This window comes from Mesorhizobium escarrei (assembly GCF_935825525.1).
Taxonomy (GTDB): Bacteria; Pseudomonadota; Alphaproteobacteria; order Rhizobiales; family Rhizobiaceae; genus Mesorhizobium; species Mesorhizobium escarrei.
This window is the reverse complement of sequence record NZ_CAKXZT010000057.1, coordinates 1-51,954: the sequence shown is the minus strand read 5'-3', so window position 1 is coordinate 51,954 and position 51,954 is coordinate 1. Positions and strand designations below refer to the sequence as shown.

General features: G+C 63.1%; 55 protein-coding genes and 1 pseudogene. 27 read left to right on the top strand and 29 right to left on the bottom strand.

The features are described from left to right. Positions 1-67: 67 nt before the first annotated feature. The gene (rplS, locus tag NMG80_RS04480) at positions 68-607 is read right to left on the bottom strand and encodes a 50S ribosomal protein L19 (protein WP_077380901.1); all 540 of its coding nucleotides are present in this window, start codon (positions 605-607) and stop codon (positions 68-70) included. A 331-nt stretch (positions 608-938) separates the two neighbouring features. On the opposite strand from rplS, the pseudogene NMG80_RS04475 reads away from it, so the two are divergent. Then, a pseudogene (locus NMG80_RS04475) lies at positions 939-1,692 on the top strand (sulfite exporter TauE/SafE family protein). A gap of 105 nt (positions 1,693-1,797) precedes the next feature. On the opposite strand, the gene trmD reads toward NMG80_RS04475, so the two are convergent. Further along, entirely contained in the window at positions 1,798-2,493 is a 696-nt protein-coding gene (trmD, locus tag NMG80_RS04470; protein WP_254017018.1) for a tRNA (guanosine(37)-N1)-methyltransferase TrmD, read from the bottom strand. After that, complete coding sequence (gene rimM / locus NMG80_RS04465; RefSeq protein WP_254017017.1) at positions 2,490-3,089, bottom strand: ribosome maturation factor RimM; 600 nt, start codon at positions 3,087-3,089, stop codon at positions 2,490-2,492. The genes trmD and rimM overlap by 4 nt, the downstream gene beginning before the upstream one ends. 132 nt (positions 3,090-3,221) lie before the next feature. On the opposite strand from rimM, the gene NMG80_RS04460 reads away from it, so the two are divergent. Continuing rightward, positions 3,222-4,160, top strand: a complete 939-nt coding sequence (locus tag NMG80_RS04460; protein WP_254017016.1) for a tyrosine recombinase XerC — start codon at positions 3,222-3,224, stop codon at positions 4,158-4,160. Between the two features lie 114 nt (positions 4,161-4,274). Next, positions 4,275-5,342 carry a TraB/GumN family protein gene (locus NMG80_RS04455; RefSeq protein ID WP_254017015.1) on the top strand — a complete coding sequence of 356 codons (1,068 nt, stop codon included), beginning with the start codon at positions 4,275-4,277 and terminating at the stop codon, positions 5,340-5,342. Positions 5,343-5,708: 366 nt separating this feature from the next. Here the strand turns inward: NMG80_RS04455 and NMG80_RS04450 are convergent, their stop codons facing one another. From NMG80_RS04450 to mdh, 11 genes are all read right to left on the bottom strand, one after another. Further along, on the bottom strand, positions 5,709-5,915 hold the full coding sequence (locus NMG80_RS04450; RefSeq protein ID WP_254017014.1) for a hypothetical protein: 207 nt from the start codon (positions 5,913-5,915) through the stop codon (positions 5,709-5,711). A gap of 121 nt (positions 5,916-6,036) precedes the next feature. Then, entirely contained in the window at positions 6,037-7,443 is a 1,407-nt protein-coding gene (gene lpdA / locus NMG80_RS04445; protein ID WP_254017013.1) for a dihydrolipoyl dehydrogenase, read from the bottom strand. Positions 7,444-7,525: 82 nt separating this feature from the next. Continuing rightward, positions 7,526-8,011, bottom strand: coding sequence for a hypothetical protein (locus NMG80_RS04440; protein ID WP_254017012.1), 486 nt, complete (start codon positions 8,009-8,011; stop codon positions 7,526-7,528). Between the two features lie 68 nt (positions 8,012-8,079). Then, on the bottom strand, positions 8,080-9,387 hold the full coding sequence (gene odhB / locus NMG80_RS04435) for a 2-oxoglutarate dehydrogenase complex dihydrolipoyllysine-residue succinyltransferase (RefSeq protein WP_254017011.1): 1,308 nt from the start codon (positions 9,385-9,387) through the stop codon (positions 8,080-8,082). A gap of 50 nt (positions 9,388-9,437) precedes the next feature. Then, positions 9,438-12,422, bottom strand: a complete 2,985-nt coding sequence (locus NMG80_RS04430) for a 2-oxoglutarate dehydrogenase E1 component (protein ID WP_254017010.1) — start codon at positions 12,420-12,422, stop codon at positions 9,438-9,440. Positions 12,423-12,575: 153 nt separating this feature from the next. Then, positions 12,576-13,478 (bottom strand): succinate--CoA ligase subunit alpha, encoded by a 903-nt coding sequence (gene sucD / locus NMG80_RS04425; RefSeq protein ID WP_254017009.1) that lies wholly within the window; start codon positions 13,476-13,478, stop codon positions 12,576-12,578. Between the two features lie 14 nt (positions 13,479-13,492). Continuing rightward, positions 13,493-13,687, bottom strand: coding sequence for a PIN domain-containing protein (locus NMG80_RS04420; protein ID WP_254017008.1), 195 nt, complete (start codon positions 13,685-13,687; stop codon positions 13,493-13,495). Next, positions 13,677-13,907: a DUF6364 family protein gene (locus tag NMG80_RS04415; protein ID WP_254017007.1), complete on the bottom strand. Its 231-nt coding sequence runs from the start codon at positions 13,905-13,907 to the stop codon at positions 13,677-13,679. The genes NMG80_RS04420 and NMG80_RS04415 overlap by 11 nt, the downstream gene beginning before the upstream one ends. A 22-nt stretch (positions 13,908-13,929) precedes the next feature. After that, positions 13,930-14,301, bottom strand: coding sequence for a cupin domain-containing protein (locus NMG80_RS04410; protein WP_254017006.1), 372 nt, complete (start codon positions 14,299-14,301; stop codon positions 13,930-13,932). Between the two features lie 4 nt (positions 14,302-14,305). Beyond that, complete coding sequence (gene sucC / locus NMG80_RS04405) at positions 14,306-15,499, bottom strand: ADP-forming succinate--CoA ligase subunit beta (protein WP_254017005.1); 1,194 nt, start codon at positions 15,497-15,499, stop codon at positions 14,306-14,308. A 47-nt stretch (positions 15,500-15,546) separates the two neighbouring features. Further along, positions 15,547-16,515: a malate dehydrogenase gene (mdh, locus tag NMG80_RS04400; protein ID WP_027153710.1), complete on the bottom strand. Its 969-nt coding sequence runs from the start codon at positions 16,513-16,515 to the stop codon at positions 15,547-15,549. A 237-nt stretch (positions 16,516-16,752) separates the two neighbouring features. Here mdh and NMG80_RS04395 point away from each other — a divergent pair, with 237 nt between their 5' ends. Then, positions 16,753-17,181 carry a GNAT family N-acetyltransferase gene (locus NMG80_RS04395; RefSeq protein ID WP_254017004.1) on the top strand — a complete coding sequence of 143 codons (429 nt, stop codon included), beginning with the start codon at positions 16,753-16,755 and terminating at the stop codon, positions 17,179-17,181. A 208-nt stretch (positions 17,182-17,389) separates the two neighbouring features. Here the strand turns inward: NMG80_RS04395 and zapE are convergent, their stop codons facing one another. Beyond that, positions 17,390-18,592, bottom strand: coding sequence for a cell division protein ZapE (zapE, locus tag NMG80_RS04390; RefSeq protein WP_254017003.1), 1,203 nt, complete (start codon positions 18,590-18,592; stop codon positions 17,390-17,392). Between the two features lie 146 nt (positions 18,593-18,738). Next, positions 18,739-19,278, bottom strand: coding sequence for an AprI/Inh family metalloprotease inhibitor (locus NMG80_RS04385; RefSeq protein WP_254017002.1), 540 nt, complete (start codon positions 19,276-19,278; stop codon positions 18,739-18,741). A gap of 264 nt (positions 19,279-19,542) precedes the next feature. Between NMG80_RS04385 and NMG80_RS04380 the strand changes: the two genes are divergently transcribed. The 7 genes from NMG80_RS04380 (at position 19,543) to NMG80_RS04350 (ending at position 26,645) form a co-directional block, all read left to right on the top strand. Continuing rightward, positions 19,543-20,583: an MBL fold metallo-hydrolase gene (locus NMG80_RS04380; RefSeq protein WP_436798542.1), complete on the top strand. Its 1,041-nt coding sequence runs from the start codon at positions 19,543-19,545 to the stop codon at positions 20,581-20,583. Between the two features lie 95 nt (positions 20,584-20,678). Then, a complete protein-coding gene (locus NMG80_RS04375) occupies positions 20,679-20,840 on the top strand; it encodes a DUF1328 family protein (protein WP_128175373.1) in 162 nt (53 codons plus the stop codon). Positions 20,841-21,121: 281 nt separating this feature from the next. Continuing rightward, entirely contained in the window at positions 21,122-22,006 is an 885-nt protein-coding gene (gene dapF / locus NMG80_RS04370; protein WP_254017000.1) for a diaminopimelate epimerase, read from the top strand. After that, on the top strand, positions 22,006-23,343 hold the full coding sequence (mtaB, locus tag NMG80_RS04365) for a tRNA (N(6)-L-threonylcarbamoyladenosine(37)-C(2))-methylthiotransferase MtaB (RefSeq protein ID WP_254016999.1): 1,338 nt from the start codon (positions 22,006-22,008) through the stop codon (positions 23,341-23,343). The genes dapF and mtaB overlap by 1 nt, the downstream gene beginning before the upstream one ends. A gap of 11 nt (positions 23,344-23,354) precedes the next feature. Continuing rightward, positions 23,355-25,025, top strand: a complete 1,671-nt coding sequence (gene ftsY / locus NMG80_RS04360) for a signal recognition particle-docking protein FtsY (protein WP_254016998.1) — start codon at positions 23,355-23,357, stop codon at positions 25,023-25,025. Positions 25,026-25,086: 61 nt separating this feature from the next. Next, complete coding sequence (locus tag NMG80_RS04355) at positions 25,087-25,761, top strand: septation protein A (protein ID WP_254016997.1); 675 nt, start codon at positions 25,087-25,089, stop codon at positions 25,759-25,761. 263 nt (positions 25,762-26,024) lie between these two features. Continuing rightward, positions 26,025-26,645, top strand: a complete 621-nt coding sequence (locus tag NMG80_RS04350) for a pyridoxamine 5'-phosphate oxidase family protein (RefSeq protein ID WP_254016996.1) — start codon at positions 26,025-26,027, stop codon at positions 26,643-26,645. A gap of 70 nt (positions 26,646-26,715) precedes the next feature. Here the strand turns inward: NMG80_RS04350 and NMG80_RS04345 are convergent, their stop codons facing one another. Next, complete coding sequence (locus NMG80_RS04345) at positions 26,716-27,633, bottom strand: SMP-30/gluconolactonase/LRE family protein (protein ID WP_254016995.1); 918 nt, start codon at positions 27,631-27,633, stop codon at positions 26,716-26,718. 299 nt (positions 27,634-27,932) lie between these two features. Here NMG80_RS04345 and NMG80_RS04340 point away from each other — a divergent pair, with 299 nt between their 5' ends. Then, a complete protein-coding gene (locus tag NMG80_RS04340) occupies positions 27,933-28,100 on the top strand; it encodes a hypothetical protein (protein ID WP_254016994.1) in 168 nt (55 codons plus the stop codon). Between the two features lie 87 nt (positions 28,101-28,187). On the opposite strand, the gene NMG80_RS04335 is transcribed toward NMG80_RS04340, so the two are convergent. From NMG80_RS04335 to ccmA, 4 genes are all read right to left on the bottom strand, one after another. Further along, positions 28,188-28,766: a DsbE family thiol:disulfide interchange protein gene (locus NMG80_RS04335; protein WP_254016993.1), complete on the bottom strand. Its 579-nt coding sequence runs from the start codon at positions 28,764-28,766 to the stop codon at positions 28,188-28,190. Next, a complete protein-coding gene (ccmD, locus tag NMG80_RS04330) occupies positions 28,763-28,930 on the bottom strand; it encodes a heme exporter protein CcmD (RefSeq protein WP_254016992.1) in 168 nt (55 codons plus the stop codon). Before ccmD ends, NMG80_RS04335 begins: the two co-directional genes overlap by 4 nt. A gap of 145 nt (positions 28,931-29,075) precedes the next feature. Continuing rightward, positions 29,076-29,741, bottom strand: coding sequence for a heme exporter protein CcmB (gene ccmB / locus NMG80_RS04325; protein WP_254016991.1), 666 nt, complete (start codon positions 29,739-29,741; stop codon positions 29,076-29,078). A 46-nt stretch (positions 29,742-29,787) separates the two neighbouring features. Then, a complete protein-coding gene (gene ccmA, locus NMG80_RS04320) occupies positions 29,788-30,396 on the bottom strand; it encodes a heme ABC exporter ATP-binding protein CcmA (RefSeq protein WP_254016990.1) in 609 nt (202 codons plus the stop codon). 285 nt (positions 30,397-30,681) lie between these two features. Between ccmA and acnA the strand changes: the two genes are divergently transcribed. Continuing rightward, the gene (gene acnA, locus NMG80_RS04315; RefSeq protein WP_254016989.1) at positions 30,682-33,372 is read left to right on the top strand and encodes an aconitate hydratase AcnA; all 2,691 of its coding nucleotides are present in this window, start codon (positions 30,682-30,684) and stop codon (positions 33,370-33,372) included. A 74-nt stretch (positions 33,373-33,446) separates the two neighbouring features. Here acnA and NMG80_RS04310 read toward each other — a convergent pair whose 3' ends face one another. After that, entirely contained in the window at positions 33,447-34,112 is a 666-nt protein-coding gene (locus tag NMG80_RS04310; RefSeq protein ID WP_254016988.1) for a ceramidase domain-containing protein, read from the bottom strand. Positions 34,113-34,289: 177 nt separating this feature from the next. Between NMG80_RS04310 and NMG80_RS04305 the strand changes: the two genes are divergently transcribed. After that, on the top strand, positions 34,290-35,084 hold the full coding sequence (locus tag NMG80_RS04305; protein ID WP_254016987.1) for a DUF1223 domain-containing protein: 795 nt from the start codon (positions 34,290-34,292) through the stop codon (positions 35,082-35,084). 479 nt (positions 35,085-35,563) lie between these two features. Next, positions 35,564-35,950 carry a DUF2794 domain-containing protein gene (locus tag NMG80_RS04300; protein ID WP_254016986.1) on the top strand — a complete coding sequence of 129 codons (387 nt, stop codon included), beginning with the start codon at positions 35,564-35,566 and terminating at the stop codon, positions 35,948-35,950. Here the strand turns inward: NMG80_RS04300 and NMG80_RS04295 are convergent, their stop codons facing one another. The 4 genes from NMG80_RS04295 to NMG80_RS04280 form a co-directional block, all read right to left on the bottom strand. Further along, entirely contained in the window at positions 35,951-36,523 is a 573-nt protein-coding gene (locus NMG80_RS04295; protein ID WP_254016985.1) for a GNAT family N-acetyltransferase, read from the bottom strand. It lies immediately after the preceding gene. A 115-nt stretch (positions 36,524-36,638) separates the two neighbouring features. Further along, entirely contained in the window at positions 36,639-37,418 is a 780-nt protein-coding gene (locus NMG80_RS04290) for a Bax inhibitor-1/YccA family protein (protein WP_254016984.1), read from the bottom strand. A 241-nt stretch (positions 37,419-37,659) separates the two neighbouring features. Next, on the bottom strand, positions 37,660-40,158 hold the full coding sequence (locus NMG80_RS04285; protein WP_254017020.1) for an ABC transporter permease: 2,499 nt from the start codon (positions 40,156-40,158) through the stop codon (positions 37,660-37,662). Between the two features lie 187 nt (positions 40,159-40,345). Further along, complete coding sequence (locus NMG80_RS04280; protein WP_254016983.1) at positions 40,346-41,041, bottom strand: ABC transporter ATP-binding protein; 696 nt, start codon at positions 41,039-41,041, stop codon at positions 40,346-40,348. An 85-nt stretch (positions 41,042-41,126) separates the two neighbouring features. Between NMG80_RS04280 and NMG80_RS04275 the strand changes: the two genes are divergently transcribed. Together NMG80_RS04275 and thpR are read left to right on the top strand one after the other, a co-directional pair. Beyond that, positions 41,127-41,771: an arylesterase gene (locus NMG80_RS04275; protein ID WP_254016982.1), complete on the top strand. Its 645-nt coding sequence runs from the start codon at positions 41,127-41,129 to the stop codon at positions 41,769-41,771. A gap of 140 nt (positions 41,772-41,911) precedes the next feature. Continuing rightward, positions 41,912-42,508, top strand: a complete 597-nt coding sequence (gene thpR / locus NMG80_RS04270; RefSeq protein WP_254016981.1) for an RNA 2',3'-cyclic phosphodiesterase — start codon at positions 41,912-41,914, stop codon at positions 42,506-42,508. On the opposite strand, the gene NMG80_RS04265 is transcribed toward thpR, so the two are convergent. Then, positions 42,412-42,930, bottom strand: a complete 519-nt coding sequence (locus NMG80_RS04265) for a low molecular weight protein-tyrosine-phosphatase (RefSeq protein ID WP_254016980.1) — start codon at positions 42,928-42,930, stop codon at positions 42,412-42,414. The genes thpR and NMG80_RS04265 overlap by 97 nt on opposite strands. 51 nt (positions 42,931-42,981) lie before the next feature. On the opposite strand from NMG80_RS04265, the gene NMG80_RS04260 reads away from it, so the two are divergent. From NMG80_RS04260 to NMG80_RS04240, 5 genes are all read left to right on the top strand, one after another. Further along, entirely contained in the window at positions 42,982-43,302 is a 321-nt protein-coding gene (locus NMG80_RS04260; RefSeq protein WP_254016979.1) for a 4a-hydroxytetrahydrobiopterin dehydratase, read from the top strand. A gap of 116 nt (positions 43,303-43,418) precedes the next feature. After that, complete coding sequence (locus tag NMG80_RS04255; protein WP_254016978.1) at positions 43,419-43,781, top strand: YkvA family protein; 363 nt, start codon at positions 43,419-43,421, stop codon at positions 43,779-43,781. A 236-nt stretch (positions 43,782-44,017) separates the two neighbouring features. After that, positions 44,018-44,521, top strand: a complete 504-nt coding sequence (locus NMG80_RS04250) for an invasion associated locus B family protein (protein WP_202365316.1) — start codon at positions 44,018-44,020, stop codon at positions 44,519-44,521. A gap of 175 nt (positions 44,522-44,696) precedes the next feature. Then, positions 44,697-45,932: a dual-specificity RNA methyltransferase RlmN gene (rlmN, locus tag NMG80_RS04245; RefSeq protein ID WP_254016977.1), complete on the top strand. Its 1,236-nt coding sequence runs from the start codon at positions 44,697-44,699 to the stop codon at positions 45,930-45,932. Beyond that, positions 45,929-46,414 carry a hypothetical protein gene (locus tag NMG80_RS04240; protein WP_254016976.1) on the top strand — a complete coding sequence of 162 codons (486 nt, stop codon included), beginning with the start codon at positions 45,929-45,931 and terminating at the stop codon, positions 46,412-46,414. The genes rlmN and NMG80_RS04240 overlap by 4 nt, the downstream gene beginning before the upstream one ends. Here the strand turns inward: NMG80_RS04240 and NMG80_RS04235 are convergent. Continuing rightward, positions 46,386-47,027, bottom strand: a complete 642-nt coding sequence (locus NMG80_RS04235; protein ID WP_254016975.1) for a LysE family translocator — start codon at positions 47,025-47,027, stop codon at positions 46,386-46,388. The genes NMG80_RS04240 and NMG80_RS04235 overlap by 29 nt on opposite strands. 182 nt (positions 47,028-47,209) lie before the next feature. Here NMG80_RS04235 and NMG80_RS04230 point away from each other — a divergent pair, with 182 nt between their 5' ends. From NMG80_RS04230 to NMG80_RS04210, 5 genes are all read left to right on the top strand, one after another. After that, entirely contained in the window at positions 47,210-48,433 is a 1,224-nt protein-coding gene (locus NMG80_RS04230) for an argininosuccinate synthase (protein ID WP_254016974.1), read from the top strand. A gap of 222 nt (positions 48,434-48,655) precedes the next feature. Beyond that, the gene (locus NMG80_RS04225) at positions 48,656-48,892 is read left to right on the top strand and encodes a hypothetical protein (RefSeq protein WP_254016973.1); all 237 of its coding nucleotides are present in this window, start codon (positions 48,656-48,658) and stop codon (positions 48,890-48,892) included. A gap of 165 nt (positions 48,893-49,057) precedes the next feature. Continuing rightward, entirely contained in the window at positions 49,058-49,435 is a 378-nt protein-coding gene (locus NMG80_RS04220) for a RidA family protein (RefSeq protein ID WP_254016972.1), read from the top strand. 224 nt (positions 49,436-49,659) lie between these two features. After that, positions 49,660-50,763 (top strand): 3-isopropylmalate dehydrogenase, encoded by a 1,104-nt coding sequence (leuB, locus tag NMG80_RS04215; RefSeq protein ID WP_254016971.1) that lies wholly within the window; start codon positions 49,660-49,662, stop codon positions 50,761-50,763. 7 nt (positions 50,764-50,770) lie between these two features. After that, positions 50,771-51,145 (top strand): hypothetical protein, encoded by a 375-nt coding sequence (locus NMG80_RS04210; protein WP_254016970.1) that lies wholly within the window; start codon positions 50,771-50,773, stop codon positions 51,143-51,145. Here NMG80_RS04210 and NMG80_RS04205 read toward each other — a convergent pair. Continuing rightward, on the bottom strand, positions 51,142-51,954 hold an 813-nt coding region (locus tag NMG80_RS04205), incomplete at its 5' end, for a DUF805 domain-containing protein (protein ID WP_367185919.1). The two genes, NMG80_RS04210 and NMG80_RS04205, sit on opposite strands and share 4 nt — an antisense overlap.

Below are 51,954 nucleotides of genomic sequence, written 5' to 3'. Positions count from 1 at the left end.
CATGCCTGGCGCACGACAAAAAAGGCGGCCGAAGCCGCCTTTTCCAAAACATGATTGTTGAAGACGCTTATTCGGCGGCAGCGGCTTCCTCGGCCTTAGCGGCCTCGTCGGCGGCCTTCTTCTCGGCGGCGTCCTGCGCAGCCTTCTCGGCGGCTAGCGCCTGGGCGGCGGCCACCTTCTCGGCCTCGATGCGGGCCTTTTCGGCGTTCAGCGCATCGCGCTCATCATCGTTCAGCTTGCGGGCGCGCACGCCGGTGTTTTCCGAAATGCGGGCCGACTTGCCGCGGCGATCGCGCAGGTAATAGAGCTTGGCGCGGCGCACCTTGCCGCGGCGCACGATCTCGACGCCTTCGACCATCGGCGAAAAGACCGGGAACACGCGCTCCACACCTTCGCCATAGGAAATCTTGCGAACGGTGAAATTCTCCTGGAAACCGGCGCCGGCGCGGGCGATGACGACGCCCTCATAAGCCTGGACGCGGGTGCGGGTGCCTTCGGTCACGCGGACCTGGACGCGCACGGTGTCGCCGGGCTGGAATTCGGGAAGCTTGCGCTTGGCTTCGATCTTGGCGGCCTGTTCGGCCTCGAGCTGACGGAGGATATCCATCTCAAAAATCCACTTCTTGTTCTTCCGACAGTCAGAGCGTCCGACACTCGCCTTGCAGTACCATTGACCGCTCGGCTATGCCCTTTATTCGAGACCGTCTGGGTTCGAGAACATCGGGCAGGGGCGACTACACCGCCATTGTTGACGGGTCCGGCAGTTGTTCTTGCCAGTACGGCGCGCACATACAGCTATTTCGGCGCTTTGTCACGCCTTCGCCGTGTCTTTTTTGGTCGTTGGCCGGCACTGCAATCTTTCAGCTCGGAGGTTGCGTCGAAGGGCCAAGCTTTTTAAGCCGGGTAGAACGTGACTTTCCTCCGGCGGCAACACCTCTATGCCAGTTCTCGATGCGGCCCTGCTCTTTTTTGCGGGCTTTCTCTCAGGTGCCGTCAACGCCATAGCCGGCGGCGGGACGTTCATAACCTTCGGCGCCATGTCGCTGGTCGGCTTGCCGCCGATCGTCGCCAATGCCACCTCGTCGCTGACGCAGTTTCCCGGCTACATCACCTCGACGCTCGCCTACTGGTCCGACATCAAGCATTTTTGGCGCACAGCGTTGCTGCTCGGCCTTATCTCGGCTCTTGGCGCGCTGGCCGGTGCGCTCATCCTTCTGGCGCTCGAACAATCCGTCGTTCCGCGTCCTGGTGCCCTGGCTGCTGCTGGCGGCAACCGCGCTGTTCGCCGCCGGGCCGTGGCTGAAGCCGGCACCCAAGCCGGGCCGTGAGGCCGCGGTGGGTTCGCTGGTCGGCTCCCTGGCGCAGTTCGCCACCGCCGTTTATGGCGGCTTCTTCGGCGCCGGCATGGGCGTCATGATGCTGGCGACGCTCGGCCTCACCCAGGCCGGCGACTATCACCGCCTCAACGCGCTGAAGAACCTGCTGGCCGTGGTCATCGCGGCAGTAGCCATCCTGGTCTTCGTCTCCGGCGACGTCATCGCCTGGCGGCAGGCGATCGTCATGATACCGGGCGGCGCGCTGGGCGCCTATGCCGGCGTCTGGATCGCCAAGCGCGTGCCGCAAATTGCCGTGCGCGGCTTCGTCGTCGGGGTCGGCATGTTCCTGGCTTTTTACTATTTCACCAAGGGGTGAGCAACTCGACCATGATCCCGAACCGAAGGTCACCGCAGCAAAAAGTGGGACCCGGTTTTCGGAAATGATCATGGTCAAGCAGAAAGATGGAGCCCCATCCCGATTCTATCGGGATGGATCAGGCTCCAACAGGTCCGGCCGCCGCTCTTTCGTCAATCTTTCCGACTCGGCGCGTCGCCATGCGGCGATCTTCTGGTGATTGCCCGAGGTGAGGACCTCGGGGATTTGCCGACCCTCGAATTCCTGCGGCCGCGTGTAGTGCGGATGTTCGAGCAGGCCGTTTTCAAAGCTCTCCTGATCGCCCGACACCACGTTGCCCATCACGCCGGGCAACAGCCGCACCACGGCATCGAGCAGCACCAGCGCTGCCGGCTCGCCGCCGGAAAGGATGAAGTCGCCGATCGAGACCTCCTCAAGTCCCCGCGCCTCGATCACCCGCTGGTCGACGCCTTCGAAGCGTCCGCAGACGATGACGACACCGGGCCCGGCGGCCAGTTCGCGCACACGCACCTGCGTCAGCGGTTTTCCACGCGGACTCATCAGCAGCCGCGGCCGCGGATCACCCGCCGGCGAGATATGGTCGATCCCCTTGGCCAAAACGTCGGCCCGCATCACCATGCCAGCGCCGCCGCCGGCCGGCGTGTCGTCGACGGTGCGATGGCGATCGCTGGCGAAATCGCGGATCTGGATTGCTTCCAGCGACCATGTGCCGGCCTCCAGCGCCCTGCCGGCCAGCGACACGCCGAGCGCGCCGGGAAACATCTCCGGATAGAGCGTCAGCACCGAGGCGGAAAAACTCACCGGTTGCCCCCGGCGTCCTTCGGCCCGCGCGGCCTGCCCTTCGGGTCGAAACCATCGCGGCCGGGTTCGTCGCCGTCTTCGTCATCGGTCAAGCCCGCCGCCGCTGGATCGATGCGGACGAAGCCGTCTTTGATCGACACGTCAGGAACGGCGGCCTGCGTGAACGGGATCAGCACGCCTTTGCGCCCCGCCAATGTCACGTCGAGAATGTCGCCGCCGCCGAAATTATGCACGGCGACGACCTCGCCGATGTCAGCACCGGTATCGTCCCGGACCGCCAACCCGACGAGATCGGCATGATAGAATTCGTCCTCTTCGCCATCGTCCGGCAGCACCGAGCGGTCGACGAACAATTCCGTGCCGGCGAGCGCCTCGGCGGCGTTGCGGTCGCTGATCCCCTTGATGCGCACCACCACCACGGTGTTGGCCGGCCTGATGTCAACGATATGGAAGGCGCGGCCGTCCCTGGCATAGAGCGGCCCGTAGTCGGCCAGCGCCAGCGGATCGCCGGTAAAGGTTTTCACGCGCAATTCGCCCTTGATGCCGTGGGCGGCGCCGATCACGGCCATCTGGACAGGGTTTTGCGGTTTGGTCATCGGTGGAAAAATCCTCTGCCTTGCTCTAGCTCCACCCTCTTATCATTTCAATGACGCAGCTCTTCACCGCTTCCTAACCCGGCTGCCGGAAGATGGCCCGGGATTGGAAGAACGGAATATTCGGAAGAGCGCATGCAGGAATTCCTTATCCCGGCCAAACCAGACCTTCAGGCGGCCCGCGAAAGCTGGCTGAAGATGCTGGCGCGCGAGCGCCGACTGTCGCCGGAAACCGTGGAAGCCTATGAGCGCGACACGCGCCAGTTCCTGCACTTCCTGACCGGCCATTGCGGCGGTTCGCCCGGCATTTCGGATATCGCCGATCTGCGCCCGGCCGATCTGCGTGGCTTTCTCGCCGCCCGCCGCGCCGGAGGCGCCGGCGCCCGCACGCTCGGGCGGGGGCTGGCCGGCATCCGCTCGCTGCTGCGCTATCTGGAGCGGCGCGGCCTCGTCAATGCGGCGGGTGCTGCGGCACTGCGCGCGCCACGGCAGCCGAAGTCGCTGCCCAAGCCGCTGACGGCCAGCGATGCGAAACACGTCGTGTCGGTGGAAGGTCAGCTGGCGGAGGAGCCGTGGATCGCCGCCCGCAACGCCGCCGTGCTGACGCTGCTCTACGGCTCGGGCCTGCGCATTTCCGAGGCGCTCGGCCTGTCCGGCGCCGATCTGTCGTCGCCTGATGAAACGGTGCTGCGCGTCACCGGCAAGGGCGGCAAGACGCGGCTGGTGCCGGTGCTGCCGATCGCACTGCGGGCGATCGCCCAATACCGGCGGCTCTGCCCCTATCATCTCGATCCCAAGGGCCTGCTGTTTCGCGGCGCCCGCGGCGGGCCGCTTAACCCGGCCATTGTCCAGCGCGACATGGCCAAGCTGCGCTCGGCGCTCAATCTGCCGGACACCGCCACGCCGCATGCGTTGCGCCATTCCTTCGCCACACATCTGCTTGGGCGCGGCGGCGACCTGCGCACCATCCAGGAACTATTGGGCCACGCCAGCCTGTCGACGACGCAGATCTACACCGGCGTCGACACCGCGAGGCTGCTCGAAATCTATGAAACGGCCCATCCGCGGGCATAACCGACGCATGATTTCGCAAAGTTGCAGCCAGCATATGAGCCGTGGACCAAGTCCGAGACAATTTTGCCGCGCCGGTTAACCGTTTCGCCGTTCTTTGTCTCTAAAAAGCGAGCCATGAAACGCGTCATCGCCATAGCCGAGCGCACGGCCTTTGCTTCGTTGAAGCTGCTCGTCGCGCTGAACGTCCTGTTTTTCCTCTCTTTCATGGTCATCGCGCTGCTCGCCGCCGGCAAGGCGCGCGCTGAAACCCCGGTCTGCGCCGGCGCCGACATGTTGTCGGCCTTGCAAAAGGACGACCCGGCCGCCTACCGCAAGATCGAGACGGAAGCGGCCGCGACACCGAACGGCAAGGGCCTGTTGTGGAAACTGGAAAAGGCGGGCGAAAGACCGTCCTTCCTGTTCGGCACCATGCACATGACCGACCCGCGCGTGACCACGCTGCCGCCCGCCGCGCAAAAGGCCTTTGACGCCGCCGACACTGTCGTCATCGAGACCACGGAGGTGCTCGATAAGCAGAAGATGATGGCGGCGTTCCTGAAAGAGCCGGAGCTGATGATGTTCACCGACAGCACCACGCTGTCATCGCTGCTGTCGCCGGACGATGCGGCGGCGGCGAACAAGGCGCTCGACGCGCGCGGCATTCCACCGGCGAGCGTTGCCAAGATGAAGCCGTGGATGCTGTCGACCATGGTCGCGCTCCCGGCCTGTGAACTGGCCCGCCAGACCGGCGGCACGCCGGTGCTCGACATCAAGCTAGCAGAGGACGCCAAAGCCTCAGGCAAGGCGGTCGATGGGTTGGAGACCGTCGCCGACCAGCTTCGCGCCATGGCCTCACTGCCGCTCGCTTTTCACATGAAGGGCCTCGTCGACACGCTGAAGCTCGGCAACAGGGTGAACGACGTCAACGAGACCATGATCGTGCTTTACCAGCGCGGCGACATCGGCATGCTCTGGCCGCTGTTTCGTGCCGTCCTTCCCGGCGGCGAAGACGATTCGGCGGGCTATGCCGCCTTCGAAGAAACCATGATCACCCGCCGCAACAAGGTGATGATCGACCATGCCAGGCCGATCCTCGCCAAGGGCAACGCGTTCATGGCAGTAGGCGCCTTGCACCTCCCGGGCGCGGAGGGCCTGGTCGAGGATTTCCGCAAGGCCGGCTACACTGTCACTGCCGTCGACTAGTTGCACGGTTGAGTTGCGGGCCCGGCAAGGCGTGATTCGGGGCGATGCCTTCCCGAATCACGGGAGGCTTGTCCCAGCACAGGACGGTCGAAAGGTTTAATTTGGCTCGATCGCTGCGAGTTTTGTGAGTAAAGTGCTTGCAGACAAACGATTCCCAGCGAAGAATGCCCTGTTTTCGGCGTTTTCGATCCCTAGCGTGAAACCTGTTCAACGATTGCGCGTTGATGTGTGTTGATTGATACTTTTCATCCACGGAGGACACTTTTATGGCGAATCCAAACGACCCGTACACCACTCCGACACCCCCTCCCAGGTCGGGTGGCGGCAGCACCGGCTGGCTGATTGCCCTGGTTGTCGTTGTTCTGGCTATTGTCGCTTACTATGTTTTTGGAACAAGCGGTGAGGCGCCAGCGCCTGCTGAACCGCCGGCTGCAACCACGCCGGCCCCGGCACCAGCGCCCACTGAACCGACGCCTGCTCCGGCACCTGCAGAGCCTGCTCCGGCCCCGGCACCTGCAGAGCCCGCGCCTGCTCCGGCGCCAGCACCTGCTCCGGCACCTGCAGAGCCAGCACCTGCTCCGGCGCCCGCACCAGCCCCGCAGTGATCGGCTGCTGACTTCAAATACGAACGGCCCGCTGAAAAGCGGGCCGTTTTGCTTTGAGCCGCCAAATGGATGCCGGCGGTGAGGAGTGCCTACATATGGATCGGCTTGAAGAAGGTCGCCAGCGCCGCTTCCTTCACAGCTTCCGACATCGTCGGATGGGCGTGGCAGGTGCGGGCAAGATCTTCCGACGAGCCGCCGAACTCCATCAGCACCGCCGCCTCGTGGATCATCTCGCCGGCGCCGAAGCCGACGATGTGGACGCCGAGCACGCGGTCGCTCTGCTTGTCAGCCAGGATCTTCACGAAGCCGTCGGTGTGCAGCATGGCGCGCGCCCGGCCATTGGCGCTGAACGGAAACTTGCCGGCCTTGTAGTCGATGCCGGCCGCCTTCAGCTCTTCCTCCGTCTTGCCGACCGAGGCGATTTCCGGACTGGTGTAGACGACGTTCGGGATCACCCCGTAATTCACATGGCCGGCCTGGCCGGCAATGATCTCGGCCACCGCCACGCCCTCGTCCTCGGCCTTGTGGGCGAGCATCGGCCCGGCGATGACGTCGCCGATGGCGTAGATGCCGGGGATATTGGCGGTGAGATGGCCGTCGGTCTTGACCCGGCCGCGCTCGTCGACCTCGACCCCGGCCTCCTTCAGCCCGAGACTGTCCGAATAGGCCCGGCGTCCCGTCGCAATCAGCACCGCGTCCGCCTCGATGGTCTCGGCCGCACCGCCCTTGACCGGCTCGAAGGTGACGGTGGCGCCCTTCTTGGCCTTGGCGACGCCGGTCACCTTGGCGCCAAGCCTGAATTCTATGCCTTGCTTGGACAGCATGCGCTGGAACTGTTTGGCGACCTCGCCGTCCATGCCGCCCAGTATGGTGTCGAGGAACTCGACGACGGTCACCTTGGCGCCGAGCCGCGCCCATACCGAGCCGAGCTCCAGGCCGATGACGCCGCCGCCGACCACCACCAGGTGGCCCGGCACCTTGCCCAGCGACAACGCGCCGGTCGACGACATGATCACCTTCTCGTCGATGTCGACCTTGACGCCGGGAATGCCGGCGACGTCGGAGCCGGTGGCGATGACGATGTTCTTGGTCTCGATCTCCTCGACCTTGCCGTCCTCGCCGGTCACCGACACTCTTCCGGCGGACAGGACCTTGCCGGTGCCGCGAAAGCTGTCGATCTTGTTCTTCTTGAACAGAAAGGCGACGCCGTTGACGTTGGACGCCACTGTCGCGTCCTTGTGCGCCATCATCTTTTGCAGGTTTAGCTTTGGCGCGCTGATTTCGACGCCCAACGTATCGAAGGAATGGCCGGCCTCAGAAAATATCTCGGAGGCATGCAGCAGCGCCTTGGACGGGATGCAGCCGATATTGAGGCAGGTGCCGCCGAAGGTCGGGTTCTTCTCGACCACCGCCGTTTTCAGGCCGAGCTGTGCCGCCTTGATGGCGCAGACATAGCCGCCTGGTCCCGATCCGATGATAACGACGTCATAAGCCATGATTTGTCCTTCTGGTCTGGCACTCAGCCTTGGCTGGGATTAGCGGCCGCCGCCGGTCACCGGCAGCATTTTTTGGACGCGCTCATTCCTGACAGCCCCTCAGCGAAAAAACATCCCACGGCACCTTTGAAAACCCGTTGGCGCCATAGGCGGCCGACATCTGCAGCGACGGTCCGAGGTCAGGAAAGATTAGTTTCGCCGGAGCATCTACCCCTTCGGCCGGCAGCAGAGCGATGTTGCCTTTGTCGTCAGCGCTGTAGACGACCCCCTCCCACAGCGTGCAGGCGGCGAGTTCGTCGCCGGTGACGTCCCCTGTCGGGCATTTGTACATCAGCGAGCCATGCGGCCGCGCCACGCCTTGCGTCCACATGACGATGCCGTCGAGCACGACGCCGTTGTCGAGCACCATCTTGAAGGTGTTGGTGACAACAGCCGATTCCCCGGTCGGCCTGAAATCGATCTCGGCCGCACTTTCGGCATCGCCATAGACGGCGAGTTCCAGCGGGCAAGCGGCAAAGGCCGCCGATCCCGTCTGCGCAACGGCGGCCGCGCACAGCGTGAAAAACATTCCGGAATGCAAACGAGAGGAGCTCATTCGGTGGCGCAGATCCATTCTCCGGCCCACCTCGACCGGCCCTAGAGGTCGAGCACCAGCCTTTCCGGATCCTCCAGGCTTTCCTTGACCCGCACCAGGAAGGTCACGGCTTCCTTGCCGTCAACGATGCGGTGATCGTAGGAGAGCGCCAGATACATCATCGGCCGGATCACGATCTGACCGCCGATCACCACCGGCCGCTCCTGGATCTTGTGCATGCCCAGGATGCCCGACTGCGGCGCGTTGAGGATCGGCGTCGACATCAGCGACCCATAAACGCCGCCATTCGAGATGGTGAACGTGCCTCCCTGCATATCCGCCACGGAAAGCTTGCCGTCACGCGCAGCAATGCCCAACCGGCCGATCTCCTTCTCGATCTCGGCTATTCCCATCTGATCGGCATCGCGCACCACCGGCACGACGAGGCCTTTTTCGGTGCCGACGGCGACGCCGATATGGGCGTAGTTCTTGAAGATGATGTCGGTGCCGTCGATCTCGGCATTGACGGAAGGGATTTCCTTCAGCGCATGGGTGACGGCCTTGGTGAAGAAGCCCATGAAGCCCAGCTTCACGCCGTGCTTCTTCTCGAACACATCCTTGTATTTGGTCCTGAGCGCCATCACCGCGCTCATATCCACCTCGTTGAAGGTGGTCAGCATGGCGGCGGTCGACTGCGCTTCCTTGAGGCGGCGCGCGATGGTCTGCCGCAGCTTGGTCATGCGCACCCGCTCTTCGCGCGACGCGTCGTCGGCCGAGGACGGCGCACGGGCGGCGACCGGCGCAGGCGCCTTCGGCGTCTCGGTCGGTTGCGACGGAGCGCCCCTGGCGATCGCGTCGAGCACGTCGCCCTTGAGCACCTGGCCGCGCTTGCCGGAACCCGAGATCTGGTCGACCGCGAGATTGCTCTCGGCCAGCAGCTTCACCGCCGCTGGCGCCGGCGGCATCGCGCGCGCCTCGATCGGCCCGGCATCGCCGGCGATCTTGGCGGTCTCGGACGCGGCTTGCTTGACGGTGGATGCGGCGGTCGGCGCCGAGGCCTGCGATACCGCGTCCTGCTTCGGTTCGGACGTTGACGCCTTCGCGGGTTCGGGTGCTGCCGCCTTTGCCCCGTTGCCCGCCGAAATCATGCCGAGCAAAGCGCCGACTTCGACCGTTTCGCCCTCCTTGACGGCGATCTCGCTGAGCGTTCCTGCGGCCGCGGCCGGCACTTCGACCGTTACCTTGTCGGTTTCGAGCTCGACCAGCGGCTCATCGGTGGCGATCGCGTCGCCCACCTTCTTGAACCATTTGCCGATGGTCGCCTCGGTGACGGATTCGCCAAGAGTGGGGACGCGGATTTCGGTAGCCATTGTGCCTGTCCGTTTTTCTGTCGGTTCTGTTCTATTCGCCGAACTCTGTTCTATTCACCGAGCGCGTCTTCGAGCAAGGCGGCAAGCTGGGCGAGATGCTTCGACATCAACCCGGTCGCCGGCGACGCCGCGGCCGGCCGGCCGGTATAGCGCACCCGCTGGTGCTTGGCGTCGATATGCGCCAGCACCCATTCCAGATAGGGATCGATGAACGACCAGGCGCCCATATTCTTGGGCTCCTCCTGGCACCACACCATCTCGGCGTTGCGGAAGCGTGACAGTTCGGTGATCAGCGCCTTGGCCGGGAACGGATAGAGCTGTTCGACGCGCAGCAGATAGATGTCGTTGATGCCGCGCTTCTCGCGCTCTTCGTAGAGGTCGTAATAGACCTTGCCCGAGCAGAGCACGACGCGGCGGATCTTCGAATCCTTGGTGAGCTTGATCGCCTGGCCGGGGAGCTGCTGGGCATCGTCCCACAACAGCCGGTGGAACGCGCTTTCGCCCGACATCTCCGATAGAGTCGACACCGCCCGCTTGTGGCGCAGCAGCGACTTCGGCGTCATCAGGATCAGCGGCTTGCGAAAATCCCGCTTCAACTGCCGGCGCAGGATGTGGAAGTAGTTGGCCGGCGTCGTGCAGTAGGCCACCTGCATGTTGTCTTCGGCACAAAGCTGCAGGAAGCGCTCGAGCCTGGCCGACGAATGCTCCGGCCCCTGGCCTTCATAGCCATGCGGCAGCAGGCAGACGAGGCCCGACATTCTGAGCCACTTGCGCTCGCCCGACGAGATGAACTGGTCGAATACCACCTGGGCGCCGTTGGCGAAATCGCCGAACTGCGCTTCCCAAAGCGTCAGCGCCTTCGGCTCAGCCAGGCTGTAGCCGTATTCAAAGCCGAGCACGGCCTCTTCCGACAGCATCGAGTTGATGACCTCGAAGCCGGCCTGCGCCGCCGACAGATTGTTGAGCGGGATGTAGCGTGTCTCGTCGCGCTGATCGTAGAGCACGGAGTGACGTTGCGAGAACGTGCCGCGCTCCGAATCCTGGCCCGACAGCCGGACCGGATTGCCGTCGAGCAGGATGGCGCCGAAGGCCAGCGCCTCGGCCGTCGACCAGTCGATGCCTTCGCCGGACTCGATCGCCTGGCGGCGATTCTCGAGAAAGCGCAGGATCGTCTTGTGCGCCTCGAATTCCTTCGGCACCTCGGTCAGCTTCTTGCCGATTTCCTTCAGCGTCTTGACCGGCACGGCGGTCTTGCCGCGCCGCTGTTCGTCCTGGTTGTCGGCTGTGCGCAGGCCCGACCAGGCGCCATCCAGCCAGTCGGCCTTGTTGGGCTTGTAATGCTGGCCAACCTCGAATTCCTGCTCGAGATGTGCGCGCCAGTCGGCCTTCAGCTTGTCGAATTCGGCCTGACTGATATGGCCTTCGGCGATCAGCCGGTCGGCATAGATCTGCACCGTCGTCTTATGGTTGCGAATGTTGCGATACATGATCGGCTGGGTGAAGGCCGGCTCGTCGCCCTCATTGTGGCCGAAGCGGCGGTAGCAGAACATGTCGACCACGACAGGCTTGTGGAACCTCATGCGGAATTCGATCGCCACCTTGGTGGCATGGACCACGGCTTCCGGATCGTCGCCATTGACGTGGAAGATCGGCGCCTCGATCATCTTGGCGACATCCGACGGATAGGGCGACGAGCGCGAGAAGCGCGGGTTGGTGGTGAAGCCGATCTGGTTGTTGATGATAAAGTGCAGCGTGCCGGCGACGCGGTGGCCGCGCAAGCCGGACAAGCCGAGGATTTCGGCAATCACGCCCTGGCCGGCAAAGGCCGCGTCGCCGTGCAGGAGCAGCGGCAGCACCTTGGCGCGCTCTTCCAGCGGCACGATCTCCTCGCGGCTGCGGCCGAACAGGGAGTCTTGCTTGGCCCGCGCCTTGCCCATCACCACCGGATCGACGATTTCCAGATGCGAGGGATTGGCGGTCAGCGACAGGTGCACCTTGTTGCCGTCGAACTCGCGGTCCGACGAAGCACCGAGATGGTACTTCACGTCGCCCGAGCCCTCGACCTCGTCGGGAGCGGCCGAGCCGCCCTTGAACTCGTGGAAGATGGCGCGATGCGGCTTGGCCATCACCTGGGAGAGCACGTTCAGCCGGCCGCGATGCGCCATGCCGAGCACGATCTCCTTCATGCCGAGCTGGCCGCCGCGCTTGACGATCTGCTCGAGCGCCGGGATCAGCGCCTCGGCGCCGTCGAGGCCGAAGCGTTTGGTGCCCTTGTACTTGACGTCGATGAACTGCTCGAAGCCTTCGGCCTCGACCAGCTTCTGCAGGATCGCCTTCTTGCCGGCGGCGGTGAAGGAGATCTCCTTGTCGGTGCCCTCGATGCGCGCCTGGATCCAGGCCTTCTCCTCGGGATCGGAAATATGCATGAACTCGACGCCGAGCGTCGAGCAATAGGTGCGGGTCAGGATGTCCAGCATCTGGCGGATGGTGCCGAATTCGAGCCCGAGAACATTGTCGAGGAAGATCGGGCGGTCGTAGTCGGCGGCGGTGAAGCCGTAATTTTCCGGCGACAGCTCGTTGTAATCCTCAAGCTTGGCGATGCCGAGCGGGTCGAGATTGGCGTGCAAATGGCCACGCATGCGATAGGCGCGGATCATCATGATGGCGCGCACGGAATCGCGCGTCGCCTGATGGACGTCGGCGTCGGAAAGGACGACGCCGTTCATCACCGCCTTGTTCTGGACCTTCTTCTCGATGTGCTTCTCGACGATGCCCCAATCGCCGTCGAGCGCCGACACCAGTTCGCCATTGGCCTGCAGCGGCCACGAGGGCTTGGCCCATGAGGCGCCCTTGGCATTCTTGCGGACATCGCCGGCGTCGTCCTTCAGCGCCGCGAAGAAATCCTGCCATTCGGGGTCGACCGAAGCGGGATCGTCCTCATAAGTGGCGTAGAGCGCGTCGATATAATCGGCATTGCCGCCATAGAGGAAAGAGGTAAGCGAAAACTGGTCGTTGGCCTGATCTTGTCTTGCCATTTTTTCCGCGGAGCCTGGCTCCGTCTCCTTTTCAAAGTCAATAGTGAGTGGTGAATAGTGAGTAGTCAGCAGGAAGCTTGAAACTTCTCTCGCTGGCGCCGCTGCTCATCCATTCTTGCCATTCACTATTCACCACTCACTATTCACTACTCACTAACCCTTAATCGCTTCGACCAGCGTCGTGCCGAGCCGCGCCGGCGACGGCGAAACCTTTATTCCGGCCGACTCCATCGCCGCGATCTTGTCTTCGGCGCCGCCCTTGCCGCCGGAGATGACCGCGCCTGCATGACCCATGGTGCGGCCGGCCGGGGCCGTACGCCCGGCGATGAAACCGGCCATCGGCTTCTTGCGGCCACGCCTGGCTTCGTCCTTGAGGAACTGCGCGGCGTCTTCTTCGGCCGAGCCGCCGATCTCGCCGATCATGATGATCGACTGGGTCTCGTCGTCGGCGAGGAACATCTCCAGCACGTCGATGAACTCCGTGCCTTTGACGGGATCGCCACCGATGCCGACGGCGGTGGTCTGGCCGAGGCCGACATTGGTGGTCTGGAACACTGCCTCATAGGTAAGCGTTCCCGAGCGGGAAACAACGCCGACCGAGCCCTTGCGGAAGATGTTGCCGGGCATGATGCCGATCTTGCATTCGTTGGGGGTCAGGACGCCGGGGCAGTTGGGGCCGATCAGCCGCGATGTCGAGCGGTCGAGCCGCGCCTTGACCTTGATCATGTCGATCACCGGGATGCCCTCGGTGATGCAGATGATCAGCGGGATCTCGGCTTCGATCGCTTCCAGGATCGCCTCGGCGGCGCCCGCCGGCGGCACATAGACGACAGACGCATTGGCGCCGGTCTTCGCCTTGCCTTCAGCGACGGTGGAAAAGATCGGCAGGCTCTCGCCCTTGGCGCCGGTCCACGTTTCGCCGCCTTTCTTGGGATGGATGCCGCCGACCATTTTTGTCCCGTGATAGGCCAGCGCCTGTTCGGTATGGAACGTGCCGGTCTTGCCGGTCAGGCCCTGCACGAGCACCTTGGTGTTCTTGTCGACGAGAATGGACATTTTTTGCGACCTGATCAGTGAGTGCGGAAGGGGTTGATGGCGACCACGGCGCCGTAAGCCTGCCCGTAGTTGAGTTTTTGGGTGTAAAGTGCATTGACGCCGAGGCGCGCGGCGGCGGCGATGGTTGCGCCATACTCCGCGCGCTTGGAATCGTGTCCGATGGCGGCAAAGACGAGCATGTTCGTATCGAGGCAGCATTCAGCGGTCATGGAGAGCTGCCCGGTTCCAATTCTTGCCGCCAATGTCGCCTGCAGCCTCGTAGGCAAGCCTAAGCAGGGCTAGCCGAGCCCCGTCGTTTGCACGGCGCTTCGCGGCCACTGTCGCGAAAAACTCCTGCACCAAGGCGTCGACGGTCGTTCCCTGTTCGCCGGCCGTCAGCTTGACCTGCTCCAGAACCTCGTCTTCGATCGCCAGAGTGATTTTCTTCATTTCTCTTCCTCGCACAAGCTCCCTAAAGCCGCTTGAGATCGGCGACGGTGAGGTCGCTCTTGGCGTTGCCGGTGTTGAGCGTCGTCGCCGGCTCGAACATCAGCACCACCGGCTCCTCGCTGAGCGAGCGCGGCCGGTGCTCGACGGACCGCGGCACGACGATGAACTCGCCGCTGCCAAGCTCCACCGTGCCGTCGCGGAAATCGATGGCGATGCGGCCGCGCAGCACCAGGAAGGCTTCGTCCTCATTGTCATGCGCATGCCAGTCGAAGACATCGCCGAACTTGGCGATCTTGACCTGGGCATCGTTGACGTCGCCGGCGATATGCGGATCGAAGACCTTTTTGATCTTCTGATCCGCCGCCTCGACGAGGTTTATCTTGTGCGGAGGCACCAGATCAGCCCTTCACCGCCGCCACGATCTTCTTGGCGGCATCATCGAGATCGTCGGCCGAGACGACGTTGAGCCCGCTGTCGTTGATGATCTTCTTGCCGAGCTCGGCATTGGTGCCTTCCAGCCGCACCACCAGCGGCACCTGCAGGCCGACTTCCTTGACGGCCGCGATAACGCCCTCGGCGATGATGTCGCACTTCATGATGCCGCCGAAAATGTTGATCAGGATGCCTTTGACCGCCGGATCCTTGGTGATGATCTTGAACGCCGCCGTCACCTTCTCCTTCGACGCACCGCCGCCGACATCGAGGAAGTTGGCCGGCTCGGCGCCGTAGAGCTTGATGATATCCATCGTCGCCATGGCGAGGCCGGCACCATTGACCATGCAGCCGATATTGCCGTCGAGCGCGACATAGGCGAGGTCATATTTCGACGCCTCGATCTCCTTCTCGTCCTCTTCGGTGATGTCGCGCAGCTCCATCACGTCGGGATGGCGGAACAGCGCGTTGTTGTCGAACGACACTTTTGCGTCGAGCACGCGCAGCCGGCCATTCTTCATGACGATCAGCGGGTTGACCTCGAGCAGGCTCATGTCCTTCTCGACGAAGGCCTTGTAGAGGATCGGGAACAGCATCTCGCCGTCCTTGGCGGCCTCGCCGTCGAGCTTCAGCGCGCCGTTGAGTTCTTTCAAATCATCCGCCGTTATGCCTTTTTCCGGGTCGATGGCAACGGTGATGATCTTTTCCGGCGTGTCGTGGGCGACCGCCTCGATGTCCATGCCGCCCTCGGTCGAAACGACGAAAGCGATGCGGCCGACGGAGCGGTCGACCAGCAGCGACAGATAGAGCTCGCGCTCGATGTCGGCGCCATCCTCGATGTAGAGGCGGTTGACCTGCTTGCCCGCCGGGCCGGTCTGCTTGGTGACCAGAGTGTGGCCAAGCATTTCCTTGGCATTGGCGACGACCTCGGCCACCGATTTCGCCAGCCGCACGCCGCCCTTGGCGTCGGGGCCGAGCTCCCTGAACTTGCCCTTGCCGCGGCCGCCGGCATGGATCTGGCTTTTTACCACATAGAGCGGGCCGGGCAGCGCCTTGGCGGCAGCTTCCGCCTCGCTTGCATCGAACACCGGCACGCCTTCGGCCACCGGTGCGCCAAAGCCCTTCAGCAGCGCCTTGCCCTGATATTCATGGATGTTCATGCGCGTTGTCTCCAGATCACTTTACTGGCGGATCACTTGCTGCGAGATTACTTGGCGGCGAGTTGCGGAGCGATCTTGACGCAGGCCTCGCACAGGCCCTGCACCGCCGCCACCGAATTGTCGAACATCTTCTGCTCGGCCTTGCCGAGCTCGATCTCGATGACGCGCTCGACGCCGCCGGCACCGATCACCACCGGCACGCCGACATAGGTGTTCTTGACACCATACTGGCCGGAGAGATGTGCAGCACAGGGCAGCACGCGCTTCTTGTCCTTGAGATAGGCTTCGGCCATGGCGATCGCCGAGGCGGCCGGTGCGTAGAAGGCCGAGCCGGTCTTAAGCAGGCCGACGATCTCGGCGCCGCCGTCGCGGGTGCGCTGCACGATCTGGTCGAGCTTTTCCTTCGAGGTCCAGCCCATCTTGATGAGGTCGGGCAGCGGGATGCCGGCGACCGTCGAATAGCGGATCATCGGCACCATGGAATCGCCATGGCCGCCGAGCACGAAGGCGGTGACATCCTCGACCGACACCTTGAATTCCTCCGCCAGGAAATAGCGGAAGCGCGAACTGTCGAGCACGCCGGCCATGCCGACGACATGGCTCTTCGGCAGTCCGGAGAACTTCTGCAGCGCCCAGACCATGGCGTCGAGCGGGTTGGTGATGCAGATGACGAAGGCTTTCGGCGCGTATTTCTTGAGACCCGCGCCAACCTGTTCCATGACCTTCAGATTGATGCCGAGAAGGTCGTCGCGGCTCATTCCGGGCTTGCGCGGCACGCCGGCGGTGACGATGCAGACGTCTGCGCCCTCGATGCCGGCATAATCGTTGACGCCGGTCAGCCTGGAATCGAACCCATCGACCGGCGACGACTGCGCGATATCCAGCCCTTTGCCTTGCGGAATGCCCTCGGCGATATCGAACAGCACAACGTCGCCGAGATCCTTGAGGCCGATCATGTGGGCGAGCGTGCCGCCGATCATGCCCGAGCCGATGAGCGCTATCTTGTTGCGTGCCATGTCAGGATGTTTTCCCTTTAGACTGTGACGGCGTCCAAATCCCTTAACGAAATTGGATGACGGCGTCGAGGAAGGAGACCGGAATGCTGCGGGAAGCCGCGAAGATCGCCGCACCCAATAGCCCCGACGCATAAAATATTCAAACGATTATTTTGGAGCGAGATTTTTCAATCGGTTAGATGGGTTGGGATTTACGTAAACGTCAAAAGAATTGAGCCGACTTGGGAAAGTTACGCAATGAAGATGGAAATAAGAAGGCTGTTTCCCGGCGATGACGCCCTTGTGATGCGGGTCGCCGAAGATGTGTTCGATGAACCAATCAGGCTGGATCGGCTCGCCGCCTATCTCGCCTCATCAGGTCATTTCAGGATCGTGGCATTGGCCGATGGCATAGTCGTCGGCCAATGCGCGGCCGTCATCCACCGCCACCCCGACAAGGTCAGCGAACTCTACATCGACGAAGTCGGCGTGGCGCCGGCCTTCCAGCGCCAGGGCATAGCGACGAAGATGCTCGACGCCATGTTTGAGCTCGGCCGGGAGCATGACTGCGAGGAGGCTTGGGTCGGCACCGAGCCGGACAATGTGGCGGCCCAGGCGCTTTATGAGTCGCGCAAGGAGCCGCACGGGCCGGCGGAGGCGTTCGTGATGTATGTGTATCGACTATAGGCGCAAGCGGGACAGCGCCCCTCTGTCCTGCCGGACATCTCCCCCACATGGGGGGAGATCGGCAGCTTCGGCGCTCGGCTCACTTCTTCCACGCAGGAGATTGGCGAAGGCAGGGAGGACGGCCAATCTCCCCACCTGTTGGGGAGATGCCAAGTTTTGGCAAAGAGGGCAGGACAGAGGGGGTGTGACGGAACGCTACGAAACGAGGTCAGGCCTGCGCCTGCCTCGCCTCCACAGGCACCACCCGCGCCTTCTGCCTCCCCACCCAGCCTTCCAGCCATTCGTGGCTCTGCATCTCGATCAGCCGCGACGCGGTGCGCTCGAACTCGAAGACCTCGTTGCCGCGCTTGGCCGTATAAAGCTGCGCTGGCGGTGCGGCGGCGCTCACCACCAGCCGCACATGATGGTCGTAGAGCGTGTCGATCAGCAGGATGAAGCGCTTCGCCTCGTTGCGCATGCCTTCTCCAAGCACCGGCACATGATCGATAAAGACCGTCGAGAAGCGGCCGGCAATCGCCAGGAAATCGCGGGCACCGAGCGGGTTTTCGCAGAGATCGGCAAAGGAAAACCGCGCTGCGTCGCCGGTGGCGCGCGGCACGACGACCTGCCGGCCCTTTACCGTCAGGGCCGCTGCCTGCGTCGGCCTGCCATGCGTCATCACGTTCCAGGCCTCGTCGAGGACAGCATCGGCGGCGGCATCGGCAGGGGTGACATAGACCGGCAGGCGGCTGAGCTTGTCCAGCCGATAGTCCTTGTCGGCATCGAGGGCAATCACCTGCGCATGCCGCTCCAGGATGCCGATGAAGGGCAGGAAAAGCTTGCGATTCAAGCCGTCGCCGTAGAGATCCTGCGGCGCGACATTGGACGTGGCGACCAGCACGACGCCATTGGCAAACAGCGCCGAGAACAGCCGCGACAGGATCATCGCATCGGCGATGTCGGTGACGGAAAACTCGTCGAAGCACAGCACCCAGGCTTCCTCGGCCAACGCACGGGCCACCGGCGCGATCGGGTCGTCTTCCCTGACAGTGCCCTCCTTACGCGCCTGCCGGTGCTTCTGGATGCGGTCTTGCACATCGGCCATGAAGTCGTTGAAATGCACACGGCGCTTGCGCCGGACCGGCAGCAACTCGAAGAACATGTCCATCAGCATGGTCTTGCCGCGGCCGACGCCACCATGGATATAGATGCCCTTGACGGCCTCGCGCGTCTCGCGCTTGCGAGCGAACAGCCAGCCCAGCGCGCTCGATTTGTGCGCCAGCCGTTTTGCCGAAATCTCGTCGATCAGCCGGTCGAGTGCCGCGACGATCCGCTCCTGCGCCCGATCGCGGTCGATCAGGCCTGACACAACCAGATGGTCGTAGCGCTGCCGGACGGTCGCATGGGTCTGAAGGCCGTCACGCAGATGCATCGGTCACGTCGTTCCGGAGCAATTCCAAGAAAAGTGTGTAGCGGTTTTCTGTCCGGAATTGCGTAAAAACAAAAGAGAGCAGTTCCGGGAAAAGCGTGTAGCGGTTTTCGGCCGGGAATCGCGTAAAAACAATAAGGGCGAGCGGGTCAGCCTCTTGTAAGCGAGATCGGCAGGCCGTTGGAAGTCTGGCCGTCGAATTTCTCTCCTCCCGAGGAATAGAGCCGTGCGAGCGTGCCGCCATTCTCGTCGTACAGCGTCAACTGCTTGCCGGCGACGTTCCAGGATTTGATGCCGTCGATCGGCGCCGGGCAATGCAGCGGTCCAGCCCGATAGCCGGCGCCGAATTTGGTCTGTGGCGTCGCCACCTGGCAGCTCTGGCCGGACACGCTAGCCTTCCAAACACCGGCGACGCTGCTTGCGGTAAGATCCGGGGCTCCGGCCGGAGCCGTTCCGTCCGGCGGCAGCGAGGCGACCTGGGTGCCTTGCGGCGCCGTCGGAAATTTCGACGGGTCGGCCGTGCCGGGCGACGCCGGCGGCGGCAGCTGGTTTGCGGTCACATTGCCGGAGGGCGCGGCTTGCAGCGGCGCCGGCTGCTGGTCCATCGACGAGAACCGTGACGTTGAACAGCCGCTCGCAAAGAGCGCGGCCAGCGATACGGCCAGCAGACCGGTTTTCGAAAAATCCATTTCAAACCTCCGTCGGGTCCGGCCGGGCTGCCGTCCGCACAATATCCCCTTTACCAAGACGGAGAAGGTGGCAAAATTTCAACCCAATATGGTTAAAATAGCATTTGCGGCGGCACCTGTTGCAACTTTGCCACAAATGCGTGCCGCCTGAAAGCCTGCCATAGCGGTCTGACCCGAGACTGCGCAGCGGTTTGCCTGGACAGGCCTGCCTCTGTGGGCCCGGCCGCCAAATGCTTGCGCCAGCCCGCTTCGGTCCTATCTCTGATGAAACCGAAGCTTGCCGGAGACGAAACCTTGGCTGCGAGAAAAAGGGCGGTCAACCGCTACTATCGCGGGCCGCCCAGCGATCATTTCGACGGCACCTTGTTCTTCAATCCCGACGGCAAGCCGCCTGCCCGCTTTTCCGATCTTTTGAAGTGGCAGCTGGGCGGCGAACGCTCGAAATGGCCGACGGCGGATCCAAGTCCGTTTCATCAGACGACACCGGCCAAGCGGATCGACGGCTCCGGGCTGAGGCTGACCATGGTCGGCCACTCTTCGCTGCTCATCCAGACAGCCGGCCTGAATATCCTTACCGACCCGGTCTGGTCGCAGCGCGCCTCGCCGCTCGCCTTTGCCGGGCCGAAACGGGTCAATTCGCCGGGCATCGCCTTCTCCAACCTGCCACCGATCGACCTCGTGTTGGTCAGCCACAACCACTACGATCATCTCGACCTCGCCACGCTGAAGCGGCTGAAGACAAGGCACGACCCGCTGGTGCTGACGCCGCTCGGCAACGACGCCATCATCGACGCCGGCGTTCCCGGCATGCGGCTTTCCGTGCATGACTGGGGCGAACGGGTCGAGATCGGCAACGACGTCGCCGTCCATGTCGAGCCGGTGCACCACTGGTCGGCACGCGGCACCCGAGACCGGCGCATGGCGCTGTGGGCGGGTTTTGTGGTCGAGACGCCGGGCGGAAAGGTCTATTTCGCCGGCGACACCGGTTTCCACGATGGCATCAATTATCGGCTGATGGCCGGAAGGCACGGCGGCTTCCGCCTCGCCATCCTGCCGATCGGCGCCTACGAGCCGCGCTGGTTCATGGCGCCACACCACCAGAACCCGGAGGAGGCGGTGCAAGGCATGCTGTTGTGCAACGCCGCCTATGCCGCCGGCTGCCATTGGGGCACGTTCCGGCTCACCAACGAGCCGATCGACGAGCCGGCAAGAAGGCTTGGCGAGGCCCTCAGCGATCAAGGTGTCCCGCAAGAACGCTTTCGCGCCCTGCGTCCCGGCGAGGTCTGGGACGTGCCGGCGCTCTAGGCAGGCGACCGGCCCCAGGGGAACCGAGGGGGAACCCGGGACGTCGTAACCGCGTTGGTAGTCGTCCACAACCGTCGGCTGCGAGGGATTTTCCCATGATCAAATGGATTGTGATTCTTCTGATTATCGCAGCCGCGGCCAGCCTGCTCGGCATGCCGGCATTGGCCGGAGCCGCCGCCACCGGCGCCCGCATTCTCATCGGCATCGTGCTGATCATCTTCCTGCTGGTCATGCTTGGCGTCTTCGCTGTGGCGTAATGCATGTCGCGCAAAAGTGCGTAGCGGTTTTGCGACAATGACATGCATAAAAACAAGACCTTAAAGCGCGTCGCATGAGTCTGTTCAAACGCGACGCGCTTTTAGCCGCATCGGCGCGAAAATCGGAATCGATTTTCAGAAAGCACGATGCGCAGGTTTAAAAATGTCAGAGCGTACTTTGTGCGTCCTAGTCGACCGCACGTCGCGCTGGCGTCTCGCACTGGTAATTCCGGCCGCTATCCGCCATATAGGCGCCAAACCGGCATGAGACCTTTCGATCCATGGCAAGCACTGCCCCCTTCGCCAAGATGAACGGCATCGGCAACGAAATCATCGTTGCCGACATGCGCGGTCGCGCCGATCGGGTGGCGCCGGCTGCCGCCCTTGCGCTCAATGCCGATGCCCCGACGAAATTCGATCAGATCATGGCGATCCACGACGCCAGAACGCCGGGCACCGCCTTTTTCATCGACATCTTGAATTCCAACGGGACCGGCGCGCAGGCCTGCGGCAACGGCATGCGCTGCGTGGTGCAGGCGCTAGCCGCCGAAACCGGCCAGAAGACATTCGCCTTCGAGACCGTCGCCGGCATCCTCAATGCCGAACAACATGCCGACGGGCTGATCTCGGTCGACATGGGCAAGCCGCGTTTTGGCTGGCAGGATATTCCGCTCACCGAGGAATTCCGCGATACCCGCATGATCGAGCTGCAGATCGGCCCGATCGACGCGCCGGTGCTGCACTCTCCCTCGGTCGTGTCGATGGGCAATCCGCACGCCATCTTCTGGGTCGACCGCGACGTCTGGTCCTATGAGCTCGACCGCTTCGGCCCGCTGCTCGAAAACCACCCGATCTTCCCCGAGCGCGCAAACATCACCATCGCACGGGTGACCTCGCCCGAGACGATGGTCATCCGCACCTGGGAGCGCGGCGCCGGCCTGACCAAGGCCTGCGGCACGGCGGCCTGTGCCGCCGTCGTCGCTGCGGCGCGCACGAGGCGGACCGGACGCAGTGTCTCTCTGGTGACGCCCGGCGGCGGCTCCTTGCATGTCGAGTGGCGCGGCGACGACCACGTCGTCCTCACCGGTGTCGCCGAATGGGAATTTTCCGGCAGCTTCGATCCGTCGACCGGCGTGTGGGCCCGCGACACCGAAAGCGCCGCCTGATGGCCGCTCTCGCCAAGCAGGGTCCAGGTCTTTCGAGGGGCCCCACTCTTCCCAAGGGTGTTGACGTAGTCACCTTCGGCTGCCGGCTGAACACCTATGAATCCGAGGTGATGCGGCGAGAGGCGGAAAGTGCTGGCCTTGGCGCGCTGGAAGGCGGCGCCATCATCTTCAACACCTGCGCCGTCACCGGCGAGGCGGTGCGCCAGGCAAAACAGTCGATCCGCAAGGCCCGCCGCGAGAACCCGCAGGCCCGCATCATCGTCACCGGCTGCGCCGCGCAGACCGAGCCGCAGAATTTCGTCGCCATGGACGAGGTCGATCTCGTCCTCGGCAATGAGGAGAAGCTGCAGGCGCATTCCTATCGCGCGCTGCCGGATTTCGGCGTCAACGACACCGAGAAGGCTCGCGTCAACGATATCTTTTCGGTGCGCGAGACGGCCGGCCACATGGTCGACGCCATCGAAGGCCGGGCGCGGGCCTTCGTCCAGGTGCAGAACGGCTGCGACCACCGCTGCACCTTCTGCATCATCCCCTATGGCCGCGGCAATTCGCGCTCGGTGCCGATGGGCGCCGTGGTCGAGCAGGTCAAGCGGCTGAGCGGCAACGGCTATGCCGAGATCGTGCTGACCGGCGTCGACATGACCAGTTTCGGCGCCGACCTGCCTGGCAGCCCGAAACTCGGCAAATTGGTCAAGACAATCCTGAAGCAGGTGCCTGACGTGAAACGCCTGCGCCTCTCTTCGATCGATTCGATCGAGGCTGACGACGATCTGCTCGACGCCATCGCCACCGAGCCCCGGCTGATGCCGCATCTGCATCTTTCGCTGCAGGCCGGTGACGACATGATCCTGAAGCGGATGAAGCGCCGGCACAACCGCGATCAGTCGATCCGCTTTTGCGAGGATTTGCGCAAATTGCGTCCCGGCATCGTCTTCGGCGCCGACATCATCGCCGGCTTCCCGACCGAGACGGACGCCATGTTCGAAAAATCACTGGAGATCGTCGAGGAATGCGGCCTGACGCATCTGCACGTCTTCCCCTTCTCGCCGCGCCAAGGCACCCCCGCCGCGCGCATGCCTCAGCTTCGCCGCGAACTGGTCAAGCAGCGTGCGGCACGGCTGCGCGCCGCCGGCGACGCCGCTTATCGCAGCCACCTTTCCTCGCTCGCCGGAACACGCCAGTCGATCCTGGTCGAGCGCGACGGGCTCGGCCGCACCGAAGGGTTTACGCTTGCCGCGATCTCCGAGGGTGCGCCGGGCGAAATCGTTGAGGCTGCTATCGCCGGCGATGACGGTGTCAGACTGATCGCGGCGCCGCTTGCCGCCCGCGCCGCCTGAGACGCAAGAACATGGCAGGCTTTTTCAAGAAGGTATTTTCGTTCGGCAAGAAGGAAGTAGTCGAGGAGCGGATCGACGAGACCGCACCGCTGCCGCCGATCAAATGGGATGCGCTGGAGGCGCTGAAACCGGCCGCCGAGCAAGCCGCTCCGGAATTTTTGAAACGTGAAGAGCCTCGCCCCGAGGCAGAAGCTGCGCCTCCGCCACAGCCGGCGCCAGAGGAGATTCCGGCTGCTCCGGTGATTCCCGAGCCAGCTCCGGAGCCGGAGGAAGTTCCTGAACCAGAGCCGACGCAGCCAGGGATCGTCCAGCCTGAGCGTCCATCATCAGAGGCTGGCGCTGCCCCTCATCCGCCTGCCGGCACCTTCTCCCCGTATAATGACGGGGAGAAGGGGGCTGATCGGCACGCCGAGCCTGCTATTGAAAGCGGCAAAGAAGAAGCTCCGACGCTGACGCCCCCCTCTCCCCGTCCTTCACGGGGAGAGGGTAAGGGTGGGGGGCAGCGCGGACCTGTGCAAGATACCGCACCGCCAGCCGAGGCCCCCTCAACTGCGCCTGAGCCTGAGGCGCCGGCGGCCGAAATCCCGCCGCCCATTCGCCAGCCTGCACCGGTCGAGGCGAAGCCGGTCCTTGCCGAGATTGCACCCGAGCCGGAGGCAGTTCCGCAACCACCGCCGGAGCCAAAGCCCGCTCCCGGCAAGGTCACCGTCACCAGGAAAGTCGAGCAGAGAGCCGAGCCGCAGAAGGCGCCGGAACCGGCACCGAAACGCTCGTGGTTCCAGCGCATGAGGGAGGGGCTCGCCCGCTCTTCCCGGGAGCTGTCCGGCAACATCGCCGGCGTCTTCACCAAGCGCAGGCTCGACGAGGACACGCTGCAGGATCTGGAGGACGTGCTGATCCGCGCCGATCTCGGCATGGAGACGGCTTTGCGCATCACCGATTCGCTGGCTGCCAGCCGCTATGGCAAGGACGTCTCCGAGACGGAAGTGCGCGCCATCATGGCGGCCGAGGTGGAGAAGGCGCTGACCCATGTCGCCTTGCCGCTGGAGCTCGACCTCAGCCACAAACCACATGTCATCCTTGTCGTCGGCGTCAACGGCACCGGCAAGACCACGACGATCGGCAAGCTGGCGGCAAAGCTGACCGACGGCGGCCTGTCGGTGATGCTCGCCGCCGGTGACACGTTCCGTGCCGCCGCGATCGAGCAATTGAAGATCTGGGGCGAGCGTACCAAGTCGCCGGTCATCGCCTCGAAGCTCGGCGCCGATGCAGCCGGTCTTGCCTACGACGCCTTCGAACAGGCCAGGCAAGCCGGCTCCGATGTGCTGATCATCGACACCGCCGGGCGGCTGCAGAACAAGACCGAGCTGATGGCGGAACTGGAAAAGATCGTCCGGGTGCTGGGCAAGCTCGATCCGGAAGCACCGCACACCGTGCTGCAGACGGTCGACGCCACCACCGGCCAGAACGCGCTCAACCAGGTCGAGATCTTCCGCAACGTCGCCGGCGTCAACGGTCTGGTGATGACCAAGCTGGACGGCACCGCACGCGGCGGTATTCTGGTGGCGATTGCGGCAAAGCACAAATTGCCGGTTTATTTCATCGGCGTCGGCGAACAGGTCGACGACCTCGAACCATTCTCCGCAAGCGAGTTCGCCAGGGCGATCGCTGGAGTGGCATAACAAGCATGATCCCAAGAAGTCGCAGACTTTTGCACAGGATCATGCGCAAGAAGGAAAGCCTATGAACCCGCGCATCCTCGAACGCGACCCATCCGACCCGCAGAAGCAGAAGAAGGAAGGCGTCAATCCGCTGCTCAAGATGGTGCTGGAGCTCGGACCGTTGATGGTGTTCTTCTTCGCCAACGCCCGCGGCGCATGGCTGTCGCAGAAATTTCCGGCGCTGGCCGAATTCGGCGGGCCGATCTTCGTCGCCACCGGCCTGTTCATGGCCGCGACCGCGATCGCGCTGGCCGCGTCCTGGCTGCTCACCCGCACCTTGCCGATCATGCCGATGGTGTCTGGCGTCGTCGTCTTCGTCTTCGGCGCGCTGACGCTCTACCTGCAGGACGACATCTTCATCAAGATGAAGCCGACCATCGTCAACATGCTGTTTGGCGGCGTGCTGCTCGGCGGCCTGTTTTTCGGCAAGTCGCTGCTCGGCTACGTCTTCGATTCGGCCTTCAGCCTCGATGCCGAGGGCTGGAAGAAACTCACCTTCCGCTGGGGCCTGTTTTTCCTGTTTCTGGCCCTTGTCAACGAAGTGGTCTGGCGGAATTTTTCGACCGACGCCTGGGTTGCCTTCAAGGTCTGGGGCATCATGCCGATCACCCTGCTTTTCACCTTCAGCCAGATGCCGCTGATCATGCGCCATTCGCTTGAAGGCAAGACCGGAACGGAAGGGAAGCCCGGCAAGTAACAGTTAGAGACTGTTTCGAAATTCGCTCTGGCGAGTCATATGGTGGTGGTTTCGAGAACCGGCGCGCAGCGGACATTAGAGCGCCGCGCGTCAAATTGGACGCGCAAAGGACGCTCTAACACTCTGCATTTGCGCATGATCCTTCCCGGAAACCGAAATCGGTTTCCGGGGTCATGCGCTGGTCCGTGAGCACCGGAAGCGCAGAAAACGCCATCAGATGGCCGCCAGAGTAGAGTTTCCAAACAGTCTCGCAAGGAGAGGGCATGGAATTCGTCACCACCCGCGAAGAGCTGAGAACGATCTACAAGACGCCTCGGCCGACCGACGGCTCGATCCGCAAGGAATTGAAGGCGCTGGATGGCCACAGCCGTTCCTTCATCGGCAAGAGCCCGTTCGTGCTGATCGGCTCCTCCGACGGCGCCGGCAATGCCGATGTGACGCCGAAGGGCGACAGGCCGGGCTTTGCCGCCGTGCTCGACGAGAAGACCATCGCCATCCCCGACCGGCCCGGCAACAACCGGCTCGACACGCTGGAGAACATTCTTCTCAACCCTTCGGTCGGCCTGCTCTTCCTAATCCCGGGCATGAACGAGACGCTGCGCGTCAATGGGGACGCCCGCATCACCATCGATGCGGCTTTGCGCGAGCGGCTCGCCGTCGACTGCAAGCAGCCGCAAAGCGTCGTCCTGGTGACGGTCAAGGCCGCCTACATGCATTGCGCCAAGGCTTTCATGCGCTCCGATCTGTGGAAGCCGGAAACCTGGTACGACCGCGCGACGCTGCCGACGCTCGGCCAGATCCTGCGCGACCAGCTGGCGCTCGCCGATTCGGCCGAGGCGACCGACCGCTGGCTGGACGAAGAATACAAACACACCATGTGGTAATCTGCTCGGTCGCGATCCGCCCGAGAAGGCATAGCAAAGGCCTCGCTTGGATATTGCTTTGGCGGGCCGCTCAAAATGTCTTTGCGCCGTTGACCATCAGCCGGACCATATAGAGCGAGGTCGTGCCGGCGATGTAGAGGCAGTTCAGCTTGTTGCCGCCGAACACGCAATTGGCGACGACTTCCGGCACCTTGATCTTGCCGATCAGCGTCCCGTCCGGATCGTAGCAATGGATGCCGTCGGCAGCACTGGTCCAGATCCGCCCCTGGTCGTCGAGCCTGAAGCCATCGAACAGGCCGGCCGTGCAATCGGCGAAGACCTTTCCGCCGGAGACCTTCTTGCCGGCCTCGTCGACATCGAACACCCGCATATGCGCCGGATTCTGCGCGCCATGCGTGCGGCCGGTATCGACGACATAGAGCTTGCTCTCGTCGAGCGAGAAGGCAAGCCCGTTGGGCCTGACCATGTCGGTGATCACCGCTTCGATCTCACCGGTGCCGGGGTCGGCCCGGTAGACATGGCAGGCGCCGATCTCGCTCTCGGCCTTGTTGCCCTCATAATCCGTATCGATGCCGTAGGTCGGGTCGGTGAACCAGATCGAACCATCGGACTTGACCACCGCATCGTTGGGCGAGTTCAGCCGCTTGCCGCGCCAATTGTCGGCAATGGTGGTGATCGAGCCGTCATGCTCGGTGCGGCTGACGCGGCGGCCCGAATGCTCGCAAGTGACCAGCCGGCCTTGCCGGTCGACGGTGTTGCCGTTGGAATTGCCCGACGGCTGCCGGAACACGCTGACGCTGCCGTCGGTCTCGTCGTAACGCAGCATGCGGTTGTTGGGAATGTCGGACCAGACCACATAACGGCCGGCCGCGAACCAGGCCGGCCCTTCCGCCCACCGGCATCCGGTGAACAGCTTGTCCACCTGCGCGTTGCCGTTGAACAGCCGCGCAAAGCGTGGATCGAGAATTTCGTAGTGTTCGGCGGCCATGGTTTCCTCCCGGTCATGCAATCGTTGGTGCCGGCGCGATCAAGCCAGCCGGCGATCGATATGGCAAGACCGTTAATATCGGTCTCACCGCATCTTGAGGCATCCGGGCAGGCAACGCCGCGCTTGCTCAGATGACCAGGCCCAATGACGGGGTTCATGCGCCGCTAACCGGCTATGCGCTCAGTGCAATGGTGCATTGCAACATCTTCTTTTTGCGGCGCATCATAACTATGTTATGCTGCATATCGATCAGGGAGGAACAACCTGCCGCAACAATGCGGCGCAGAAGGAACCTCGCTATGATTTTCGACAGCATCATGAGCCGTGCTCGCACCAGCATCGCCAAGCGCCGGCAATACAACCGCCTCATCGCCGAAATCGACTCGTTTTCCAGCCGCGATCTGGCCGACATGCGCGCCGACCGCAGCGAAATGCTCTACCAGGTCCACAAGCAGATCTACGGCTGAATCTTCGGTCAACACATCACGTTCGTTATTCTTGGGCGCGTCGCTGCACTCTTTGCTTCGCCCCAGGATGACGAAAGCGGCGGGCCATCAGCCCGGCGCCGCCAGCGCCTTCTCAACCTCGGGCAGCAGCAGCGTTTGTGCTGAGCCCGGCGTCAGCGGGCCGACGTGCTTGTAGGCGATCTTGCCGTCCTTGCCGATGACGAAGGTTTCCGGCACGCCGTAGACGCCCCAGTCGATTGCCGCGCGCCCCGCCGCGTCGACGCCGATCGCCTGGAACGGGTTGCCGAGATTGCCGAGGAACCGGCGGGCGTTTTCCGGCTGATCCTTGTAGTTGAGCGCGGCTAGGACGAAGCGCTTGTCCTGTGACAGTGCCAGCAGCACCGGATGTTCGTCGCGGCATGGCCCGCACCACGACGCGAAGACGTTGACCAGCGTGACCTTGCCGGCGAACTGACTGGAATCGAGCCCCGGCAAATTCATGCCCTCCAGCGCCGGCAGACTGGTCTGCGGCGCCGGCAGGCCGATCAGCGCCGATGGCACTTCCGAAGTGTCGCGGCCGGACAGCAGCTGCGTCAGGAACAATCCCGCCAGCCCAAGGAAAATCAGCAGCGGCAAAAGCACGATCAGGCGCCGCCCGCGCACCGGCGTCTCCGTTTCCATGCTCATGATTTCCCCGCCTTGTCGGAGCGTCGCCGCACGCCGGACGCTTCCAGCTCGGCGAGGTCCCTCTTTCGTGCACGCTGGTCGAACAGGATCCAGCCGATCAGCCCGGCCAACACCACGGCCGTGATGGCATAAGCAGCGGTCACATAGAGCGCATGCGCGCTCATAGGGGTCGCGCCTCCGGTGCAAAGCCTTTCAGCCGGACCATTTCGCTTCGTTGCAACATGCCTTCCCTTAACCTTGCGCCATCGGCTTCGCAATCGACAGCAGCGCCGCAGCCTTTGACGCCATCACGAACGATGGCCGGCCACATCAGTCCGTTCCATGGCGCAGCGCCAATGCTGCCGCAACCGGCCCCAGCACGGCAAGAAACAAGGTCAGCGCGGCAAGAATGAGGAAAGGCTGCAAAAACGGATCGGGGTTGGCCACCGCGCCATAGCTTGCCGAGACGCCGAAGATCAGCACCGGGATGGTCAGCGGCAGCACCAGCACCGAGATCAGCAGCCCGCCGCGCGGCAGTGCTACCGCTACCGCCGCACCGGCAGCGCCGATGAAGGTGATCGCCGGCGTGCCGACCAGAAGGGTCAGCGCCGTCGCGCCGATGCCGATCGGCTCCATATTCATGAACAGGCCGAGCAAGGGTGCCGCGATGACCAGCGGCAGCACGCTTCCTGCCCAATGCGCCAGGCATTTCGTCAGCACGGTCAGCGCCAGCATCTGCCGGTCGTCGCCGAGCACCAGCAGATCGAGCGAGCCGTCTTCCCGGTCGGCCTGGAACAATCGGTCGAGGCCGAGCAGGCAAGCCAGCAAGGCGCCGATCCACAGGATCGCCGGGCCGATGCGGGCAAGCAGATTGAGGTCCGGTCCGACGCCGAAGGGGATCGTGGCGATCACCGCGAGAAAGAAGATCACGCCGGTCAACGCCCCGCCGCCGGCCCGGATACTCAGGCTGATGTCGCGCAGGAAGAGGGCTAGCATCGTGTGAGATGCCTTTGCCCAGGCACCCCCCTCTGTCCTACCAACATCAATCGACTTCCCCCATCCTCAATTCTGTCGCTCCTTCAATTCCCAGCGGCAGATGCGTCGCCGCAATAATGATTCCGCCCTCCGAACAGTGCTCCCTCATCAGCTCGCCGAATCGCTCTTCCGAAGCCTTGTCCAGCCCGGCCGTCGGCTCGTCGAGCAGCCACAGCGGCCGGCGGCTGACCAGCAGTTTTGCGATCGCCGCGCGGCGCCGTTGCCCTGTGGAGAGATAGCCGAACGGCAGATGGCCGATACCATCAAGCCCGACCATTGCCAGCGCCTCTTCGGCGCTCAAAAAATCCGCGCCCGAAAAATCGCGCCAGAAGCGCAGATTTTCCGCCACGCTCAGCGCCGTCTTCATCGCGTTCTGGTGGCCGAGATAGTGGCAGGCTGAGGCGATCGACGGAAAATCCTCAGCCCCGCCTTCGATAAGCAAACGGCCTGCCGCCACCGGCAGCAACCCGGCGACCACCCTGAGCAGTGTCGATTTTCCCGCGCCGTTCGGCCCGGTGACGATCAGCGCCTGGCCTTTGCCAAGCGCAAAATTGAGGCCGGAAAAAACCGCCTCGCCGCCGCGTTCGCCGCCCAGATTTTCGGCGATCAGCCGCATTCCTTGCCCGTCCCGAAAACGCCGCTTCACGGCAGCTGCCGCATCGCACAAAATAGCCTTTCGACTGTCTAGAACTATTCCAGGAAATTCTCTATATGCGGGGCATCCGTGCCAGCGGTCGGCACGGGAAGCGAATTAGCGCCGAACCAGCGCACGCGCCGCCTTGAACGGCTCGGGTTGGCTGGGAACGGACAGCGGAAATGGCCGTACCCGCACCTTTGCGCGTGATTGCATGCCATCGGCGTCCGTTCCCTTTCAGGCTGAACAGACAAGGACGGATCGCACGTGTCAAAATCCCTCGATAGTTTCAATTGCCGCCGCACGCTGACCGCGGGCGGCACCGACTATGTCTATTACGACCTCGTCGAGGCCGAAAAGAACGGCCTCACCGGCATCGCCCAGTTGCCCTATTCGATGAAGGTGCTGCTGGAGAACCTGCTGCGCAACGAGGACGGCCGTTCCGTCACCAGGGAGAGCATCCAGGCGGTCGCCGGCTGGCTGACCGACAGGGGCACCGCCGGGGTGGAGATCGCCTATCGCCCGGCCCGCGTGCTGATGCAGGATTTCACCGGCGTTCCGGCCGTGGTCGACCTGGCCGCCATGCGCGATGCCATGGCCTCGCTCGGTGGCGACCCGCAAAAGATCAATCCGCTGGTGCCGGTCGACCTGGTCATCGACCACTCGGTCATCGTCGATGAGTTCGGCACGCCGCTGGCTTTCGCCCGAAATGTCGAGCTTGAGTACGAGCGCAACGAAGAACGCTACAAATTCCTGAAATGGGGCCAGCAGGCCTTCCGCAATTTCCGCGTCGTGCCGCCCGGCACCGGCATCTGCCACCAGGTCAATCTCGAATATCTCGGCCAGGTCGTGTGGACCAACACCGAAGGCGGCGAAACCACTGCCTATCCCGACACCTGCGTCGGCACTGATTCGCACACCACCATGATCAACGGCCTTGGCGTGCTTGGCTGGGGCGTCGGCGGCATCGAGGCCGAGGCCGCGATGCTTGGCCAGCCCGTCTCCATGCTGTTGCCCGAAGTCATCGGCTTCCGGCTCACCGGCAGGCTCAGGGAAGGCGTCACCGCCACCGATCTCGTGCTCACCGTCACCCAGATGCTGCGCAAGAAGGGCGTCGTCGGCAAATTCGTCGAATTCTTCGGTCCGGGTCTGTCCAACATGACGCTGGCCGACCGCGCCACCATCGGCAACATGGCGCCCGAATATGGCGCCACCTGCGGCTTCTTTCCGGTCGATGACGAAACCATCCGCTACCTCACCATGTCCGGCCGCGAGGAAAACCGCATCGCGCTGGTCGAGGCATACGCCAAGGCGCAAGGCATGTGGCGGGATACCGGCTCGGCCGACCCGGTCTTCACCGACCTGCTCGAGCTCGATCTCGGCAGTGTCGTGCCGTCGATGGCCGGCCCCAAGCGTCCGGAGGGCAGGGTCGCGCTTGAAGGCATTCCGGCCGGCTTTGTCAAGGCGATGGAAACCGAATACAAGAAGGCGGTTGAAATCGACAGGCGCTATGCCGTCGAGGGCACCGGCTACGACCTTGGCCATGGCGACGTCGTCATTGCCGCCATCACCTCCTGCACCAACACCTCGAACCCGAGCGTGCTGATCGGCGCCGGGCTTTTGGCGCGCAACGCCAACCGGCTCGGACTCAAGCAGAAGCCGTGGGTCAAGACATCGCTGGCGCCGGGCAGCCAGGTCGTCGCCGAATATCTGGAGAAATCCGGCCTGCAGAAGGAACTCGACCAGATCGGCTTCAACCTGGTCGGCTTCGGCTGCACCACCTGTATCGGCAATTCCGGCCCGTTGCCGGCGCCGATCTCCAGAACCATCAATGACAAAGGTTTGATCGCTGCCGCGGTGCTTTCCGGCAACCGCAATTTCGAAGGCCGCGTCTCACCCGACGTGCAGGCGAACTACCTCGCTTCGCCGCCGCTGGTCGTCGCCCACGCGCTGGCCGGGACCGTGACCAAGGACCTGACCACCGAACCGCTCGGCGAGGACCGCGACGGCAACCCGGTCTACCTCAGGGACATCTGGCCGAGCTCGGTCGAGATCCAGGAGTTCATCGAGAAGAACGTGACGCGCGAACTGTTCGCCCGCAAATACGCCGACGTCTTCAAGGGCGACGAATACTGGCAGAACGTCAAGGCGCCGGAAGGCCAGACCTATGCCTGGGACAGCAATTCGACCTATGTGCAGAACCCGCCCTATTTCGCTGGCATGACATCGGGATTCGGCACAATCGGCGACATCAAGGGCGCCCGCGTGCTCGGGCTGTTCGGCGACAAGATCACCACCGACCACATCTCACCGGCCGGCTCGATCAAGGCGGCCTCGCCGGCCGGCAAGTACCTCATCGATCATGGCGTCGGCGTTGCCGACTTCAATCAATACGGCACGCGGCGCGGCAATCACGAGGTGATGATGCGCGGCACCTTCGCCAATATCCGCATCCGTAACCACATGCTGGGCGAGAACGGTCGCGAGGGCGGCTACACGATCCACTATCCGTCGAAGGAAGAGAAATCGATCTACGACGCCGCCATGGAGTACAAGAAGGAAGGCTTGCCGCTGGTCATCTTCGCCGGTGTCGAATACGGCAACGGCTCGTCGCGCGACTGGGCGGCCAAAGGCACCAACCTGTTGGGTGTTCGCGCCGTCATCGCTCAGTCGTTCGAGCGCATCCACCGCTCGAATCTGGTCGGCATGGGGGTCATCCCGTTCGTCTTCGAGGAAGGCACCTCATGGGCCTCGCTCAACCTCAAGGGCGACGAGCTGGTCGAAATCGACGGACTGAGCGCCATCAAGCCGCGTCAGAAGATGATCGCGAAGATCACTTATGGCGACGGCACGGTGAAGAACATTCCGATAATCTGCCGCATCGATACGCTGGACGAGCTCGACTACTTCAAGAACGGCGGCATCCTGCAATATGTGCTGCGCGATCTAGCCGCATAATGTGAAGGGAGTAGGGCAGTAGGGCAGTAAGGCAGTAGGGAAGACAATAGCTACTGCCCTACTGCCCTACTGCCCTACTGCCCTACCTTGCCGAACCGCGCCGCCGCCGCCAGCAGCACGCCGAGCATCAGCCCGTTGAGGATGTGCCACAGGAAATGCGTGCCGAGCGGGAAGCTGCCGCAGACCAGCGGATCGATCGTCCTGAAGATGACCGACACGACGAAGATCGCTGAGCCTGCCAGATTGTACCAGCCGGCGCGGTTGCCGCTCGCCGCCACCCAGGCGCCGAAGAAGGCGAGCGCCAGGAAGGGCGGCAGATAGCCGGTCGTGCCGTTCGATGCCTGGCGCAGCCAGTCCGGCACGGCCCAGGTCAACAACCCGGTGACGGCATAGAAGGCGAAGAAGATGGCGATCGCCTTGCCCCATTTCATGCCGAGGAAACGGCGCAGGTTGAACAGCGTGTAGGCCAGCGTGAACCCGGCGATCGGCAGGACGTCGGCCCAGACCGTGACATGGTTGGCAAAGGTGTGGAACAGCGCCGAGCCGATGCCGATCGCCATCACCCACCAGGCCAGCATTTCGGCGTAGATGCCTGTGCCACGCCGGCGCACCTCTCGGACACCCCACAGCCCGGCAACAAGAAAAGCCATATTGGTCAGTGCGTTGACCGGCTCGGCCCAGAACTCCGGCCCGCCCCGCTCGCAGTACAGGTCGACCGGCGTCACGAGAGTTTGCCACATGCTGATTGTTGCCCGAATCGGTTTCTATCTTGAAGTGTAGCCCGTCCTGTTGCGCCCTTGCAGCTGGTTGCAGCGCAAAGTTTCACCGCAACGTGACTTCCCGTTGACTGCCGCTTCTGCCACATATTTTGCCAATCAGAACAAAGCCGGCCATCACCGGCGGGAGTCGAAACGGCCATGACACCTCGAAGACCATTGCGGCTTGCGGCATTTGCGCTGGCCCTCTCGGTGCTTGCCGGCGCTGGCCTCGCCGGAAATGCGCTTGCCGGCGGGGCCGACCGGTCACGGACAGATAAATCCTTGGCCGGCCAGCCGTTGGGCGTGGTCGAGCTCTTCACCAGCCAGGGCTGCAGTTCCTGCCTGCCGGCCGATGCGTTTTTCGCCGAGCTTGCCGCCAAGGAGAACATCGTCGCGCTCGCCTATCACGTCGACTACTGGGATTATCTCGGTTGGAAGGACACGCTGAGCCGCAAGGAGAACACCGAGCGGCAGTATGAGTATATGCGTGCCTTCGGCAGCCGCTCGGTCTATACGCCGCAGGCCGTCATCAATGGCCGCAGCCATGTCAACGGCGCCCGCCGCGAGGAAGTCGACGGCGCGCTCGCCCGCATGGAAACATCCGGCGAAGGCATGCGGGTCAGCATCAACGTCAGCCGGACCAGCGACCGCGTCATCATCGACGCCGGCGATGCCGGGAGCGGCCCCAGCGATGCCCATGTCGTCATCGTCTATTTCGACCCGCCGCAGACGATCAAGATCGGCAAGGGCGAAAACACCGGCCGCAGCATGACTTATTGGAACGCCGTCTCCGGCATCCAGACCGCCGGCATGTGGCAGGGCAAGGCGCAGCGCTACGAATTGCCGATGAGCGTGATTGCCAAGAAAGGCGGCTGCGCCGTGCTGCTGCAGTCCGTGGGCAAGGACGGCCTGCCGGGTCCCATCCTGGGCGCCGCCTTGATCCACAAGCCTTAAGCGGGAACCTCTCCTTCTCCCCTTGAGGGGCCCGAAGGGGCGGGCGAGGCCTTCGGACCCCACAAGGGAGAAGGGAAGGCCGCGCGCATTCACTCGGCCAATAAAAAACCGACGTCAGCTTGCTTCTGACGCCGGTCATTTAGGTTTTGGGATCGTCGCACTCGATTTTTCCCATGGAAAAACCGAGGTTGGTTCGATCCGACGCAGACCCGTGGGCGGGGGGCTTGGGGTTTACGAGCCAGTGCCGGACCGAACCGTCTCAGGCAACACCCGTAAATTCGTCGGAGATTGGGGCATTAGCGCGGATAAAACAAGGCAGAATTGTGGCGAGGCATCACCAATTCCAACGGGCGTTTTTATAAATGTGACTGGACACCGCGGAAACGGTGCGCCGCCCGCCTTTGCCCAGCTGGGCTTGCAATTCCATGGCGAAAGCGCCAACTTTGATGAGTGTAAGATTCATTCGAAGGGATCGAGGCATGACTGATCACGGCAGTGGGACGGAGGATGGGGACGCATCCGCAATACTGATCCCGCTGCATGAGGCAAGACGTGAACGCCTCGACCAGCCGGTGCGGTTCGACCGGCGTGAATTGGACCAGATCCTGAGGCTTTACAGGCGCATGGTCGCCGCCAATGAATGGCGAGACTACGCCATCGACCATCTCACCGACCGCGCCGTCTTTTCCGTCTTCCGTCGCACCAGCGAGGTGCCGCTGTTCCAGATCGTCAAGGATCCGAAGCTGGCGCGCCGGCAAGGCGCTTTCGCCGTCATTGCCGCTGGCGGCCGCATCCTCAAGCGCGGCCAGGAACTTGGCCGCGTCCTTGGCGTCTTCGACCGCACGCTGAAACTGGTCGAGGCCTAATTACTTGTTTTGCTGGCGGAATCTCCGTTCCGGCAGTGAGTTGGGATCGGGCGGAACCAGAGACCAACCATTGATCGGCAGTTGCATGAACACTGTGTCGAGCCAGCGTCCGTGCTTGTAGCCGGAGCCTTCCAGACGGCCCGAATGGCGAAAGCCGAGCTTTTCATGCAGCCGGACCGAGGCACTGTCCGGCCGACCGTCGCCGATCACCGCGATGATCTGGCGGAAGCCCGCCGCCTCGGCCGCCTCGATCAGCCCTTGCATCAACTTCAGCCCGATGCCATGGCCCTTTGCCTCGGGCGAGACATAGACAGAATCTTCGACGATGAACCGGTACGCAGGCCGCGCCCGGAACGGGCCGGCATAGGCATAGCCGAGCACGATGCCGTCTTTTTCCGCCACCAGATAGGGAAAGCCGCCCGCTATCAAACTGTCGAAGCGCTCGCCCATCTCGGCACGATCAGGCGGCTCCAGTTCGTAGCTCGCCGTGCCGTGGGTCACCGCATCGGCATAGATGTCGGTGATCCGATCGAGATCGGCCGGTGTCGCGCCGCGTATCGTGATGCTGCTCATAATTTATGCAAGCCGTTCATCTGCCTTCTATCACAGCAAAGGCCGGCATAAAAGGAAGGGCGGCCGTTGGGCCGCCCTTTCCAAATTCGCTGGTCCACAGACTCAGGGACCGCTTTTAACGGCGATCGCCCATGAACTGCAGCAGGAACATGAACAGGTTGATGAAGTCAAGATAGAGCCTCAGAGCGCCCATGATCGCCTTGCGGCCGGCGACATCGGTCTCGTCGCCCTCGAAATACATCTCCTTGATGTTCTGCGTGTCGTAGGCGGTCAGCCCTGCGAAGATCAGTACGCCGATCGCCGAAACGGCGAAGGTAAGCGCCGACGACTGCAGGAAGATGTTGATCACACTGGCGATGATCAGACCGACCAGGCCCATGATCAGGAACGAACCGAGCGCGGAAAGATCGCGCTTGGTTGTGTAGCCGTAGAGCGACAGTCCGCCAAAGGCGGCGGCGGTGGCGAAGAAGGTCTGCGAGATGCTGGCGGTGGTGTAGACCAGGAAGATCGACGACAGCGACAGGCCGACGAGGCCGGCATAGACCCAGAACGTCGTCTGCGCGGCCGAAACGCTCATCGACTGGACGCGGAACGACAGGAACAGCACCGCTGCCAGCGGGGCAAAGATCACCAGCCATTTCAGCGGCGAGCCGAAGATCGCGTAGCCGAAGGATGTCAGCATATCGCCGTTGGGCAGCGTAGCGACCGCCGAAGCCGGATCGGTGGTGGTGGCCAGCATGATCGTTCCGACCGCGGCGAGGCCGGTGATGAGGAGGCCAAGCCCCATCAGATTGTAGACCTTGATCATATAAGCGCGCAGGCCCTGGTCGATAGCAGCATCGACGCCGACGCCGGGCACGGCACGCGTCTGATAATTGCGAACGGGTTCAGCCATGGAAATCCTCATATTGCTTCTGCCCCGTCCGGTGTCCGGTCGGTTTGGACCGAGGCGCCGCTGGCGGGGCTCCAGCATGCCTGCCGCGGAATATGATGGTTATTGGCGTCAAGAACAAGACCGTAACCGGACGTAATGCTTCGTGAAGTAGCAAAAATCCGGATTTATCGGCGTTAAGAAGCCCAACATTAACAAGATTTAACCGAATCCGGTCGCCTTGAGCTTGCAGTTCCCTCGCAGATCAGAGATTGCGCAGCACCGGCGCCGCCTTGTGGCCCAGCACCCGCCAGGTGCCGGCGAGGCCGATGCCGACCGTGACCAGCAAAGCAAAGACGATGGTTGCCACCGCCACATCGGGCATGAAATGCGACGGCAGCGTCATGACGCGCGCGACAACGAACCACGCCGCAATCCCGCCTGCCGCCAGCGCGAAGATCGCGGTGGCGAGGCCGATCAGCATGTATTCCAGTGAAAACGCCGCGATCAGCGTCTTCCTGGTGGCGCCCAGCGTCTTGAGCACCACCGCATCGTGGATGCGGGCGCGGTTGCCGGCCGCCAACGCGCCGGCCAGCACCAGCACCGAGGCGATCAGCGCCACGCCGGCCGCGGCCCTGATCGCGGTGCCGAGTTGCGCCACCAGCCGGTTGACGATGTCAAGCGCGTCCTTGACCCTGACTGTCGTCACCGCGGGAAAGGCACGGGTGACGGCGTTGAGAAGCCGGGCATCGTCGGCCGGCGACGCGCCCTTTTCGGTCAGCGTCGCCAGCCAGCTATGCGGCGCGCCGGCAAATGTGCTGGGCGAGAACACCATGACGAAATTGATGCCCATCGTCTCCCACTCGACCTGGCGGAAATTGGCGATCTTCGCCGTCACGTTGCGGCCAAGCACGTTGACGGTGACGGTATCGCCGAGTTTCAGCCCGATCTCTTTGCCTTCCTCGGCCGAAAACGACACCAGCGGCTCGCCGGCATAGTTGTCCGGCCACCATGTGCCTTCGGTCAGCGTCGCATTCGCAGGAATTCTGGCCTGGTAGGTCAGCCCGCGATCGCCGCGCAGCACCCAGGCCCCTTCCGCAGGTACCTTGACCTTGTCGACGTCGACGCCGTTCAGTGCCATCACCCGGCCGCGTAGCATCGGCACCTTGACCAGCGTGCCTTGCGGCGCCTCCCTGCCGACCAGCGCCGAGAACGCATCGACATCGCTGCTTTGGATGTCTACGAAGAAGAAGTTCGGCGCCCGTTCCGGCAGGCTGCCGGAAATCTGCCGCCTGAGATTGCCGTCGATCAGCGCCAGCGTCACCAGAAGCGTCAGCCCCAGTCCCAGCGACAGCACCACCGACGGCGTCAAGGCGCCCGGCCGATGGATGTTGCCGATGGCGAGCCTGAGCACCGTCGAGCCAACGCGCGGGCTCCTTTTGGCGGCCCACTGCACCAGCGCGCCGACAAGGCGCAGCACCAAAAAAGCAAAAATGGTGGCGCCGACGAAGATCGAGGCGATGTAGCGGTCGCCGGAAAACAGAATGGCCAGCGCCGCCAGCAGCAGCGCAATGCCGAGCGCCGCCGCCGTGTAGAGCGGACGCGGAAAACCGCGGCCCTCAAAACCCATTTCACGAAACAGCGCCGTCGCCGGCACGTCGCGCGCACGGCCGAGCGGCAGCAAGGCGAAAGCCAGCGTCACCAGCAGTCCGAACAGCGCCGCCATGCCGAGCGCGCCGGGATAGAATCCGCCCTCCGCCGGCACCGGAATGATCGACTGGAGCGCCGCGCTCGCCGCGAACGGCATCAGCGCGCCTAGCACGACGCCGAGCGTGATGCCAAGCGCGGCGATCATCAGGATCTGCACGAGGTAGACGGCAAACACGAAACCGCCCGAAGCCCCCAGGCTCTTGAAGGTGGCGATGACGCCGCGCTTGCCGTCGAGATAGGCGCGCACCGCATTGGCCACGCCGACGCCGCCGACCACCAGCGCCGTCAGCCCGACCAGCGTCAGGAACTGCGAAAACCGTTCGATATTGGACGACAACGCCGGTGCTGCATTGCTGCGCGTGCGGATCGACCAGCCGGACTCGGGAAAATCCTCCGCCGCCTGATCCTGAATGGCTTTTATGCGCGCCTCGCCGGTGCCGCCGGGCAGGCGGACCTTGTAGGCGTTCTCGACCAGGCTGCCGGGCTGGATCAAACCGGAAGCGGCAAGCCCGTCCGTCGAGATCATCAGCCGCGGCGCAAAGCCGAAGCCGTCGGATACCGCGTCCGGCTCGTTGACGAGCCGGGCGCGCAGTTCGAAGGTGGCGCTGCCCAGCTTCAGCCGGTCACCGATCCGAAGGTCCAACCGCTCGAACAAAAGGTCGGGTGCGGCGGCGCCGAAAACACCAGATTTTTCGCCGAACAATTCCTGCTTCGACAGCACCGGTTCGGTCTCCAGCGCGCCATAGAGCGGATAAGCGCCGTCGACCGCCTTGGCTTCGACCAGCGCCTGGTCGGAGCCGTCCTCGAGCCGCGCCATCGAGCGCATGTTGGCGCTGTGCGAGACCGTGCCCAGCCCGTCAAGAAAGACCTGCTCGGCCTGCGTCGCGGCGCGCTGATTGAGCTGAAAACGAAGATCGCCGCCGAGCAGCGACTGGCCTTCGTTGGCGACACCGGCGGTAATCGCCCGGGCCACCGAATTGACGCCGCCGATCGCCGCGACGCCAAGCGCAATGCAGGCAAGGAAGATCAGGAAGCCGGACAGCCCGCCGCGCATCTCGCGCAGCGAGAAACGGAAGGCGAGCTTCAGCGTGCGCGACCAGGCAACCCCCTCATCTGGCCGCTTCGCGGCCACCTTCTCCCCGAGGGGAGAAGAGGTCGCCAACATCGGCGCCAGCCTCTTCCCCCCGGCGGGGAGAAGGTGGCCCGAAGGGCCGGATGAGGGGGTCTTGTCGGTCATTGCGCTACGCCGTCACTTTAAACAATGGTGCATCCTCGATCCGGCCCGACCGCATCGACACCTGCCGGGAGCAGCGTGCGGCGAGCGCCGGATCGTGGGTGACCAGCACCAGCGTCATGCCGCGCTCGGCCGCTTTGGCGAACAGAAGATCGGCAACCTGCCGTCCCGTTGCCTGGTCTAGATTGCCGGTCGGCTCGTCGGCGATCAGGATGCGCGGCGAAGGCGCCAGTGCCCGGGCGATCGCCACACGCTGCTGTTCGCCGCCGGACAATTCGCCGGGATAGTGAGTGACGCGGTCGCTCAAGCCCACCGCCTCCAGTTCCCTCGCCGCCACCCCGAACGGATCGGCATGGCCGGCAAGTTCCAGCGGCACTGCGACATTTTCGAGCGCCGTCATGTTGGGAATGAGGTGGAAAGACTGGAAGACGATGCCAATGTTTCGCCCGCGAAACGACGCGATCTGGTCTTCGCTCTTGCCGTTCAGCAATTCGCCGGCGATTCGTACCATACCCGAATCGACCCTTTCCAAGCCGGCCAAAACCATCAGCAGCGTCGACTTTCCCGAGCCCGACGGCCCGACGATGCCGGTCGCCTCGCCACTTGCCACGTCTAGGCTGACGCCTTTCAGCACATGGACGGAAGACGCTCCTTCGCCGAGCGTCAGCGATACATTTTTCAGCGCGATGACGGCTTCTGTCAAAATAAAATCGTCCTATATGGGAAAGGGAGGCCAGAATTCCGCCTACCGCCAGTATAATGTTCCCGGTCATATGGGGCCCTGCCGCATGGCTTTCAAACACCGACTTGCCGCAGCCTTCGTCCTTTTCCTCGGAATTTGCGGCGCCATTTCTTCGGCGCGCGCCGAGCCGTTCAGGATCGTCGGCTTCGGCGACAGCCTGATGGCGGGCTTTGGCCTCGGACCGCACGAAGGCTTCACCCAAAAACTCCAGGCAGCACTTCGCGCCAAGGGCCACGATGTGACCGTTGCCAACGCCGGTGTATCCGGCGATACGTCGAGTGGCGGCCTGTCGCGGCTCGACTGGTCGGTGCCGGACGGTACGCAGCTTGTCATACTCGAACTCGGTGCCAACGACATGCTGCGCGGCGTTTCTCCCGATATCACGCAAAAAAATCTGGACGCCATGCTGGCGAAGCTGAAGCAGCGCAACATCGCCGTGCTGCTGGCCGGCATGCGCGCCGCACCCAATCTGGGCGCCGATTACCAGAAAGGCTTTGACGCGATCTTCCCGATGCTGGCGGAAAAATACGGCGTCCCGCTCTATCCGTTCTTTCTCGACGGCGTCGCCGGCGAACCAGCTTTGCAACTTGAGGACGGCCTGCACCCGAATGCCAAGGGCATCGACCGCATGGTCGAGCGCATATTGCCGGATGTCGAGAAAGCCATTGCCGTGGTTAAGGGCAACTCTTGAAGGGACCGGATTTCGATGAGGCTACGCGTTCCCCGCACGATTTGATTTTAGGCCAGGTGCGACCAACAAACCGCTTGCCCCGCTCGATTTTCGATGATTCGCTAGGGACAAGAGTTCGATTCGAGGACAGGAGGCTTACCATGCCGCGTCTTTTCACCGCCCTCGAAATACCGCGTGATGCCGCCCTTTCGCTGTCCCTGCTCCGGGGCGGCCTGCCCGGGGCCCGCTGGATCGACGTCGAGAACTACCATCTGACGCTGCGCTTCATTGGCGATGTCGAGGGCCATGTCGCCGACGAGATCGCCAACGCGCTCGACCGTGTGCACCGGCCATCCTTTGCGCTGACGCTGTCCGGCGTCGGCGCCTTCGGCCAGAAGAAACCGCACGCGGTGTGGGCCGGCGTTTCCGCCTCGCCCGATCTTGCGGCACTGCAAGCCGAGATCGAGCGCATCTGCCAGCGCCTCGGCATCCCCGCCGACCCGCGCAAATTCATGCCGCATGTGACGCTGGCCAGGTTGCGCAATTCGAGCCCGCTCGATGTCGCCCAGTATCTCTCGGCGCGCGGCAATTTTTCGACGCTGCCCTTCCGTGTCGGCCGCTTCGTCCTGATGTCGTCGCGCGATTCGGTCGGCGGCGGCCCCTACGTCGTCGAGGAGGCTTGGCCGCTGTCGGGCACTGATGCCCGTGCCTCGAGCCGCGTCGCCAGCGCCTCCGACGCTTCGCGGATCATGCGGTAGACTGAGGCAAACGCCTCCGGCCCCTGGTGATAGGGGTCCGGCACGTCGCCCACCCTTCCCTGCGCGAACTCGAGGAACAGATGGACCCGGTCGCGCACGGCGGCAGGCACCAGCGCTATAAGATCCCGGAGATTCGATCGGTCCATGGCGAGAATGAGGTCGAAACGCGAAAAATCGTCCGGCGTCAGCTTGCGCGCCGTCTGTCCAGAAATATCGACGCCGTGCCGCTCTGCGATTGAGATCGAGCGCGGGTCGGGTGCCGAACCGGCTTCCCAGTCGCTGGTCCCGGCCGAATCGAGCAGGATATCCCGATCGAGGCCACGCTCTGCCAGCACGGCGCGCAACACGCCTTCGGCCAGTGGTGAGCGGCAGATATTGCCGAGACAGATGAAAAGAATGGATTTTATCGGCTTTGCGCTCATCGATCCGGCACTATGCTGAAGACTGCAAACGAGATAGCACGGGAAATGACCATGGCGAGAGAGAAACTGAGCAGGGAGGCGGCCGCCGAGGCGGTGGCCGGGCTCGACGGCTGGTCGCTGGCCGAGGATGGCGGCTCGATCGCGCGCAGCTTCAGCTTCAGGAATTTTTCCGAAGCCTTCGCCTTCATGACCCGCGTCGCCCTGGCGGCGGAGAAGATCGATCATCACCCCGACTGGTCGAACGTCTACAAGACCGTGAACGTGACGCTGAACACCCATGATGCCGGCGGCCTGACCGCGCTCGACTTCGAACTGGCCACGACGATGAACCGCTATTTCGGTCAGGTCGTCGGAGATCTGTCGACGCCGTAGCCCCGATTTTCAGGCCGGGGAACGGCCGAGCTCTTGTAGTGGACTGGCGCTTTCACCACATTTTCCGCTGGCAGGCGCGCGTGGAACGCCACGCGCAGCCTCATTAGGAGAGACTGATGGCGCAAAAATCAGGTTTTGATTTCTTCGGCTCTGGCGGCAAGCCGGGCGACGAGGTGGAAGTGCGCGAGAAATTCTGGCGCACGGCCAAGCGGGCTGCCCGGCAGATCCCTTTCATGGAGGAGCTGGTCGCCGCCTACTACTGCGCCATGGACAAGAACACGCCGCTGCGCGCCAAGGGCATCCTGGTGGCGGCGCTCGGCTATTTCGTGCTGCCGGCTGACGTCATCCCCGACTTCATCTTCGGATTGGGCTTTACCGACGACATCGCCGTGCTGACCGCCGCGATCACCACCGTCAAAGCCCACATCACATCAGCGCATCGGCTCGCCGCCAAACAGGCGATTGCCGACAACGGCTGAGCCGGCGATAAGGCAGAAAAGTCAAACTCTTGCCGCTTTCGTGGCATCCAAGTCGCGAAAGGGACGTTGCAACTGCCGCTTTTCGAGCGACGGGCGCAAGGATGGCGGCGGTTTCCTGGGGTGAATGTCCTTCCTGAGGGAAGAAGTTCACCGTTTGGTAACCCAGATTAAATCAAAATGAAGCGACGGGCAGGACGCCGAGCCGGCCTGCCCCCGCACCATATATGGGAAAAGCGATGCGCGGATTGATTGCTACAATTTCGAGCCTGGCACTGGTGGCCATGACAGCGCCGGCTCTGGCGCAGTCGGCGACCAAGATCGGCCAGCACAATGCCTGGGGCACCTACAGCTACCAGGCGTCGGGCGGCAAGGTTTGCTATGTGTTGACCGTGCCGACCGACAAGCAGCCGCCGACGCTTGACCATGGCGACATGTTCTTCTTCGTCAGCCAGCGGCCGGGACAGCAAGTGTCTTACGAGCCGCAATTCATCGCCGGCTACAATTTCCAGGAAAACTCCAAAGCCACCGTCACCATCGACGGCAAGAGCTTTTCGATGTTCACCCGCGGCAAGTCGGCCTGGGTCGAAAACGCCGCCGAGGAGCCGGTGCTGATCGCCGCGATGAAGTCAGGCAGCGACATGAAGGTGCAGGCGAAGTCCGGCCGTGGCAACACCACGACCTATGTCTTTTCGCTGAAAGGCATTTCGGCGGCGCTGTCGTCCATCGCCAGGTGCAACTAGCCAAAGCCGGGTTTGAGTGAGGGCCGGGCCGTGCCTGGCGCGGCCCTCCCTTCTTCTTGTGGGAGAAGGTAAAGATCGCCCCTGCATGACTCCGCCGTCAAGCTGTGCTATGCGCCGCGCTTCATTTCGGGCACGATGCTGTAATCGGCCGTAAATCGCTTATATTGGCGCAACGATGACCCTCTCATTCGACCTTACCACTGAAGGCGCCCGTGACGCGTTGCGCGCCCGCGCCACGCCGGCCGAAAAACCGTCGCTGATCGGCCTGACCCGGGCCGAGCTTGGCGCTGCCCTGGTTGCATCAGGCATCGTGCCGGAGCGCCAGGCCAGGATGCGCGCCCAGCAGCTCTGGCACTGGATGTATGTGCGCGGCGTCTCCGACTTTGCCGGCATGTTCAACATCTCCAAGGACCTGCGCGCCGAGCTCGACAAGCATTTCACCGTCGCCAGGCCCGAGATCGTCGAGGAGCAGATTTCCTCCGATGGCACGCGCAAATGGCTGTTTCGCTTTCCGCCGCGCGGCGCCGGCCGGCCGGTCGAGATCGAGACCGTCTACATTCCCGAAGAAGGCCGCGGCACGCTGTGCATCTCGTCGCAGGTCGGCTGCACGCTGACCTGCTCCTTCTGCCACACCGGCACGCAGAAGCTGGTGCGCAACCTGACCGCAGAGGAAATCCTCGCCCAGCTTCTGACCGCCCGCGACCGGCTCGGCGATTTCCCCGACCGCGACACGCCGGACGGCGCCATCGTGCCGGCCGAGGGCCGGAAAGTGTCCAACGTCGTCATGATGGGCATGGGCGAACCGCTCTACAATTTCGAGGCGGTGAAGAAAGCGCTGCTGATCGCGTCCGACGGCGACGGGCTTTCCCTGTCGAAAAGACGCATCACGCTGTCGACGTCCGGCGTCGTGCCGGAGATCTTCCGCACCGGCGAGGAGATCGGCGTCATGCTGGCGATCTCGCTGCACGCCACCAGTGACGATCTGCGCGACCTTTTGGTGCCGATCAACAAGAAGTACCCGTTGAAAGAACTGATCGCCGCCTGCCGCGCCTATCCCGGCCTGTCGAACGCCCGCCGCATCACCTTCGAATATGTGATGCTGAAGGACGTCAACGATTCGATCGAGGACGCCAAGGGGCTGATCAAGCTGCTCAAGGGCATTCCGGCCAAGATCAATCTGATACCGTTCAATCCGTGGCCGGGCACCAACTACCAGTGCTCGGACTGGGAGACGATCGAGAAATTCGCCGACTACATCAACAATGCCGGCTATGCCTCGCCGATCCGCACGCCGCGCGGCCGCGACATCCTCGCCGCCTGCGGCCAGCTCAAGTCGGAGTCCGAGCGCATGCGCAAGGTCGACCGGCTCGCCCTGGAAGCGATGATGATCGCGGGGCACGGGGAGGCGTGAACCGCCTTGTCGCCTATCTCATCCGCTTCGCCGTCATCCTGATCGGTTATGGCGTCGCCGCGCTGGCGGCCAGCGCCTTCCTCAACATCATGTTCCTGGCCTCTCACGGGCTGATGACGGACGAGACGCAGCCGGCAGCGCAGGCCTCGCTGTGGTTTTCAATCCCCTTCGTTGCACTGTTCGTCGCCTATTTCGCCTTTATGCCGGCAGCGGTGGCGATTCTCGTCTCGGAAATCCTCGGACGGCGCGACTGGCTGTTCTATGCGTTGGCGGGCGCAGTGGTCGCGGCGGTATTCCTCGGCTTCGCCCACCAGACCGCCGACGCCAATTTCGAGATCACCGATCCGCGCGTCGTCGCTGCGGTGATCGGCAGCGGCATGGTCGGCGGCATTTTTTACTGGCTGAGCGCCGGGCGCTCGGCCGGAAGCTGGCGCCAAGCCGGAAGCTCCGCGCCTACTTTGCCTGGGCGGTCAGGATCTTGAGCGCAAACGCCGAAAACACCCCGGCGAACAGATAGTCGACGGCGCGCGTTACCCGCGGGCTGGCTTTCATCGCGGTCGAGAACTTTTCTGCCGCAAAGACCATCGGCGCTGTTACCGGGATCGACAAAACGACGAACATCGCGCCGAGGAAGAACAGCTTTCCAGGCGCGTTGGGATCATGGGCTGAGACGAACTGCGGCAGGAAGGTCATGAAGAACAGGATGATCTTCGGGTTGAGCAGATTGACGCCGAGCCCCGCCGCCCAGGCGCGAAACAGCGAAATCTCCGGCCCGCTCTTCTTCTCGGGTGAAAAGGCCGATCCCTTGGTGATCGCTTGCCAGGCCAGGAAGACGAGATAGCCGGCGCCGAACATCTTGAGCGCAAGAAAAGCCGCCGGCGAGGCGACGATCAGCGCCGAGATCCCGACCACCACCAGCGTGGTGTGGATCAGCGTGCCGCACAGCGCGCCGGCCATCGAGGCAAAGCCGGTGGCGCGGCCATGGCTCAGCGTGCGCGACACGAACAGCGTCATGTCGGGCCCCGGCGTGATCGCCAGGATCACGGTGGCGATGGCGAACTGGATCAGCGTGGTGGTGTCGGGAATGAAGGACATCTGCGGCCCCTGGATAAGGTAAGGCGCAGCCTATACCGCAAGCGTCTTCTCTGCACCAGCGACTGGCCGGCACAAGGGCTGATCCAGTATGCCAGCAGCGACCAAGGGACCGTTCATCACTTGCGCAGCCCGGAAGGCCCGTGATACCTCGCCCGCGAAGAACCCTGTCGCGGAACAGCCAAATGTCGAAAGCAAAAGCCGTCAAGAAGGTCGTGCTCGCCTATTCCGGCGGCCTTGACACCTCCATCATCCTGAAATGGCTGCAGACCGAGCTTGGCGCCGAGGTGGTCACCTTCACCGCCGATCTCGGCCAGGGCGGCGAGTTGGAGCCGGCGCGGCGCAAGGCCGAGATGATGGGCATCAAGGACATCCGCATCATGGATGTCCGCGAGGAGTTTGTTTCCGACTTCGTCTTCCCGATGTTTCGCGCCAATGCCGTCTATGAAGGCACCTATTTGCTCGGCACCTCGATCGCCCGCCCGCTGATTTCCAAGCACCTGGTCGAGATCGCAAAAGAAACCGGCGCCGATGCGATTGCGCATGGCGCCACCGGCAAAGGCAACGATCAGGTCCGTTTCGAGCTTTCGGCCTATGCGCTCAATCCCGACATCAAGGTCATCGCGCCATGGCGCGATTGGTCGTTCAAGTCGCGCACCGACCTGATCAACTTCGCCGAGCAGCACCAGATCCCGGTGCCGAAGGACAAGAAGGGCGACGCGCCGTTTTCGGTCGACGCCAATCTGCTGCATTCGTCTTCCGAAGGCAAAGTGCTGGAAGACCCATGGAGCGAGCCGCCGGAATTCGTCCACCAGCGCACCATCTCGCCAATGGACGCGCCGGACAAGGTCACCGAGATCGAAATCGAATTCCTGAAGGGTGATCCGATCGCGCTCGATGGCAAGAAACTGTCGCCGGCGACGATGCTGGCGGCGCTCAACGATCTCGGCCGCGACAACGGCATCGGCCGGCTCGACCTTGTCGAGAACCGTTTCGTCGGCATGAAATCGCGCGGCGTCTACGAGACCCCCGGCGGCACCATCCTGATATCAGCCCACCGGGCGATCGAATCGATCACGCTGGACCGCGGTGCTGCCCACCTCAAGGACGAAATCATGCCGCGCTACGCCGAGCTGATCTACAACGGCTTCTGGTTCGCGCCCGAGCGGCTGATGCTGCAGGCGATGATCGACAACAGCCAGGAAGATGTCGAAGGCACGGTGCGGCTGAAACTTTACAAGGGCAACGTCATCGTCACTGGCCGCAAGTCGAAGAAGACGCTCTATTCCGACGCGCTGGTCACCTTCGAGGACGATCGCGGCGCCTACGACCAGAAGGACGCCGAAGGCTTTATCCGCCTCAACGCGCTGAGGTTGCGGACGCTGGCGGCGCGTAATCGAAAAAGCTAGCCAGAATAGGATATGTAGAACCAGACCGAGGCGGGTTCTTCATTTGAACCATCTAATATACCACTATCAAAGACTAGACCAATCGCTTCTTGCTTGACCTTTGGGCAATCTTGTCCAACTGCTTTTCTCAACGGGGCGGAGACTTTCCTGATGAGATTGCTCTTTTTGATATTGCCTGCAATGATCGTTGCGTTGGCAGGCTGCCAGACCGGACAAGACGCTGTGAAGCAGGACCCCAAGGCAGCGCTCGACCGATGCCTTAGCAGGGTCGCCGCATGGGGCATTACGGCCAAACATGAGGTCGCCGCTTTCATGGGTGTTTTCCAAGAACGCATGCCGGCCCTGTTCTGCCGGCGCCTGCGCGATGCGGCGGCCAGCGGACGAATTACCTTGTCCGATATAAGCAGCCTCCAGCTCAACCAATCCACTGAGGTCTGGAAGGTCATCAAGGGCAAGTGACAGGTCAGGCTGCGGCCAATCTCCCCCTGAGGGAGATGTCGGGGCAGGACAGAGGGGCTGTCCCTTCAACGTTCAACGGTTTGCGCTGTCGATCCACCCCGCCTGGCCCATAGCCGGAAGGCACCTCTTCAGCTCAATATCGCCTGAAGCATATCCGAGGGAATCATGCGAAAACTGATCTCCACCGGCTCGCCCTTCGAGAAGGCCGCCGGTTATTCGCGTGCCGTGGTACAGGGCGACTGGTGTTTCGTTTCCGGAACGACCGGCTACGACTATGCGACCATGGCGATGCCGGAGACGGTCGAGGCGCAGACGCGCAATTGCCTGGCGACGATTGCCAAGGCGTTGCAGGATGGCGGCTTCGAGATGGCCGATGTGGTGCGGGCGCATTACTACATCACCGACGCGGCTTTCGTCGACATCGTCTTTCCGATCCTCGGCGAGGCTTTTGGCGGCATCAGGCCGGCGGCGACGATGATCGTCTGTCAGCTCAACAAGCCGGAAATGAAGATCGAGATCGAAGTGACGGCACTCAAGCGCTGAGCTCGACGGCGGTGCAGGAGCTTGCGCGACCTTGTCGAGGCGCGTTCATCGACAAGGATGCAAAGGCTTGCGCATAGCCCACTTGGCGTTTAGCAAGGCCGCGGCTCACGACAGCGCCGCGCGTCCTTTGACCGCGAAAAGGGACGCTGTAGAATTTTGTTTCTGCGCATGATGCTTTGCGAAATCGATTCCGATTTCATGCGCCACAGTTAGGATGGTTCCGGATGGCTTCGAAAAATCTTCTCCTGCTCGCCGGCGACGGCATCGGCCCCGAGGCAATGGCCGAGGTGAAGAAGCTGATCGCCGCCATGAACGTCAAGCTCGGCAGTGGTTTTATCACCGATGAGGGGCTGGTCGGCGGCTGCGCCTATAACGCGCATGGCGCGGCGATTTCCGATGCCGATATGGCCAAGGCGATGGCCGCCGACGCGGTGCTGTTCGGCGCCGTCGGCGGGCCGAAATGGGATGCGGTGCCGTATGAGGTGCGCCCGGAGGCCGGACTGCTGCGGCTGCGCAAGGACATGGAGCTGTTCGCCAATCTCAGGCCGGCCATCTGCTATCCGGCGCTGGCGGCGTCCTCCTCGCTCAAGCAGGAGGTGGTCGAGGGGCTCGACATTCTGATCGTGCGCGAGCTCACCGGCGGCGTCTATTTCGGCGAGCCGAAGCAGATCATCGATCTTGGCAACGGCCAGAAGCGCGGCATCGACACCCAGGTCTACGACACGTTCGAGATCGAGCGCATCTCGGGCGTCGCCTTCGAGCTGGCACGCACGCGCAAGAACCACGTCACCTCGATGGAAAAGCGCAATGTGATGAAGTCGGGCGTGCTGTGGAACGAGGTCGTCGCGCAGACGCACAAGGCCAGATATGCCGACGTCAAGCTCGATCACATGCTGGCCGACGCCGGCGGCATGCAGCTGGTGCGCTGGCCGAAACAATTCGACGTCATCGTCACCGACAATCTGTTCGGCGACATGCTGTCCGACATCGCCGCCATGCTGACCGGCTCGATCGGCATGCTGCCGTCGGCGTCGCTCGGCGCGCCGGATGCCAAGACGAAGAAGCGCAAGGCGCTTTACGAGCCGGTGCACGGTTCGGCGCCCGACATCGCCGGCAAGGGCATCGCCAACCCGATCGCCATGATCGCCTCCTTCGCCATGTGCATGCGCTATTCCTTCGGCATGGTGGCCGAGGCCGACCGCCTGGAAAGCGCCATCGCCGCCGTGCTCGACCAGGGCTTGCGCACCAGGGACATTTTCTCGGTGGGCAAGACCGAGGTCGGCACCGCTGAGATGGGCGACGCGATCATCGCCAAGTTCCTAGGCTGACAGACATATGGGCGAGGTACAACGCGCCATCGAAAGGGATGTTCTTGGCGAGCACAAACGCCAGGCGGACTTTCGCGGCGACCAGCATCTCGCATCGCTGCTGCAGCTGGTTTGCGAACGACATTCAGCCGTGAGAGGCAAGCTCTATCTGATCAGCAGCGTTTCTGAGCAGAGCGAGATGCTTCTCTCGATCTGGCTTTGGCCGGATGAGGTTGTTGACTACGAAATTGCCTATGACGGATCGAAATTTGAAATTGTTGGAACACGCGCAATCGCGGCCCACAAGAAAGCCCTTCGTGGTCGTGCTCTGAAAGACTTCCAGCTCGTTGAGCGAGTCGCCTTGAGCGAGCAGCCTTGGCAGACTAGCTCAGGTCAGGACTAACTGGTCTTCACCCCCGCCGGCACCGGGCCCCACTGGTTTTCACGGGCCTGCGTCGGGATCAGCGCGAAGGCCAGGATGATCAGCCAGCCGATGGTTGGGATGAGCACCGCCAGAAAAAGCCAGCCGGTCAGGCCGATGTCGTGCAGGCGACGCACGTTCAGTCCGATCCAAGGCGGGATTGTCGCCAGCGCAAACGTGCCGCAAAGACCGACCGTCACTGCCGGCAATTCGTCAAGATGGCCCGTGGCGTCGTCGATGAAGAGGCCGACGCCGCCGACCACGATCAGCGCGATCGTCCAGAACAGGCAATAGCCCCAATATTCCTTGCGGCGGGCGCGGCCGGAGAAATTGAAGTAATTGTCAGTCAGGCCCCGCCGGAAGTAGCTCCAAAGATCGGTGGCGGGAGCATTTTCAGCGAAACGGCCGAAACGTTGCGGCGCCACGGGCGCATTGCCGGCTTGAGTCGGGGCGGCGGTTGCGACAGGCGGACTGGCAGCCTGGGCACGGATCGAAATAACGTCGCGTGCCCGCCCGCCAGCCGGCTGGAACTCGATGGCCGTGCCCCTGCCTATCGTCGCCTCTCGGCGCAGATCCTCTCGCACGAAAGTGTAGCGGTTGCCATCGGCTCCGGTGATGAAACCGAAGCCTTGGTCCTCGTCATAGTGAAGAACTTCGCCGCGCATGTCCTGCCCCTCGTCCCGCTGGCAAGACTGTTCAAAGTTGCGGTAGACCGCAAGGGTGTGAGTGTGCGAAACGCAGATGCTAGCGGCAGGCAGCCTATCTATGTCTTCGGTCGAGTAGAGGCGATG

Excerpts from the sequence above, each read along its gene's own strand:
- NMG80_RS04305 (WP_254016987.1), top strand. The coding sequence starts at position 34,290 with ATGACACCTCGAAGACCATTGCGGCTTGCGGCATTTGCGCTGGCCCTC.
- NMG80_RS04455 (WP_254017015.1), top strand. The coding sequence starts at position 4,275 with ATGAAACGCGTCATCGCCATAGCCGAGCGCACGGCCTTTGCTTCGTTG.
- NMG80_RS04260 (WP_254016979.1), top strand. The coding sequence starts at position 42,982 with ATGGCGAGAGAGAAACTGAGCAGGGAGGCGGCCGCCGAGGCGGTGGCC.
- NMG80_RS04290 (WP_254016984.1), bottom strand. The coding sequence starts at position 37,418 with ATGGCTGAACCCGTTCGCAATTATCAGACGCGTGCCGTGCCCGGCGTC.
- NMG80_RS04275 (WP_254016982.1), top strand. The coding sequence starts at position 41,127 with ATGGCTTTCAAACACCGACTTGCCGCAGCCTTCGTCCTTTTCCTCGGA.
- rlmN (WP_254016977.1), top strand. The coding sequence starts at position 44,697 with ATGACCCTCTCATTCGACCTTACCACTGAAGGCGCCCGTGACGCGTTG.
- NMG80_RS04230 (WP_254016974.1), top strand. The coding sequence starts at position 47,210 with ATGTCGAAAGCAAAAGCCGTCAAGAAGGTCGTGCTCGCCTATTCCGGC.
- NMG80_RS04295 (WP_254016985.1), bottom strand. The coding sequence starts at position 36,523 with ATGAGCAGCATCACGATACGCGGCGCGACACCGGCCGATCTCGATCGG.
- lpdA (WP_254017013.1), bottom strand. The coding sequence starts at position 7,443 with ATGGCTTATGACGTCGTTATCATCGGATCGGGACCAGGCGGCTATGTC.
- NMG80_RS04355 (WP_254016997.1), top strand. The coding sequence starts at position 25,087 with ATGAACCCGCGCATCCTCGAACGCGACCCATCCGACCCGCAGAAGCAG.
- NMG80_RS04300 (WP_254016986.1), top strand. The coding sequence starts at position 35,564 with ATGACTGATCACGGCAGTGGGACGGAGGATGGGGACGCATCCGCAATA.
- leuB (WP_254016971.1), top strand. The coding sequence starts at position 49,660 with ATGGCTTCGAAAAATCTTCTCCTGCTCGCCGGCGACGGCATCGGCCCC.
- NMG80_RS04265 (WP_254016980.1), bottom strand. The coding sequence starts at position 42,930 with ATGAGCGCAAAGCCGATAAAATCCATTCTTTTCATCTGTCTCGGCAAT.
- NMG80_RS04210 (WP_254016970.1), top strand. The coding sequence starts at position 50,771 with ATGGGCGAGGTACAACGCGCCATCGAAAGGGATGTTCTTGGCGAGCAC.
- NMG80_RS04220 (WP_254016972.1), top strand. The coding sequence starts at position 49,058 with ATGCGAAAACTGATCTCCACCGGCTCGCCCTTCGAGAAGGCCGCCGGT.
- mdh (WP_027153710.1), bottom strand. The coding sequence starts at position 16,515 with ATGGCACGCAACAAGATAGCGCTCATCGGCTCGGGCATGATCGGCGGC.
- NMG80_RS04380 (WP_436798542.1), top strand. The coding sequence starts at position 19,543 with ATGAAACCGAAGCTTGCCGGAGACGAAACCTTGGCTGCGAGAAAAAGG.
- odhB (WP_254017011.1), bottom strand. The coding sequence starts at position 9,387 with ATGGCTACCGAAATCCGCGTCCCCACTCTTGGCGAATCCGTCACCGAG.
- NMG80_RS04440 (WP_254017012.1), bottom strand. The coding sequence starts at position 8,011 with ATGTTTTTCACGCTGTGCGCGGCCGCCGTTGCGCAGACGGGATCGGCG.
- NMG80_RS04255 (WP_254016978.1), top strand. The coding sequence starts at position 43,419 with ATGGCGCAAAAATCAGGTTTTGATTTCTTCGGCTCTGGCGGCAAGCCG.
- NMG80_RS04310 (WP_254016988.1), bottom strand. The coding sequence starts at position 34,112 with ATGTGGCAAACTCTCGTGACGCCGGTCGACCTGTACTGCGAGCGGGGC.
- NMG80_RS04430 (WP_254017010.1), bottom strand. The coding sequence starts at position 12,422 with ATGGCAAGACAAGATCAGGCCAACGACCAGTTTTCGCTTACCTCTTTC.
- NMG80_RS04335 (WP_254016993.1), bottom strand. The coding sequence starts at position 28,766 with ATGAGCATGGAAACGGAGACGCCGGTGCGCGGGCGGCGCCTGATCGTG.
- NMG80_RS04340 (WP_254016994.1), top strand. The coding sequence starts at position 27,933 with ATGATTTTCGACAGCATCATGAGCCGTGCTCGCACCAGCATCGCCAAG.
- rimM (WP_254017017.1), bottom strand. The coding sequence starts at position 3,089 with ATGACCAAACCGCAAAACCCTGTCCAGATGGCCGTGATCGGCGCCGCC.
- zapE (WP_254017003.1), bottom strand. The coding sequence starts at position 18,592 with ATGCATCTGCGTGACGGCCTTCAGACCCATGCGACCGTCCGGCAGCGC.
- NMG80_RS04250 (WP_202365316.1), top strand. The coding sequence starts at position 44,018 with ATGCGCGGATTGATTGCTACAATTTCGAGCCTGGCACTGGTGGCCATG.
- mtaB (WP_254016999.1), top strand. The coding sequence starts at position 22,006 with ATGGCCGCTCTCGCCAAGCAGGGTCCAGGTCTTTCGAGGGGCCCCACT.
- ccmA (WP_254016990.1), bottom strand. The coding sequence starts at position 30,396 with ATGCGGCTGATCGCCGAAAATCTGGGCGGCGAACGCGGCGGCGAGGCG.
- NMG80_RS04385 (WP_254017002.1), bottom strand. The coding sequence starts at position 19,278 with ATGGATTTTTCGAAAACCGGTCTGCTGGCCGTATCGCTGGCCGCGCTC.
- dapF (WP_254017000.1), top strand. The coding sequence starts at position 21,122 with ATGGCAAGCACTGCCCCCTTCGCCAAGATGAACGGCATCGGCAACGAA.
- NMG80_RS04345 (WP_254016995.1), bottom strand. The coding sequence starts at position 27,633 with ATGGCCGCCGAACACTACGAAATTCTCGATCCACGCTTTGCGCGGCTG.
- NMG80_RS04420 (WP_254017008.1), bottom strand. The coding sequence starts at position 13,687 with ATGACCGCTGAATGCTGCCTCGATACGAACATGCTCGTCTTTGCCGCC.
- NMG80_RS04375 (WP_128175373.1), top strand. The coding sequence starts at position 20,679 with ATGATCAAATGGATTGTGATTCTTCTGATTATCGCAGCCGCGGCCAGC.
- NMG80_RS04415 (WP_254017007.1), bottom strand. The coding sequence starts at position 13,907 with ATGAAGAAAATCACTCTGGCGATCGAAGACGAGGTTCTGGAGCAGGTC.
- NMG80_RS04235 (WP_254016975.1), bottom strand. The coding sequence starts at position 47,027 with ATGTCCTTCATTCCCGACACCACCACGCTGATCCAGTTCGCCATCGCC.
- rplS (WP_077380901.1), bottom strand. The coding sequence starts at position 607 with ATGGATATCCTCCGTCAGCTCGAGGCCGAACAGGCCGCCAAGATCGAA.
- ftsY (WP_254016998.1), top strand. The coding sequence starts at position 23,355 with ATGGCAGGCTTTTTCAAGAAGGTATTTTCGTTCGGCAAGAAGGAAGTA.
- NMG80_RS04395 (WP_254017004.1), top strand. The coding sequence starts at position 16,753 with ATGAAGATGGAAATAAGAAGGCTGTTTCCCGGCGATGACGCCCTTGTG.
- ccmB (WP_254016991.1), bottom strand. The coding sequence starts at position 29,741 with ATGCTAGCCCTCTTCCTGCGCGACATCAGCCTGAGTATCCGGGCCGGC.
- NMG80_RS04460 (WP_254017016.1), top strand. The coding sequence starts at position 3,222 with ATGCAGGAATTCCTTATCCCGGCCAAACCAGACCTTCAGGCGGCCCGC.
- sucD (WP_254017009.1), bottom strand. The coding sequence starts at position 13,478 with ATGTCCATTCTCGTCGACAAGAACACCAAGGTGCTCGTGCAGGGCCTG.
- ccmD (WP_254016992.1), bottom strand. The coding sequence starts at position 28,930 with ATGAGCGCGCATGCGCTCTATGTGACCGCTGCTTATGCCATCACGGCC.
- thpR (WP_254016981.1), top strand. The coding sequence starts at position 41,912 with ATGCCGCGTCTTTTCACCGCCCTCGAAATACCGCGTGATGCCGCCCTT.
- NMG80_RS04350 (WP_254016996.1), top strand. The coding sequence starts at position 26,025 with ATGGAATTCGTCACCACCCGCGAAGAGCTGAGAACGATCTACAAGACG.
- NMG80_RS04285 (WP_254017020.1), bottom strand. The coding sequence starts at position 40,158 with ATGCGCGGCGGGCTGTCCGGCTTCCTGATCTTCCTTGCCTGCATTGCG.
- sucC (WP_254017005.1), bottom strand. The coding sequence starts at position 15,499 with ATGAACATCCATGAATATCAGGGCAAGGCGCTGCTGAAGGGCTTTGGC.